Below are 52051 nucleotides of genomic sequence, written 5' to 3' on the forward strand. Positions count from 1 at the left end.
CTGCTCGCCGCGGCCCGGCTGCCCGGCGACGCCGAGGTGCTCGGGCCGGTGCCGGCCGACGAGGGGCGCGAGCGGATGCTGGTCCGGGTGCCCCGGGCGCGGGCCGCCGCGCTCGCCGAGGCCCTGCACTCGGCCGCCGGGGTGCGCACCGCCCGCAAGGCCGCCGATCCGGTTCGTCTCCAGGTCGATCCGCTGAGCCTGTTCTGACCGTTTTCCCAGGGCGCGGCCGCTTTCCCGGGGGGCGCGGCCGGCGGGCGGAAGCCGGCCTGACGGGTGGCGCCCGCACACCGCGTCCGGCAAAGCGCTGGCGCCGAGGTGGTAGCATCGCCCGTCATGCTCGGTCGTACGACGGCCCCAGGTCACGGCGCCGCCCGAAGGCGGGCGGGCCGGGAACGCGCCGGTCGGACGCGATGTCGATGATGTCAGGAAGCCGGTTATCAGGGGTGGACCAGTCGTGACCGTTCGACAATCGATCGTCTTCAACGGCGACCTCGGCAGCGGCAAGAGCACCGTGTCGGTGGAGATCGCCAAGCGGCTCGGCATGCGCCGGGTCAGCGTGGGCGACCTCTACCGGGAGATGGCGCAGCAGCGGCAGATGACCGCCCTGCAGCTCAATCTGCACGCCGAGCTGGACCAGGCCGTCGACGGTTACGTCGATCAGCTCCAGCGCGACATCGCCGCCTCCGGCGAGCATCTGATCATGGACTCGCGGCTGGCCTGGCACTTCTTCACCGACGCGCTCAAGGTGCACATGATCACCGAGCCGGGGGAGGCGGCCCGTCGGGTGCTGGCCCGCCCGTCCGGCCCGGCGGAGAGCTACGCCTCGCTGGAGGAGGCGAAGGCCAAGCTCCGCGAGCGCAGCGAGAGCGAGCGCAGCCGGTTTATCGTCCGCTACGGGGTGGACAAGGCACGGTTGCGCAACTATGACCTGATCTGCGACACGACCCGGGCCTCCGCCGCCGAGGTGGTCGAGCACATCATCGCCGCGTACGAGGGCACGCTCGGCGCCGACGTGCTGCGCGACGGCTCGCCGCTGCTGCTGCTCGACCCGGCGCGGATCTACCCGACCGAGGACATCGCGACCCTGCGCGGGCTCTGGGACAGCGAGTTCGTCGGCGACGTGGCCGAGGCCGGCGACGAGTCCCTGGAGCCGCTGAAGATCGGCTTCACCGGCGAGTACTTCTTCGTCGTCGACGGTCACCGTCGGCTCAGCGCCGCCGTCCAGAACGGTTTCTCCCTGGTCCCCGCCCAGCTGGTCGCCGAGGTCGACGAGCCGGTGGTGGGCGGGATGAGCGCCGTGGACTACTTCGCCGCGCACGTGCGCCCCGGCCTGGTCTACGACTGGGAGGCGGCCCACAAGATCCAGTTGCCGCTGCCCGAGCCGGCGCTGCTCGGCGGCGACGCCGTGCTCGCCGCGGACCGGGGCGTCGGCGCCTGAGCCCAGCGCGGAACCGGACCGGCGCGCGGGGTGCGCGCCGGCCCGGCCGTCGGCTCGACCGACGGTTCGCCGCGAGGCGTCAGCCCAGGACCACGCCCGAGGCGCCGACGCCGGCCATGCCGGAGAAGATGTCCTCGTAGTACATCCGCCAGGCACACACCCGCCCGGTGGGGACGTAGCCCGTACACGCCGTCGCGGTGTTGGTGTCGTCGATGGCGGTGTTCGTGCCGGTCGCCCAGACCTGGAGGGTGTTCGCCGGGTTCACGATCTCCACCGGGCCGCCGCTGTCGCCCTGGCCGACGGCGTTGGTGCGGGTGGTGTTCTCGGCCTGCACCTGGCCACAGACCGTGCCGAAGTTACGCACGTTGATGCACAGGTTGCGGGCCTTCACCTGGATCGAGCAGCGGGTGCCGGAGTACGCGCCGGAGGTGCACACCCAGTTGCCGACCTGGCTGGCCTGCGCGCCGATCACCTGGTTGCTGAACTCGCTGACCACCCCGCCGGCCGCGTCGGTGCTGTTGTTGAAGACCCGGCCGCCGGAGGTGCCGGCGATGAGCAGGGTGTCGCTGCTGACGTTGCGGGTTCCGACGGTGCCGATCGTCTGCCCGGTCGGGTCGGTCGCGAGGACGTTGAGGTTGGCGCAGTGCGCTGCGGAGAGCATCCGCGACACCCCGCCCTGGAAGACCCCGAAGCCGGTCGAGCAGCCGCCACCGGTGGCGGTGTTGCGCCACGCTGCGCCACCCCACCAGGGCGACGTGTCGTCCCACCGGGTCGCGGGCGCGGCGGCGACGCCGGTCTGCACGGTCACCGGGACGCCGGCGAGAGCCGTCGCGCCGAGCAGCCCGCTCTGCGTACCGACGAGCAGGCCGGCGCCGTCGGCGCGCGGCCCCACCGTGGTGATCTTGCCGCCGGCCGTGGCGCGCAGCCGGTCGGCCGCGACCATCAGCTCCCGCTGTGAGTACGCGGCGGGCAGCACCGTCGTCGCGACGGTGGCCCGCGCGTTGGCCACGAGGCGGGCCGGCGGCTCGCCCTTCCAGTAGACCTGGAGCTGACGGGTGGTGGGATCGGCGACGATACCGGCGAAGCCGGAGTTCGCGCTGCGCTGCGCCGCGTTGGTGATCTGCGCGGCGGCGGTGTTCATCCGCTGCTGCAACCCGAGCAGCTCCGACCAGGAGGCGAAGCCGCCGGGCACCGCCGTGCTGTCGACGAACGATCCGGTGGTGGTGGCCTTGCCTTTCGGCGCGGCGGTGGCCGGTGCGGCGCTCACGCCCGCGACGAGCAGCGTGAGGCCGCACGCGGTGACGGCGATGCGACGCAGCATCGTCGTGGACCGTCGAACGGTCGGGTGTGGACGGATCATCTGGTGCCCCTTCCCCAGGGTTTCGTGGCGCGGGCCGAACCCGCACCAGGGACGGTGGCACGAGACGTCGGTTCAGCACGGCGATCCTGGACGGGACTGGACACCGTCGGACACCGCCGGACGGGGCAGCGGTCCGATGTGGAACTGTCAGACATCGGCCGCCTCCTATCTAGCGGTGTGTGACCGCAACTAGCCTGCCCGTGTCGGCACCCGGGGCGGCCGGGTGACCGGTAGGGGGTGGGGGCCGCATGTCCGACCAACGGGTACCGTCCGGCGTTCGTCGAGCACCGCAGGGGCCGCCCGCGGCGTTCGACGTGGCCCGCGGCGGTGTCGAGGCGCAGACCCTGTCAGAGCTGGCCGGCCTGTTGCGCCAGCTGCGCCGCCGCGAAGCCCGGCAGCAGGGGGAGACGCGGCTGACGTACCGGCAGTTGGCGGCGAAGACCGGCTGGTCGCGCGGGATCATCGGGGAGTACTTCGCCGGCCACATCCTGCCCCCGCCGGAGCGGTTCGACGCGCTCATCCGGCTGCTCGGGGCGACCCCCACCGAGCAGGGAGTGCTGGCCACCGCGCGGGACCGGATCGAGGAGCGACGTCGACGTCCGACGCGGGACCACGCGGCCACCGGCCGGGCGGGCGCCGGGGCCGTACGGGCCCGCAGCGGCGGCACCCGGGCCGCCCCGACCCGCTTCCCCGTGCCCCGCCAACTGCCCCCGGCGCTGCCCGGATTCGTCGGACGTGCCGCCCAGCTCGCCCAGCTCGATGTCGCCTGTGCCGGCCTGGACACCTCCGGCGACGGCGGCCGGGCGCCGGCCACCGTGGTGACGCTGTCCGGCACGGCCGGGGTGGGCAAGACGACGCTGGCGGTGTACTGGGCGCACCGGGTCGCCGACCGCTTCCCGGACGGCCAGCTCTACGTCGACCTGCGCGGATTCGACTCCACGGGAACGGTGGTGACGACCGTCGAGGCGGTACGGGGTTTCCTGGAGGCCCTTGAGGTGCCGCCCGCACGGATCCCCACCCACCTGCCCGCGCAGGTGGGGCTCTACCGCAGCCTGCTCGCCGGTCGCCGGATGCTGGTGCTGCTGGACAACGCCCGCGATGCCGACCAGGTTCGCCCGCTGCTGGTCGGCAGCCCGACCTGCCTGGTCCTGGTGACCAGCCGTAACCTGCTGGCCGGCCTGGTCGCCACCGAGGGTGCCCGGCCGGTCGGCGTCGAGCTGCTCAGCGCCGCCGAGGCCTGGCAGCTGTTGGCCCGGCGGCTCGGCGCCGACCGGTTGGCGGTCGAGCCGCAGGCCGTGGACGAGATAATCGAGCGATGTGCGCGGCTGCCGCTGGCCCTGGCGGTGCTCGCCGCGCGGAGTGCGGCGAATCCCGCCTTCTCCCTGGCCACCCTCGCCGCCGAGTTGCGCGCGGCGCCGCGCCCGCTGGACTCCTTCGACGGTGGCGACGCCGGCACCGACGTGCAGGCAGTCTTCTCCTGGTCGTACCGGAGCCTCACGCCCGCGGCGGCACGGCTGTTCCGGCTGTTCGGCTGTCACCCCGGCCCGGACATCGGGGTCGCCGCGGCGGCCAGCCTGGCGGGGCTGCCACGGGAGCAGGTGCCCCGGCTGTTGGCGGAGCTGGCCCACGCCCATCTGGTCAGCGAGCACGCCCCCGGCCGGTTCGGCGCGCACGACCTGCTCCGGGCGTACGCCGCCGAGCAGGCCGACCGACTCGAGCCGCCCGAGGCACGGCGGGCCGCGATCCGGCGCGGGCTGGACCACTACCTGCACACCGCGCACGCGGCCGCGCTGCTGCTGCAGCCGGGGCGCGATCCGGTCGCACTGGCGGCGGCCCCACCGGGTGTGGCGCCCGAGGAGATCACCGACCACGCGCAGGCGCTCGACTGGTTCACCATCGAATACCCGGTGCTGCTGGCGGCGGTCGCGCACGCGAAACGTGCCGGTTTCGACGGTCACCCCTGGCAGCTCGCGTGGACGCTTGTGGACTTTCTGCAACGCCGGGGGCGGTGGCCGGATCTGGCCGTCGCCCAGCGGACCGCCCTGGCCGGGGCGCGGCGGGCGGGGGACCGACTCGGGCAGGCGAACGCCCACCGCGACCTCGCCCGGGTGCTGTCCCGGCTGGGCCGGGTGGACGAGGCGGCGAGCAACTACCGGCAGGCCCTGGCGCTCTTCGGGGCGCTGGGTGACCACACCGGGCAGGCGCGTACCCACCGGGCGTTCGGCGCGATGCTCGACGGCCTCGGCCGGTACGCCGAGGCGCTGGACCACGTGCGGCGGGCTCTCGCGCTGTACCGGGACGCCGGCCATCTGGCCGGGGAGGCCAGCGCCCGCAACGCGGTGGGTTGGGCGCACGCCCAGCTCGGCCAGTACCGCCCGGCGCTCGCCCACTGCGAGCAGGCGTTGGCGCTGCTGCGCCGGACCGGCGACCGGCACGGTGAGGCGAACACCTGGGACAGCCTCGGCTTCATCCACGCGCGGCTGGGCGACCACCGGGAGGCGGTCCGCTGTTACGGGCGGGCGCTGCGGCTGTACCGGCGGATCAGCGACCGCTACGACGAGGCGGACACCCTCGCCCGGCTCGGCGAGAGCCGGCACGCGGCGGGGGACCCGGCCGGCGCGGCGCGTACCTGGCGGCGTGCCCTGGGCATCCTCGACGACCTCGGTCACCCCGACGGCGAGCGGGTCCGCGCCCTGCTGAGCCGGGCGGCAACCGCCCCGGGCTGACGCGCGTGCCGGGCGGGGGATGCCGGCTGCCGGCGGCACCGGGATGATGGAGCCTCCGACGCATCGACGGGGGAGGCCAGCCATGGATGCTGCCGAGGCGCTCACGCTGCTCATGTCGCCGCAGGGACGCGTCGATCCGTACCCGACGTACGAACGGCTGCGCTCGCACGGCCCGGTGGTGCAGGCGTTGCCCGGCATGTACGTGGTGACCGGCTACCCGGAGGTCGACGAGCTGCTGCGCGACCCCCGGCTCGGGGTGCTCGACGACGCGCTGCGGGACCAGATCTGGCCGAACTGGCGGCAGAGCCCGGCGATCACGTCGATCGCCCGGTCCATGCTGCGTACCAATCCGCCCGATCACAGCCGTATGCGCCGACTCGCCGCCGGCGCGTTCAGCCCGCGTCGGATCGCCGGGATGCGCGACGTGGTGCACGCCCAGGCCGAGGAACTGCTCGACGCGATGATTGCCCGCGCCCGTGACGGCGAGCCGATCGACCTGCTGGCCGACTTCGCGTACCCGTTGCCGGTCGGGGTGATCTGCGCGCTGCTCGGCGTGCCGGCGCAGGACCGGCCGCTGTTCCGCCGCTGGGCCGGCGACCTGACCGGGGTGCTGGAGCCGGAGATCACCACCGAGGAGCTGGCCGTCGCCGACGCGGGCGCCGCCGAGCTGCGCGACTACTTCGTCGAGCTGATCGTCGCCCGACGCCGGGCACCGGCCGATGATCTGACCACCGCGCTGGTCCAGGTGCACGACGCCGACGGCGCCCGGCTCGCCGGCGACGAACTGCTGGCCAACCTGGTCGTGCTGCTGGTCGCCGGCTTCGAGACCACCACCAACCTGCTCGGCAACGGCCTGGTGGTGCTGCTGCGCCACCCCGAGGCCGCCTCGGCGCTGCGCGCCGACCCCGGGCTCGCCCCGGCGTACGTCGAGGAGCTGTTGCGCTACGACTCCCCGGTGCAGCTGACCACCCGGACGAGCACCGCGCCGGTGCGCTGCGGCGGGCTCGACCTGCCGGCCGGCAGTACGGCGCTGCTGCTGCTCGGCGCGGCCAACCGCGACCCGCGCCGGTTCCCCGACCCGGGGCGCTTCGATCCGACCCGCGAGCAGGCGCACCCGCTGTCCTTCGGCGCCGGCCCGCACTACTGCCTCGGCGCCGGCCTGGCCCGGCTGGAGGCGCAGCTGGCGTTCCCGATGCTGCTGCGCCGTCTGCCCGAGCTGGCCCTGGCGGGGCAGCCTCGGCACCGGACCCGCCTGACCCTGCGCGGCTACGAGAGCCTGCCCGTGACGCTGGGCACACCGGCGGTGGCCGATCGAGGTACGCCGGCCGGGGCGCTCGGGAGCACTCCGTAGACTGGTACGGCACCGCTCGCCCGCCTGATGAAGGAGCCGTCCCGCGTGACCGTCCAGCCCATCCGTCTTTTTGGGGATCCGGTGCTGCGCACGCCGGCCGATCCGGTGGTCGACTTCGACGCCGAGCTACGGCGGCTCGTCGCCGACCTCACCGACACGATGCGTGAGCAGAACGGCGCCGGCCTGGCCGCGCCGCAGCTCGGTGTCAGCCTGCGGGTGTTCGCCTTCGACGTCGACGACGTGCTCGGGCACCTGGTCAACCCGGTGCTGGAGTTCCCCGACGAGGAGGAGCAGGACGGCCCCGAGGGCTGCCTGTCCATCCCCGGGCTCTACTTCGACACCAAGCGCCGGCAGAACGTCATCGCCAAGGGCTTCAGCTCGTTCGGCGACCCGATGCAGATCGTCGGCACCGGCCTGATGGCGCGCTGCGTGCAGCACGAGACCGACCACCTCGACGGGGTGCTCTTCCTGGACCGACTGGACCCGGAGGGGCGCAAGGAAGCCATGAAGGCGATCCGCCAGGCCGAGTGGTACGACGCGGCGGCCCCGCCCACGGTCAAGCTCAGCCCGCACATCAGCGACCCCTTCGGTCTGGGTCGGTGACCCGGATGCGTGTGATCTTCGCCGGTACGCCGGCGGTGGCCGTGCCCGCCCTGGCCGCCGTCGCGGCCTCCCGGCACGAGCTGGTCGCCGTGGTCACCCGGCCCGACGCGCCCGCCGGGCGGGGGCGTGGCCTGTCCCGCTCCCCGGTCGGCGCGTGGGCCGACGAGCACGGCGTCGAGGTGCTGACGCCGGCCCGCCCCCGCGACCCGGAGTTCCTCGACCGGCTGCGCGAGCTGTCCCCGGACTGCGTGCCGGTGGTCGCCTACGGCGCGCTGGTTCCGCCGGCCGCCCTGGAGATCCCCCGGTACGGCTGGATCAACCTGCACTTCTCGCTGCTGCCCGCCTGGCGGGGCGCCGCGCCCGTGCAGCACGCCGTGCTGCACGGCGACGAGCTGACCGGGGCCAGCGTCTTCCAACTGGAGCAGGGCCTGGACACCGGCCCCGTCTTCGGCACCCTGACCGACGAGATCCGCCCCGGCGACACCTCCGGCGACCTGCTGGAGCGGCTCGCCGACACCGGCGCCGGGCTGCTGGTGGCGGTGCTCGACGGGATCGCCGACGGCACCGCGCGCGCCGAGCCGCAGCCCGCCGACGGGGTGTCGCTGGCGCCGAAGCTGACCGTGGAGGACGCCCGGGTGCGCTGGGGTGACCCGGCCTTCGCGGTGGACCGGCGGATCCGCGCCTGCACGCCGGCCCCAGGGCCGTGGACGACCTTCCGGGACGAGCGGGTGAAGCTCGGCCCGGTCGCACCGGTGGCCGACGGCCCGGACCTGAAACCAGGGGAGTTGCTGGTGGAGAAGAACCGGGTGCTGGCCGGCACGGCCACCGTGCCGGTGCGCCTCGGCGAGGTCCGCGCCGCGGGCAAGCGCGCCATGGCGGCCACCGACTGGGCGCGCGGCGTCCGCGTCAGCGCCGGCGAGGGTCTCGCGTGACGGCCCCGGAGGGAACGCGTCCGTTCCGAGGCGGTTCGTCCGCCGGCCGCGGCGGCGACCGCCGGCCGACCCGGCCGCCCCTGGACCGGCCACGACGCGTGGCGTACGAGGCGGTGGCCGCCGTGCACCGCGACGACGCCTTCGCCAACCTGGTGCTGCCCACCATCCTGCGCGAGGAGGGGCTGTACGGCCGCGACGCCGCGTTCGCCACCGAGCTGACCTACGGCACCCTGCGCCACCTCGGCACGCTCGACGCGATCCTCAGCGACGCGTCCGGGCGGGACGTGGCCCGCATCGACCCGCCGGCGCGCGACGCGCTGCGGATCGGGGCGTACCAGCTGCTGCACACCCGGGTGCCCCCGCACGCCGCCGTGTCGTCGACCGTGGACCTGGTCCGCTCGGTCGCGCCGGGCGCCGCCGGGTTCGCCAACGCGGTGCTGCGCGAGGTGTCCACCCGCGACATCGACGGGTGGGTGGCCAAGCTCGCCCCGCCGATCGAGACCGACCCGGTCGGGCACCTGGCGCTGGCGTACAGCCACCCGCAGTGGATCGTGCGGGCCTTCTCCGAGGCGCTCGACGGCGACCTGGGCGAGACCGCCCGGCTCCTGATCGAGGACAATGAGCGTCCCCCGGTGCACCTGTGCGCCCGTCCCGGCCTGATCGACCCGATCGAGCTGGCCGACCAGGTCGGCGGCGCGCCCGGCGCCTTCTCGCCGTACGCCGTCTACCTTCCCGGCGGCGCCCCGGGCGACGTGCCGGCGGTGGTCGACGGTCGCGCCCACGTCCAGGACGAGGGCTCCCAACTCGTGGCCGCCGCGCTCGCCGACGCGCCGCTGGACGGCCCGGACGGGCGCTGGCTGGACCTGTGCGCCGGTCCGGGCGGCAAGGCCGGCCTGCTCGGCGCGTTGGCCGCGCAGCGCGGCGCCCACCTGACCGCCGTGGAGGTGGCCGAGCACCGGGCTCGGCTGGTGTCCCAGGCGACCCGGGGTCTGCCGGTGACCGTGGTGGCCACCGACGGTCGTGAGGTCGGCGCGGACCCGAAGCTGCCGGAGGGCCACTTCGACCGGGTGCTGGTGGACGCCCCGTGCACCGGGCTGGGCTCGCTGCGTCGCCGGCCCGAGTCGCGCTGGCGCCGCCAGCCCTCCGACCTGCCGCCGTTGACCCGGCTGCAGCGGGAGTTGCTGGGCGCCGCGCTGCGGGCGGTCCGACCGGGCGGGCTGGTCGCCTACGTCACCTGCTCGCCGCACACCGTCGAGACGCACGTGACGGTCACCGAGGCGGCTCGCCGCAGCGGCGTGTCGGTGGACTTCGTCGACGCCCGACCGCTGCTGCCGGCCGGCATGCCCGGCCTGGGCGACGGCCCCACCGTGCAGCTCTGGCCGCACCGCCACGGCACCGACGCGATGTTCCTCGCCGTCCTGCGCAAGGGCTGACAGCCGCCCCGCGCGAGGGCTGAACGCGACACCGCACCCGGCCGAGCCGGCCGGGTGCGGTCGTGCCGGCCGGAATCAGGTGACCGGGAGGCCCTTGGTGCCGGCGTTCTTCAGCGAGCGGGTCAGGTCCCGGTCGCTGATCCAGAGGAAGCACTGCACGCCGCGGTTGCCGTTGCGCCACTCCTGCTCGTACGGCTGGTAGTAGATCGTTCCGGCGCGGAAGTCGAGCTGCGAGTTGTCGGGCACCTTGGCGTACTTGGCCGTCACCGACTGGCACGCCCGGTGGGTGCGCTTGGTGGTGCGGTTGAACTCGGCGTAGCTGATGTCCGGGGCCTGCCAGATCCCGACGAACTCGGCGTGGTGCTTGGCGGTGCAGGACACCGCCACCATCTCCTCGATCTTGTCCTTGTCCAGCTTGGGGTTGAAGCAGCGGTACGCCAGCGGCGACGCGCCGGTCAGGGCACCCCGCAGGCTGCCGGTGCGCAGGTCGACTGCGGTGTCGTCGATGCTGGCGATCTCGGTGACGTCACAGCGGTACCAGCGGGCCCCGCCGGCCCAGGCGGCCGGCGAGGGCAGCACGACGGCGAGCCCGAGGCGCCCGGAGCGCCAGTCGCCGCCGACGGCCTTGTTGACCTCCGTCTCGCAGCCGGCCTGCGCGGCCCGCATGCCCACCGAGCCGGGCGGCGGAGGTGTGCCGCGTTCGGTGCCGGGGCCGGTGAGCGTGCCGACGTGCAGGGTCTCCACCCGGTGCGACTCGGCGCACTCCATGGGGTTGTAGCCGCTGAGGAAGCCGACCTGCTGGGAGGAGTGGTGGCAGACGCCGGCGGCGGGGACGAACTGCTGCGCCACCACGGGCGCCGGCCAGTCGTCGATGAGGTCACGGTCGACTCCGGCGGGTGCGCCACAGCCGGTGAGCGCCAGGGCCACCACCGCGCCCCCGGCAATCGCCGTCAACCACCGTCGCATCGTCGACCTCCCGCCGCTGGTGACCTCCGGACGGCCCCCAGCCGGCCGGTAGCGCCACGGCGCAGCAGCATACGGCACCGCGACTCAGATCGCGGGCAGTCCCTCGGGGCCGGCGCCGCGCATCGAACGGGTGAGTTTGCGGTCGTCGCTCCACAGGAAACAGCGCACTCCACGGTCGCCCTCGTCCCACTCCCGCTGCGACGGTGGGTAGTAGATGGACCCGGCCCGGTACGGCAGGTCGCTGTTGTTCGGCACGGCCGCGTACGTGGCGATCAACGCCATGCAGCGCCGGTGCGCCTGCTCGCCCGCGCGGGTGAACTCGGCCCAGCTCATGTCCCGTTCCTCGTAGACGCCGACGAACTCGGCGCGGTGCGGCTCGGTGCAGAGCACCGGGGCCATGTAGTTGAGGTTGTCGCCGATCAGCTTGGGGTCGAAGCAGCCGTGGGTCAGCGGGGTGTCGCCGATCAACGCCCCGCGCAGGCTGCCGACGCGGTTCACCGGCCGGGTGTTGTCGATGCTGTCGGTCTCGCTGAGGTCGCAGCGGAACCAGCGTGCGCCGCCGGTCCAGGCTGGGCCGCTGGGCAGCGAGAGCGTCAGGGTGAGCCGGGCCGTGTGCCAGTCGCCGCCGAGCACCTCCCGGGCCCGCTGGTCGCACTCCGAGCGGGCCGCGCGCAGCGCGGTCGAGCCCGGGCCCGGCCGGGTGCCGGCCTGCGCGGCCGTGCCGGTGAACGTGCCGACGTGGATCGCCTCGGCGAGGTGGCTGCGGGCGCAGTCGACCGTCTCGTACGTGCTGGCCTGCACGACGGAGGTGATCCGGGGCAGGCAGGTGTCGGTGGCGGGGGTGAACGGTCTTGGAACCCGCAGTGCCGGCCAGTCGTCGGTGAGGTCACCGTCCGCGCCTCGTGCCGGACCGCAGCCGGCCAGCAGCATCGTCGTGATGCCGACCAGCGCCAGCGCTGGAAGCCACCGTCGCATCGTCCGCCCTCCCGGGAGCTGGCGACCGGTCACCGCGCCCCGCGGCGCGACCCCGGCGGGCGTGCAGCCTACGGCACCGTCCCGGTTGGAGTGTCGTCGCGTTTGGGTCGATCGGCCAGCCACTGATGTCTGTTCGTCCGGAATCGATGGCCCGGACCGGCTTATTCTGCACTACTGGTCACTGCTGGATCACAGCGTGTCGGAGTTGGTGCCGTGCTGCGGGCGGCGGGTGGCCGCGTTCGTACACTGGCCCCGTGACCGTACCGCCGCCGATCGTCGCGCCGAGCATCCTGGCCGCCGATTTCGCCCGCCTCGCCGAAGAGGTCCGTGCCGTCGAGGACGCCGCGGACTGGTTGCACGTGGACGTGATGGACAACCATTTCGTGCCCAATCTGACCATCGGGCTGCCCGTCGTGCAGAGCCTGCGGGCCGCCACCACGATGCCGTTCGACGTGCACCTGATGATCTCCGACCCGCGTAGGTGGGCCCCCGGCTACGCCGACGCCGGGGCATACAACGTCACGTTCCACGCCGAGGCGGCCGACGACCCGGTGGCGCTCGCCAAGGACCTGCGCTCGGCCGGCGCGAAGGCCGGGCTGGCCATCGACCGGGACACCCCGATCGAGCCGTACCTGGAGCTGCTGCCCAGCTTCGACACCCTGCTGATCATGACGATCAAGGCGGGCTTCGGCGGGCAACGGTTCATCCCGCAGCTGCTGGACAAGGTCCGCGCCGCCCGCCGGCACGTCGACGCCGGCCACCTGGAGCTGCGCATCGAGGTGGACGGCGGGATCGCCGCCGACACCATCGAGCAGGCGTCCGCCGCCGGCGCCGACGCGTTCGTGGCCGGCACCGCCGTCTACGGCGCCGCCGACCCGGCCGAGGCGGTCCGGCGACTGCGGGCCCTGGCGGAGCGCGCGGCGCCCGGGGCCTGAGGTGGAGCCGGAGGCCGACCGCAAGGACATCATCCTCGTCGTCGACGACGACGCGGACATCGCTCGGTTCGTCGAGTTCAACCTGCGGTTGCACGGCTTCGAGGTGATCCACGCCAGTGACGGCCAGGAGGCCCTGGAGGTCATCGAGCGGCAACGGCCGGACCTGGCCGTGGTCGACCTCATGATGCCCCGCATCGACGGGCTGGAGCTGACCCGACGGCTGCGCGCCGACCCGATGACCTCCGCCATTCCGGTGATCATGTTGACGGCCAAGGGGATGACCGTCGACAAGGTCCACGGGCTCAGCGCCGGCGCGGACGACTACCTGGTCAAGCCGTTCGACACCGCCGAGCTGGTGGCCCGGGTCTCCTCGACGCTGCGGCGCAACAAGGAGTTCCGGGAGGTCTCCCCGCTGACCGGGCTGCCCGGCAACAGCCGGATCCGGCGGGAGATCAGCGACCGGGTCCGGCACGGCGTGGACTACGCGGTCGGCTACATCGACATCGACCGGTTCAAGAGCGTCAACGACCGGTACGGCTTCGTGCGTGGCGACGACTTCATCTCCGCGCTGGCCCGTAGCCTGCACCGGGCGGTGGTGGCGGTGGGTCTGCCGCCGGCGTTCCTCGGTCACGTCGGCGGCGACGACTTCGTGATCGTCTGCGCGCCGGACCAGGTCCGCCCGCTGACCTCCCGGGCGGTGGTCGACTTCGAGAAGTCCGCCGACACGCTCTACGACGCCACCGACCGTGAGCGCGGCTTCGTCGAGCTGAAGGACCGGCGCGGCAACATCCGCCGGGCCGCCCTGGTCACGCTGTCCATCGGCGTCTCCCTCTCCGACGCCGGCAAGCGGTTCACCGACCCCCTGGAGGCGATCGCGGTGGCCTCGGAGATGAAGACGGTCGCCAAGAGCCAGCCGGGGTCGTACGTGGCGGTGGACCGGCGGCGCGGCGTCTCCTGACGCGTGATCCCGCTGTGAACTAGCTCGCCTGGATAAGGACACACCGCGTTCGGCGTGTAAGACTGCGGAGTACCCACCACGCGCTGGCGGGACTCGGTGAAATTCCGAACCGGCGGTGATCCACGGTCCAACCGTGGTCAGCCCGCGACCCGGACGGCTTGCCGCCCGGTGGACCTGGTGAAAATCCGGGGCCGACGGTTGGGGGCGGTTCGTCCGCGCCCAGACAGTCCGGATGGGAGACAGCGCGCGGGACGGACGGGTCCGAGCCGGCCGCTGGCGTCAGCGTGCCGTGCCGCCCATCCGGGTCGGCTGTGCCGTACCCGGACTCCGCCGCCGCCTGCCCGCGGTCCATGCCGCCTCCCTGACCGCCCGCGCGCGGACCGGCGAGTGAGAGGGCAGAACAGGGCGATGGCCAGCGTCTCCGTCGATGAGGCGATGCGGCGTGCGATCGAGCTGGCGGCTCGCGGGCTGGGCACCACCAGCCCCAACCCGGTGGTCGGGTGCGTGCTGCTCGACGCCGACGGCGAGGTCGTGGGGGAGGGCTTCCACGCCTACGCCGGTGGGCCGCACGCCGAGATCGTCGCGCTGGCCCAGGCCGGCCCGCGCGCCGAGGGCGGCACCGCGGTCGTCACTCTGGAGCCCTGCGACCACACCGGCCGCACCGGCCCCTGCAGCACCGCGCTCGTCCAGGCCGGGGTGGCCCGCGTGGTCATCGCGGTGCCCGATCCGAACCCGGTGGCCTCCGGCGGCGCCGCCACGTTGCGCGCCGCCGGGGTCCAGGTGGATCTGGGGGTACGCGGCGACGAGGCCGAGGCCGGCAACGTCGCGTGGTTGACCTCGATGCGCCGGGGCTGGCCGTACGTCATCTGGAAGTACGCCGCCACCGTCGACGGCCGGTCCGCCGCCGCGGACGGCACCAGCATGTGGATCACCTCGGAGGCCGCCCGGATCGACGTGCACGCGCTGCGCGGCACGGTCGACGCGGTCGTCGCCGGGGTGGGCACCGTGCTCGCCGACGACCCCCGGTTGACCGCCCGCAACCTGCGCGACGGCAGCCTGGCCATCCGGCAGCCGCTGCGGGTGGTGGTGGACAGCTCGGGGCGTACCCCCTTCGACGCCCGGGTCCGCGACGGCGCCGCGCGGACGTGGATCGCGACCGCGGCCGAGGTGGGCGCGGGCCCGGACGGCCGGGTCGACCTGTCGGCGCTGCTCGCGGCGCTGCACCAGCGCGGGGTCCGCGCGGTGCTGCTGGAGGGCGGCCCCCGGCTGGCCGGCGCGTTCCTGGCCGCCGGCCTGGTCGACAAGATCGTCGGGTACGTCGCGCCCCGGCTGCTCGGCGCCGGCCCCACCGCCCTGGTCGACGCGGGAGTGACGACCATCGCTGAGGCCATCGATCTGGAGTTCGTGGACGTTACGCAGGTCGGTCCGGATCTCCGGATCACCGCTTTGCCCCGCAAAAGGGAGGGCTGACATGTTCACCGGCATTGTCGAGGAGTTGGGGGAGATCGTCCGGGTCACGGCCACGGCGGGCGATTCGGCGCTGGTCGCCGTGCGCGGCCCGTTGGTCACCTCGGACGCCCGCCACGGTGATTCCATCGCCGTCAACGGCGTCTGCCTGACGGTGGTGGACGCGGCCGACGGCATCTTCACCGCCGACGTCATGGGCGAGACCCTGCGCCGGTCCGCGCTGGGCGCGCTGCGTCCCGGCGACCCGGTCAACCTGGAGCGGGCGGCGGCGCTGGGCAGCCGCCTCGGCGGGCACCTCGTGCAGGGCCACGTCGACGGCGTCGGCGAACTGATCTCCCGGGAACCGGCCGAGCAGTGGGAGACGGTGCGGTTCCGGCTGCCCGCCGCCCTGGCCCGGTACGTGGTGGAGAAGGGCTCGATCACCATCGACGGCGTGTCGCTGACCGTGGCCGAGGTGGGCGCGGACGAGTTCGCCGTCGGGCTGATCCCGACCACCCTGAAGCTGACCACGCTCGGCGCGAAGGGCGTCGGCGACCCGGTCAACCTGGAGGTCGACGTGCTGGCCAAGTACGTCGAGCGGCTGCTCGGCGCCCGGCTCGCCGACGCTTCCGGGGCGACCCCGAGCACGGGCGGGGTGGCCTGATGGGCCCCCTCGGCTGGCTGCTCGACGCCCAGGTGCAGGTGGCCGGCTCGCCGGTGCTGGCCCGGGAGATCGTCGGCAATGTGTTCGGGCTGGTCTCCGCGCTGCTCGGGCTGCGCCGGCTGGTCTGGGCGTGGCCGGTCGGCATGATCGGCAACGCGCTGCTGTTCACCGTCTTCCTCGGCGGGGTGTTCGCCACCCCGCAGGCGCACGACCTGTACGGGCAGGCCGGCCGGCAGGTGTTCTTCTTCGCGGTGAGCGTCTACGGCTGGTGGCGGTGGCGTCGCAACAGCCGCGTCGACGCCGACCACGCCGCGGTGCTGCCGCGCTGGGCCACCGGGCGGGAGCGGCTCGTGCTGCTGCTGGCCGCCGTCGTCGGCACCGCCGCCGCGTACCCGGTGCTCAAGGCGCTGGGCTCCTGGGGCCCGCTGCCGGACGCCTGGATCCTCACCGGCAGTCTGCTGGCCACCTACGGCATGGCCCGTGGCTGGGTCGAGTTCTGGCTGGTGTGGATCGCGGTGGACGCGGTCGGCGTGCCGCTGCTGCTGCGCGGCGGGTTCTACCCGTCGGCGGCCATGTACCTGGTCTACGGCGCCTTCTGCGCCTGGGGCTTCGCCGCCTGGTGGCGCACCTCGCGCGCCACCAGGCCGGCCGCCGCACTCCCGCCCACCTACACGGAGGCCGTCGCATGAGCAGCTTCGCCGATATCGACGAGGCGATCGCCGAGATCGCCGCCGGGCGGCCGGTCGTCGTGGTCGACGACGCCGATCGGGAGAACGAGGGCGACCTGATCTTCGCGGCCGAGCGGGCCACGCCGGAGCTGATGGCGTTCATGGTGCGCCACACCTCCGGGTACGTCTGCGTGGCGTTGACCGAGAGCGAGGCCGACCGGCTCGACCTGCCGCCGATGCACCACACCAACCAGGATCGGCGCGGCACCGCGTACACGGTGACCGTGGACGCCCGGGAGGGGATCAGCACCGGCATCTCGGCGGCCGACCGCGCGCACACCAGCCGGCTTCTCGCCGGCGCGGCGACCGATCCGACCGACCTGGCCCGGCCCGGGCACGTGGTGCCGCTGCGCGCCCGCGAGGGCGGGGTGCTGCGCCGACCCGGGCACACCGAGGCGGCGATCGACCTGACCCGGCTCGCGGGGCTGCGCCCGGCCGGCGTGCTCTGCGAGCTGGTCAACGACGACGGCACCATGATGCGGTTGCCGGACCTGGAGAAGTTCGCCGCCGAGCACGGCCTCACGCTGATCACCATCGCCGACCTGATCGCCTACCGGCGGCGTACCGAGAAGCAGGTCGAGCTGGTCGCCGACGCCCGGATGCCGACGCGGCACGGGGTGTTCCGGGCGCTCGGCTACCGTGCCGAGCACGACCCGGCCGAGCACGTCGCGATGGTGCTCGGTGACCTCGGCGACGGTCAGGACGTGCTGGTCCGGGTCCACTCCGAGTGCCTGACCGGGGACGTGTTCGGCTCGCTGCGCTGCGACTGCGGGCCGCAGCTGGACGCCGCGCTGGCCCGGGTCGCCCGCGAGGGCCGCGGCGTGGTGCTCTACGTGCGCGGGCACGAGGGACGCGGCATCGGCCTGCTGCACAAGCTGCAGGCGTACCAGTTGCAGGACCAGGGTCGCGACACCGTGGACGCCAACCTCGACCTGGGTCTGCCGGCCGACGCCCGCGACTACGGCACCGGCGCGCAGATCCTGTACGACCTGGGCGTGCGCTCGATGCGGCTGCTGACCAACAACCCGGCGAAGCGGGCCGGGCTGGAGGGCTACGGGCTCACCGTCACCGGCCGCGAGAGCCTGCCGGCCGGCGCGCACCCGGAGAACCTGCGCTACCTGCGCACCAAGCGGGACCGGATGGGTCACCTGCTGGACGAGTTGGACGAGGTGTCCGAGGCGCCGCTGGGGCGTCCGGTCGCCGACGACGAGATCGGAGCATGACGATGGCGGGTTTCGGCGAGCCGGGAGTCGAGGCGGTCGACGCTGCGGGGTTGACCGTCGGGGTGGTGGCCGCACGATGGCACGGCGATCTGACCGATCACATGCTGGAGCGCGCGGTCGCCGCCGCCGAGGCGTGCGGGGCGCGGTCCGTGGTGGCGCGTGTCGCCGGCTCCGTGGAGCTGCCGGTCGTCGCCCAGGCCCTCGCCCGCCGCTGCGACGTGGTGGTCGCGCTCGGCGTGGTCGTGCGGGGCGCCACCGCCCACTTCGACTACGTGTGCCGGTCGGTCACCGACGGGCTGACCCGGGTGGCGCTGGACGAGGGCAAGCCGGTGGCGCACGGCGTGCTCACCGTGGAGACCATCGAGCAGGCCCGGGACCGGGCCGGGCTGCCCGGCTCGGCGGAGGACAAGGGCTGGGCGGCGACCGTGGCGGCGCTCGACGCGGCGCTGGCCGTCCGGACCGTGGCCGCCGGCAACGCGCAGCGGGTCGGCTTCGGCGGCTGACGCCGCCTTCGGCGCTGCTCTGCTTCGGTGCCGGCTGGCCTCAGAGCCGGCTGGCCTCAGAGTCGGCCGGCTTCGATGATGCGGCGCAGGAACTGACGGGTGCGGGCCTGCGTCGGCTCGCCGAGCACCTGCTCCGGTGGGCCGCTCTCGACGACGCGCCCCGCGTCGAGGAAGCACACCTCGTCGGCGACCTCCCGGGCGAAGCCCATCTCGTGGGTGGCCAGCACCATGGTCATCCCGTCGGCCTTCAGGTCCCGGATCATCGTCAGCACCTCGCCGACGAGTTCCGGGTCCAGGGCCGAGGTGACCTCGTCGAGCAGCATCAGGCGGGGCGAGTTCGCCAGCGCCCGCACGATCGCCACCCGCTGCTGCTGCCCGCCGGAGAGCGCGTCCGGGTAGGCGTGCGCCTTCGCGCCCAGCCCCACCCGGTCGAGCAGGTCGCGGGCCTGGGCCTCGGCCTCGGCGCGGGACCGCCGGTGCACCCGCCGGGGCGCGAGGGTGATGTTGTCCAGCACGCTCAGGTGCGGAAACAGGTTGTACGCCTGGAACACCATGCCGATCCGCCGACGGACCCGGTCGGCGTCCACCCGGGGGTCGGAGATGTCCTCCCCGTCCAGCTCGATGGTGCCGTCGTCCACCTCCTCCAGGAGGTTCACGCACCGCAGCAGCGTGGACTTGCCCGACCCGGACGCCCCGATCAGGGCCACCACCCGGTGCTCGGCGACCGTCAGGTCGAGCCGGTCCAGCACGACGTGGCCGGCGAACTCCTTGCGCAGGCCCCGGCAGCGCAGCAGCGCCATGGTCAGCCTCCCGACTGGCGACGGGCCGAGCGCAGCGTCACCCAGTCGGTGACGGCGATCAGCGGGATCGCGAGCAGCACGAACAGCACCCCGGCCACGACGTACGGGGTGTAGTTGAACGACTGGGCGGTGGCGATCTGGGCGGCCCGGACCGCGTCGATCGGGCCGGCGAGCGAGACCAGGCCGACGTCCTTCTGCAGGGCCACCACGTCGTTGAGCAGCGGTGGCGCCACCCGGCGGACGGCCTGCGGCAGCACCACGTGCCGCATCGTCTGCCGGTAGGTCAGGCCCAGCGAACGGGCCGCGGCGAGCTGGCTGGGGTGCACCGACTCGATGCCGGCCCGGAACACCTCGGCCAGGTAGCCGCCGTAGGTGAGCACCAGCGCGAGCCCGCCGAGCACCAGCACCGACGGCATGCCCCGCAGCCGCAGCCCGGGCACGCCGAGGGTGAGCAGGTACAGCACGATGATCAGGGGCAGACCCCGGAAGGTGTACGTGTAGCCGGCGGCCAGCGCCCGTACCGGGAAGAAGACCGGGCCGCGCAGTGTCCGCAGCACGGCGATCACCAGCCCAAGCAGCAGCGCGCCGGCCGCGCAGCAGACCAGCAGCCGGACGTTGAGCCAGAGCCCGTCCAGCACGGCAGGCAGCGCGTCGGCGCCGATCCGCGGGTCCAGGAACGACTGCCGGACCCGGTCCCAGCCCGGCGCGCCGGTCACGGCGACGACCAGCAACGTGCCGAGCGCCGCCGTGGAGAAGGCCGCGATCAGCACGCTGTGCAGGCTCTGCCGACGCCGGTACGCCGACCGCCGCAGCTGCGCCGCGGACGGGGTGTGTTCCCGCGGCGTCACTTCAGCTCGGCCGCCCCCGCCACCTGCGCGAGCCACTTCTGCTCCAGCTCGGTCAGCGTGCCGGCCTCGCTGAGCTGACCGACCGCGCCGCTCACGCAGCGGGTCAGCGGCGAGTTCTTGTCCAGCAGCAGCCCGAACGCCTCCGGCACGCCCACCTGCGGCACCTGCCCGACGATCGTCGCGTCGGCGATCTCCGCGCCGGTGATGTAGAAGGCGGTCGGCAGGTCCACCACGAGCCCGTCGACCTGCCCGTTCTGCAGGGCCTTCTTGGCGTCGTCGTTGCTGTTGTAGACCTGCGGCTTCGCGGACGGCTTGATGACGTCCGTGATCGCCTGGTAGCTGGTCGTGCCGACCTGGGCGCCGAGCCGGGCGCCGCGCAGGTCGGCCAGCGAGGTCTTGCCGGCGATCTTCGAGGACTTCAGCGCGATGACGGTCTGCCGTACCAGGTAGTACGGGGCCGAGAAGTCCACCGCCTGCTTGCGCTCCTCGGTGACGGAGAACTGGTTGATGTCGAAGTCGAAGTTCTTCTCCCCGGGCGCGATCGCGGTGTCGAACTTGACCCGGGTCCAGGTGACGTCGCCCCGGGCGTAGCCGAGCTTCTCGGCCACCGCGTACGCGACGGCGGCCTCGAAGCCCTCGCCGCTGTCCGGCTTGTCCTGCCGGAACCACGGCTCGTACGCCGGCTGGTCGGTGGCGATGGTGAGCTTGCCCGGCGTACGGGTGGGCAGGCTGTCCTTCGTGCAGGACGGCGTGGCGGTGGGTGTCGGTTCCTCGTCCTGTGGCGCGCATCCGGCGGTGGCGACGACGACGCCGGCGAGGGTGAGCGCGAAAAGGCGTGAGCGGCTGGCCATGGCGGACAGCGTAGAGGTCCATGGGCGTCGATCGAAGATTTTCCCACCATGCTGATAGGGAATAGTCCGTCTGCTGGGTCGCGGTGGACCCGGACTCGGGGCGCCGGCCGGGCGGCTGGAAGAATCGTTCCCCGTGAAGACGTTCGAGGAGTTGTTCGCCGAGCTGCAGGCCAAGGCCGCCGCCGGCACCCCGGGCTCGGGCACCGTCGCCGCGCTGAACAAGGGCGTGCACTTCATCGGCAAGAAGGTTGTCGAGGAGGCGGCCGAGTCGTGGATGGCCGCCGAGCACGAGGGGCCGCAGCGTACCGCCGAGGAGATCTCCCAGCTGCTCTACCAGGTCCAGGTGCTGATGCTCGCCAGCGGTCTCGAACTGAAGGACGTCTACCGACATCTGTGAGTGCGCCCCGTCGTTGATCAGATTCGATCGAAGGAGCACTCCGTCATGTTGCGTGTCGCCATCCCCAACAAGGGCACCCTGGCCGAGCCGGCCGCCCAGATGCTGCGTGAGGCGGGCTACCGCCAGCGCACCGACCCCAAGGACCTCGTCTGCCGCGACGAGGCCAACGATGTCGAATTCTTCTACCTGCGTCCCAAGGACATCGCCACCTACGTCGGCTCCGGTGACCTCGACCTCGGCATCACCGGCCGGGACCTGCTGATCGACTCGGCCGCACCCGCCGAGGAGGTCGTCGACCTCGCCTTCGGTCGGGCCACCTTCCGCTTCGCCGCCCGCCCCGACGACATCGCCTCCGTGCGGGATCTGGGCGGGCACCGGATCGCCACCGCGTATCCGGGGCTGGTCGAGCGGCACCTCGACGAGGCGGGCGTCAAGGCCGAGGTGATCCGCCTCGACGGCGCCGTGGAGAACGCCGTACGCCTCGGTGTCGCCGACGTGATCGCGGACGTGGTGGAGACCGGCGCGACCCTGCGCCAGGCGGGCCTCGTGGTGTTCGGCGAGCCGCTGCTGCGCTCGTCGGCGGTGCTGGTCCGCCGCGCCGGCGCACCGGCGCACGCGCAGGCCGAGCAGTTGCTGCGCCGCCTGCACGGCGTGCTGGTGGCCCGCCGCTACGTGATGCTCGCCTACGACGTCCCGGCCGGTCTGCTGGACCGCGCCAGCGGGCTGACCCCCGGCATCGAGTCGCCCACCGTGTCGCCGCTGCACCGCGAGGGCTGGGTGGCAGTGCAGGCCATGGTGCTCCGCGACGACGTGCACCGGATCATGGACGAGCTGTACGAGCTGGGCGCCCGCGCCATCCTGGTGACCAACATCCACGCCTGCCGCCTCTGAGCGTTCACGGGATCGCTGAGACGGGGGTGTCCGCCCGCGCGGGACACCCCCGTTTCGCTGATCTCGACTGATCAACCGCGCCGCGCCGGCATGGGCGCGTCGCGGGACGCTGAGTGATGGCTCGGCGGGTGGTGCGTCTGCGGGGCGGGTACGGGTGGCAGACTGGTGGGGTGAGTGACACCGAGCTGGTCCGTCTCAAGCCCCGCCGCATCCGGGTGGTGTGCTGGTCGGCGGCGGTCGCGCTGGTGGTGGTGTTCGCCGTGGTCGCCACCTCGCTGAGCGGGCCGACCGGCGACGGCTACGGCAGCTTCCAGCGTGGCGACCAGATCGCCATGATCGGTCTGGGCATCTTCGGGGCGCTGGGTTTCCTGCTGTTCACCCGCCCGCGGGTGGAGGCGGACGCGCGGGTCATCCGGGTGCGCAACGTCATCAGCTCGTACGAGCTGCCCTGGGAGGTTGTCCGGGGGGTCCGTTTCGACCGGGGCGCGCCGTGGGCGAGCCTGGAGCTGCACGACGACGACCTGCTGCCGATGGTCGCCCTGCAGGCGGCCGACAAGGAGCTGGCCGTCGACGGGGTCCGCGCCCTGCGCCGGCTGCACGAGGCCCACCTGAACCGCCTCGCCCAGCGCGCCGCCGGCAGCTGACCCCGCCGCTCGCCGACCTGCGCCACCGTCGGCGCTGCTCACGGCCGGGGTGCCCGGTTTGGGGGCGAGCGAGGCGGCGGTGTACTGTTGTCGCGTCGACCAGGCTGTCTCCGCATGCGAGCAGACAGCCTTGAAAGCGGAGCGCCTGCTCCCACCCGAGTCGCCGCCACGGTGGCCGGGTCCGGTCACCGGTTCCGGGCACGTCCCGGTCCCGGACGTGTGATCCTGTGATCACGCCGACCGGTCGAGCGGGCCCTGGCATGCGCCGGGGCCTTCTGCTTTCCGGGTCGGTTCCCACCCGGGAGCCGCAGGGGTCGGCGACAGAGCAGAAACGACTCGAGGAGGCCCCATCAGCGTCGAACCACGCGTGAACGAGCAGATCCGGGCACGTGAGGTCCGACTGGTCGGCCCCGAGGGTGAGCAGGTGGGCATCGTCCCGCTGGAGCGCGCCCTTCAGCTGGCCGCGGACGTCGATCTGGACCTGGTCGAGGTTGCGCCGATGGCGCGCCCGCCGGTGTGCAAGCTCATGGACTTCGGCAAGTTCAAGTACGAGAGCGCACTCAAGGCGCGCGAAGCGCGGCGTAATCAGCAGCAGACCGTCATCAAGGAAATGAAGCTCCGTCCGAAGATCGACCCGCACGACTACGAGACCAAAAAGGGTCACGTGGTGCGGTTCCTCAAGGCGGGCGACAAGGTCAAGGTGACGATCATGTTCCGCGGTCGCGAGCAGAGCCGCCCGGAGCTGGGTTACCGGCTCCTGCGCCGGCTCGAATCCGAGATCACGGAACTGGGATACGTCGAGGCCGCTCCGAAGCAGGACGGCCGAAACATGATCATGGTTCTCGCTCCGCATCGGGCCGTGAAGGCCTCCGCGGTCGCCGCTACGGCGTCCCGCGGCGGACCTCGGGACCGGGCAGCGGACGAGTCCGCCGCTCCGGAAGCCGATGAGACCGCGGCGGTCAGCGAGACCGCAGCAGCCGGTGACACCGGCCTCGCCGCCGACACCAGCGGCGAGTAACAGGGGAGAAGACGTTCCACATGCCGAAGATGAAGAGCCACACGGGTATGGGTAAGCGGGTCAAGGTGACCGGCAAGGGCAAGATCGTTGCCCAGCAGGCCGGCCTCCGTCACAACCTGGAGAAGAAGCCCTCCACCCAGACCCGCCGGCTGACCGGCACGGTCGTGCTGGCCAAGGCCGACGTCAAGCGCATCAAGAAGCTGCTCGGCCGCTGACGCGCGCCACCTTTACGTAATAAGGAGTTGAGATGGCACGCGTCAAGCGGGCTGTGAACGCCCAGAAGAAGCGTCGTACCCTGCTGGAGTCCGCGAGTGGTTACCGCGGTCAGCGCTCCCGGCTGTACCGCAAGGCCAAGGAGCAGGTGCTGCACTCGATGCAGTACGCCTACCGGGACCGTCGTGACCGCAAGGGCGACTTCCGGCAGCTGTGGATCCAGCGGATCAATGCAGGCGCCCGGGCGAACGGGATGACCTACAACCGCCTGATCCAGGGCATGCGTCTGGCCGGCATCGAGGTCGACCGCAAGATCCTGGCCGACATGGCTGTCAACGACGCCGCTTCCTTCGCGGCGATCGTCGAGCTGGCCCGGGCCGCGGTCACGGCCGAGGGCACCGGCGGCGCGGCGGCTCAGGCCGCCTGATCCCCACGCACCAGAACGAGGCGTCTCCCGTGTCGGCACCGCCGTCCGGGGGGCGCCTCAATCGTGTCGGAGGACCACCCATGATGGCTTTCACCCCGCGTACCCCAAGGGTTGTCGCCGCCCGCCGGTTGCAGCGCCGCCGGGACCGCGACGCCACCGGCCTGTTCCTGGCCGAGGGCCCGCAGGCGGTCCGCGAGGCCCTCGCACGGCCGGGGGTGGTCACCGAGCTGTTCGGTACGCCCGCCGCGCTGGACCGGCACCCGGAGCTCGCCGCGACGGCGGCCCGCGCCGACGTGCCGGTCTCCGAGGTGACCGACGACGCGCTCGCCGCGCTGGCCGAGACCGTCGCCCCGCAGGGGCTGGTCGCCGTCTGCCGGCACCTCGACGTGCCGCTGGAGCAGGCCCTCGCCGGCAGGCCCCGGTTGGTGGCGGTGCTCGCCGAGATCCGCGATCCGGGCAACGCCGGCACGGTGCTGCGCACCGCCGACGCGGCCGGCGCGGGTGCGGTGGTCTTCGCCGGGGACGCGGTCGACCCGTACAACGGCAAGTGTGTGCGGGCCTCGGCCGGCAGCCTCTTCCACGTCGACGTGGTCCGCGCGCCCGACCCGGTCGCGGTGGTCGACGCGCTGCGCGCCGCCGGGCTGTCGATCTTCGCCACCACCGGGTACGGCGACGACGACCTGGACGACCTGACCGACTACGGCCGGCTCGTCGGGCCCACCGCGTGGTTGTTCGGCTCGGAGGCGCACGGCCTGCCCGAGGAGTTGACCGCCGCCGCCGACGCCCGGGTGCGGGTGCCGCTGTACGGGCGCGCGGAGAGCCTCAACCTGGCTGCCGCCGCGGCGGTCTGCCTGTACGCTTCAGCGAGAGCGCAGCGCTGACGGTGACCACCTCCGGCGCGACCGACAGCAGGGGAGAGCATCCGCCCATGAACGCGACACGGCGTTCGTTTAGCCAGCCCGCCGGTGTCGGCGGGCGGCGGGCCTGACCTGCTCCCTGCGCAACTCCTACCGGCGGGCTGCGGCACAGCCGCGCGTCCGTAGACTCGCCTAGCCGCCCCGATGAGGGCTGGCGCCGCCGTGAGGGAGTGCCCGTACGCCATGAGCTACCGCAACGATCCGTACGACCCGAAGCAGGTCGCCCTGCTCGACCCGGCCGCCCTGGACGAGGCCGTCGCCGACGCCACGAAGGCGTTCACGGCCGCCGCCGATCCGGACGCGCTGACCGCGCTGCGTTCGGCGCACCTGGGGGACCGGTCGCCGGTCTCCCTCGCGCGCCGCGAGATCGGCGCGCTGCCGCCGGCCGCGAAGTCCGACGCCGGTAAGCGGGTCAACGAGGCCCGCCGGGCGATCGAAGCCGCGTACGCCGACCGCGCCGAGGTGGTGGAGCGCGAGCAGGCCGAGCGGGTGCTGGTCGAGGAGCGGGTGGACGTCACGCTGCCCTTCAACAGGCGTCCGCGCGGGGCCCGGCATCCGCTGAGCGTCCTGATGGAGTCGATCAGCGACCTGTTCGTCGGGATGGGCTACGAGGTGGCCGAGGGGCCCGAGGTCGACCTGGAGTGGGTCAACTTCGACGCGTTGAACATCCCCGCCGACCACCCGGCACGCGGGCTGATGGACACGTTCCACATCGCACCCGCCGATGGCTCCGCGGGCTCGGGCCTTGTTCTGCGCACGCACACGTCGACGGTGCAGACCCGCACCATGCTCAGCCGCAAGCCACCGATCTACGTGATCGTGCCCGGCCGCGTCTACCGCACCGACGAGATCGACGCCACGCACAGCCCGGTGTTCCACCAGGCCGAGGGCCTGGTGGTCGACAAGGGCATCACGATGGCGCACCTGCGGGGCACGCTGGACCACTTCGCGCGGGCCATGTTCGGCCCGGAGGCGAAGACCCGGTGGCGGCCGCACTACTTCCCGTTCACCGAGCCGTCAGCGGAGTTCGACGTGTGGTTCCCGGAGCACCGCGATGGCCCGCAGTGGGTCGAGTGGGGTGGCTGCGGGATGGTCAACCCGCGGGTGCTGCGCGCCTGCGGCGTGGACCCGGAGGTCTACTCCGGATTCGCCTTCGGCATGGGCATCGACCGGACCCTGATGGTCCGGCACGGGGTCAGCGACATCCGCCATCTCTTCGAGGGCGACGTGCGGTTCAGCCGCGCGCTCTCCACCGGGGCGTAGGCGATGCGGGTACGAGACACGGGAACGGTGGTCTGAAGTCATGCGAGTTTCTGTCAGCTGGCTGCGGGAGTACGTCGACCTCCCCGCCGACCTGCCCACCGGTGACCTGGAGCAGGCCCTGGTCAACCTCGGCATCGAGGTCGAGTCCGTCGTGGACCTGCGCGAGAGCGTCACCGGCCAGCTCGTCGTCGGCGAGGTGCGCGAGATCGAGGAGCTGACCGGCTTCAAGAAGCCGATCCGCTTCTGCCGGGTCGACGTGGGCGCCGCCAACGGCACCGGCGAGCCGCAGGAGATCGTCTGCGGGGCGCGCAACTTCGCCCCCGGTGACCGGGTGGTGGTGATCCTGCCCGGCGGTGTGCTGCCCGGCGGGTTCGCCATCGGCGCCCGCAAGACGTACGGGCACAACTCGGCCGGCATGATCTGCTCGGCGAAGGAGCTGGGCCTGGGCGACGACCACTCCGGCATCATCGTGCTGCCGCCGGACGTGTCCGCCAAGCCCGGCGACGACGCGCGGCCCGTCGTCGGCCTCGATGACGTCGTTCTCGAGCTGGAGATCACCCCGGACCGGGGGTACGCGCTGAGCCTGCGGGGCCTGGCCCGGGAGCTGTCGCACGCGTTCGACGTGCCGCTGCGCGACCCGGGGATGGCGCCCGCGCCGGGCGGCACGCCGACGCCGGCGTACCCGGTGGAGGTCCGCGACACGGTCGGCTGCGACCGGTTCACCGCCCGCCTGGTCCGCGGCATCGACCCGACCGCGCCCACCCCGTCGTGGATGGCCCAGCGACTGGTCACCGCCGGCATCCGCAGCATCTCGCTGCCGGTGGACATCACCAACTACGTGATGCTGGAGCTGGGCCAGCCGATGCACGCCTTCGACGCCGACCGGATCGTCGGGCCGCTTGTGGTCCGCCGCGCCGAGCCGGGGGAGAAGCTGACCACCCTGGACGGCGTCAACCGGGTGCTCACCGCCGACGACATGGTGATCTGCGACGACACCGGGCCGATCTCCCTCGCGGCGGTGATGGGTGGCGAGACCAGCGAGGTCGTCCCCGGCACCACGACAGTGCTCTTCGAGGCGGCGCACTGGGACCCGGCGATGGTCGGGCGCACGGCCCGCCGGCACAAGCTGTTCAGCGAGGCCGCGAAGCGCTGGGAGCGGGGCGTCGACCCGGCCGTTGCGCTGGTCGCGTTGGAGCGGGCCGTTGAGCTGCTCACCGAGCACGGCGGCGGCACCCCGAGCGCGGAGATCCTGGACATCAACCACGTCCGCCCGCGTACCCCGATCACCCTGCCGGCGGACCTGCCGACCCGGCGGGTCGGCGTCGAGTACCCGCCGGCGCGGGTCGTCGCCCTGCTGGAGCAGGTCGGCTGCACGGTCGCGCAGGGCGCGGACCGGTTGTCCGAGGACCCGGGCGCGGTCGGCACGGCCAGCGGCGCGGGCGTGGCGCTGAGCGTCACCCCGCCGAGCTGGCGGCCCGACCTGACCGACCCGGCCGACCTGGTCGAGGAGGTCGTCCGCCTCGACGGGTACGACAAGGTCCCGTCGGTGCTGCCGACCGCGCCGCCCGGTCGCGGGCTGACCCCGCGCCAGCGTCGCCGCCGGGCCGTGGCCGTGTCGCTGGCCGAGCGGGGGTACGTGGAGGTGCTCGCGCACCCGTTCGTGTCGCCGGAGCTGGCCGACCAGCTCGGCCTGCCGGCCGACGACCCCCGCCGGCCCGCGGTGCGGCTGGCCAACCCGTTGTCGGAGGAGGAGCCGCTGCTGCGCACCATGCTGCTCGGCCCGCTGCTCGGCATTCTCAAGCGCAACCTCGGCCGGGGTCACCGTGACCTCGCCCTCTACGAGATCGGCGCGGTCTTCCACCCGCGTCCCGGCGCCGGCAGCCCGCCGGCGATGGGCGTGGACCGGCGACCGACTGACGAGGAGTTCGCCGCCGCCGACGCCGTGGTGCCGGCGCAGCCGGTGCACGTCGCGGCGGTGCTCGCCGGCGACCTCGACCCGGCCGGCTGGTGGGGCGCGGGTCGACCGGCCGGCTGGGCGGACGCCATCGAGACGGCCCGTGACGTGCTCGACGCCGCCGGGATCCCCGACGAGCGGGTGGAGGTGCGGGCGGCCGAGTACGCGCCGTGGCACCCGGGCCGCTGCGCCGAGGTGCGCGTCGACGGCACGGTCGTCGGGCACGCCGGTGAGCTGCACCCGGTGGTGGTCGCGGCGCTGGAGCTGCCCCGCCGCACCTGCGCTATGGAGCTGAACCTCGATGCGCTGCCGCCGACCCCGGTGACGCCCGCGCCGACGGTGTCCGGCTTCCCGCCGGCGCTGATCGACGTGGCCCTGGTGGTGGACGACTCGGTGCCGGCGGAGCAGGTGCGTCGTGCGCTGGAGGCGGGCGCCGGGGAGCTGCTGGAGGACGTGCGGCTGTTCGACGTGTACTCCGGCGCGCAGCTCGGCGAGGGGCGGCGGTCGCTGGCGTACAAGCTGACGTTCCGGGCGCCGGACCGGACGTTGACCGTCGAGGAGGCCGTGGCGGCACGGGACGCGGCGGTCGCCGTCGCGGCGGAGCGCCTCGGCGCGACCCTGCGCGGCGCCTGAGGGGTCCCGGTGCGGGGATAGCTCGCGGTGGCCGCCGTACTCGCGGTGGCCACCGCCGGCCTGCGCTGGGCCCGCCGGCACCTGCTGCCGCGGTTCCTGAGGGGGCTCATCCAATCGCGCTGCGTCACCGGATCCGTTCACCATGTGGGCTATCGGCCGAAAGGGCACCGGCCTCGGCATGTTCGGCTACCCGCGAGTCACCTCCGAGCGGTTAGCCTGCTTGAATTCCGGCGACCACCGGAAGACACCCCCACCACCCCCATGGGAGTTGATCCATGTCCGAGGATCGGGCCGCGCAGGTCACGACGGCCGACGTCTGCATCGTCGGTGGCTGCGGTCGGGTGGGTCTGCCTCTGGGCATCGCCTTCGCCGCCCGTGGCCTCTCCGTGGTCCTGTACGACATCAACGCCGACGCGGTGGCCACGGTGAACGCGGCCCGGCTCCCGTTCGCCGAGCCCGGCGCCGCGGACCCGTTGGCCGAGGCGGTCGCCGCCGGGCGGCTGCGGGCGACCACCGACCCGGCCAGCGTGGGCGGTTCCGAGCACCTGGTGGTGGTGGTCGGCACGCCGGTCGACGAGCACCTCAACCCGGACCTCGGCGCGGTGCCCCGGGCCCTGGAGCGGTGCGCCGAGCACCTGCGCGACGGGCAACTCGTGGTGCTGCGCAGCACCGTCTACCCGGGAGTGACCGCGCTGACCGAGAAGCTGCTGGCCGGCAAGGGCATCCGCGCCGACGTGGCGTTCTGTCCGGAGCGGATCGCCGAGGGGCGGGCGATGACCGAGCTGTTCACGCTGCCGCAGATCGTGGCGGCCCGGACGCCGACGGCGCTGGCCCGCGCGGAGAAGCTCTTCCGGCACCTCACCGAGGAGATCGTGCCACTGGAGCCGGAGGAGGCGGAGCTGGCCAAGCTTTTCACCAACACCTGGCGCTACATCAAGTTCGCCACCGCCAACCAGTTCTGGATGATGGCCAACGACTTCGGCCTCGACTTCGCCCGGATCCGGCACGCGGTGGCGTACGACTATCCGCGCGCGGCGGACCTGCCGATGCCCGGCTTCGCCGCCGGGCCGTGCCTGTTCAAGGACACCATGCAGCTCGCGGCGTTCAACCGGAACAACTTCGTGCTCGGCCACTCCGCCATGCTGATCAACGAAGGGCTGCCGCTGTACCTGGTGTCCCGTCTGGAGGACCGGTTCGACCTGTCCGAGATGACGGTCGGCATCCTCGGTATGGCGTTCAAGGGCGGCAGCGACGACCCGCGGGAGAGCCTGGCGTACAAGCTGCGCAAGATCCTGGCGCTGAAGACCCGGGAGACGCTCTGCACCGACCCGTACGTGGCCGACGAGCGCTTCGTCGACCTGGACGAGGTGCTGCGCCGGGCCGACCTGCTGGTCATCGCCGCGCCGCACGAGCAGTACGCCCGACTGGAGACCGACACCCCACTGATCGACATGTGGGGGCTGACCGGACAGGGGGTGCGGGTGTGACGCCACGCGTGTCGGTCGTCGTCCCGGTCTACAACGAGGGCGAGGCGATCGTCCGCTGCCTGGAGCGGATGCTGCGGGAGATGCTGCTTCCGGCCGAGGTGCTCATCGTGCACGACATGCCCGAGGACACCACCGTGCCGTACGCCGAGCAGATCGCCCGGCAGGACCCGCGCGTCCGGGCGGTGCTCAACACCTACGGCCGAGGGCCCGCGAACGCGATCCGGTTCGGTGTCGACGCGGCCCAGGCCCCCGTCGTGGTGGTGACCATGGCCGACGGCTGCGACGACCCGCGTCAGATCGACGAGCTGGCCCGGCTGGTGGACCGGGGCGTGGTGGTGGCCGCGGCCTCCCGCTACATGCCGGGCGGGCAGCAGGTGGGCGGGCCACGGCTGAAGCGGATGATGTCCCGGTGGGCCGGGCGCAGCCTCTACACCTTCGCCCGGGTCGGCACCCGGGACGCCACCAACAGCTTCAAGGCGTACGACACGGCCTTCGTCCGGGAGGTGGGCATCGAGTCCCGGACCGGGTTCGAGATCGGCCTGGAGCTGACGGCCAAGGCCACCCGGCTGCGGCTGCCGGTGGCCGAGATCCCGACCATCTGGCTGGACCGGCCGCTGGGCGAGTCCCACTTCGACCTGGGTCGGTTCCTTCCCGGTTACCTGCGCTGGTACTTCTTCGCCTACGGTCGGCGGCTGAGCCGGGAGAAGCTCGCCGCGGGCACCGTCGCGGCGGCCGTGCCGGCCCCGCGCGACCCGCAGGACAACAGCACCGAGTACGAGAAAACCGCTTAGGAGCGCACGTGGCGAAGGTCCTGGTAACTGGTTCGGCCGGATTCATCGGCGGCTACCTCGTCGAGGAGCTGTTGGACCGGGGCCACGAAGTGGTCGCGGTCGACAACTTCTCCAAGTACGGGCCGGTAACCCACAGCTATGACGACCATCCCCGCTATCGCTTCGTCGAGGGTGACGCCCGCGACGTCGATCTGCTCACCGAGCTGCTGAACGGCTGCGACCACCTGGTGGCCGGGGCGGCGATGATCGGCGGGATCTCCTACTTCCACGCGTACGCCTACGATCTGCTCGCCACCAACGAGCGGATCATGGCGGCGACGTGCGACGCGGCGATCCGTGCGCACCGGGACGGGCAGCTGTCCAAGGTCACCTATCTCTCCTCCTCGATGGTCTACGAGTCGACCGAGCAGTGGCCGAGCCGGGAGGGCGACGAGCGGCGAGTCCCACCGCCACTGTCGTCGTACGGGTTCCAGAAGCTGGCCGTGGAGTACTACGCCCGCGCCGCCTGGGAGCAGTACCAGGTGCCGTACACCATCGTCCGGCCGTTCAACTGCGTGGGCGTGGGCGAGGGGCGGGCGCTCGGCCAGGCAGAGGTGCTCTCGGGCAACGTGAAGCTGGCCATGTCGCACGTCGTGCCGGACCTGGTGCAGAAGATCGTCAAGGGGCAGGACCCGCTGCACATCCTCGGTGCGGGCAACCAGGTGCGCCACTACACGTACGGCGGCGACCTGGCCCGGGGGATCGCCACCGCGATCGAGCACCCGGCCGCCCGCAACGAGGACTTCAACCTGTCGACAGCGGAGTCCACCAGCGTGCTCGAGTTGGCAGAGCTGATCTGGCACAAGATCAAGGGCCCGGACGTGCCGTTCCGGTACGTCTCCGATGAGCCGTTCCGCTACGACGTGCAGAAGCGCGTGCCGGACGTCACCAAGGCCCGTGAGGTGCTCGGGTTCACCGCGACCACGTCGCTGGACGCGATGCTCGACGAGGTCGTCCCCTGGGTGAGCCGGGCCGTCGCGGAGGGTCGTCTCTGACCGTCGCGTCCCGTGTTCGTCCCCCGCCGTCCGGCCCGTGTCGCCCCGCGACCGGGCCGGAGGTGTGTCGGTGCCACGTGCATCATTGCCATGCAGTGGACTGCATGAACTTGCAGCCCTTCGATCAGGGCTGCTAGCCTTCGTTGCATAGTCATGCGGAGGTGAGTATGGGGATCCGAGTCGCGGTCGCCGGAGCGAGCGGGTACGCCGGAGGCGAGCTGCTGCGCCTGGTCGCCGGGCACCCGGAGTTCGACCTGGTCGCCGCCACCGCGCACCGCCAGGCCGGGCACCGCGTCGACGTGGTGCACCCGCAGCTCACCGGGCTCGACCTGGTGCTCGGCGAGACCGACCCGTCGACCCTGGCCGACGCCGACCTGGTCTTCCTGGCGCTGCCGCACGGCGAGTCGGCGGCCCTCGCGGCCCACCTGCCGCCCGAGGTGCGCATCGTCGACCTGGGCGCCGACCACCGGCTCGCCGACCCGTACGCCTGGGCGCAGTACTACGGCGGCACGCACGCCGGCCAGTGGACCTACGGGCTGCCCGAGCTGCCCGGCCAGCGGGAGCTGATCGCCGGCTCGACCCGGGTGGCGAACACCGGCTGCTATGCCGCCGCGATCACCCTGGCGCTCGCGCCGCTGCTCGCCGACGGGGCTGCCAGCCCCGCCGACGTCGTGGTGGTCGCCGCCTCGGGCACCTCCGGCGCGGGCCGCGCGGCGAAGCCGCACCTGCTGGCCAGCGAGGTGCAGGGGGACCTGTCGCCGTACCGGGTCGGCACCCACCAGCACGTGCCCGAGATCAAGCAGGCGACCGGGGCGACCGGTCTGTCGTTCACGCCGGTCCTCGCGCCGATGCCGCGCGGCATCCTGGCCACGGTCACCGCCGTACCGGCGCGCGGCGTCGACCCGCAGCAGGTGCTGGCGCAGGCGTACGCGGACGCGCCGTTCGTGCACGTGCTGGCGGAGGGGCGCTGGCCGCACACCGCCGCCACCCTGGGTTCCAACTCGTGCCACCTGCAGGCCACCGTCGACGTCGACTCGGGTCGGCTGATCGTGCTCAGCGCACTGGACAACCTCGGCAAGGGCGCGGCCGGTCAGGCCGTGCAGAACGCCAACCTGATGTTCGGCCTGCCGGAGACGACGGGCCTGTCGATCTGGGGAGTCGCACCATGAGCGTCACCGCCCCTCGGGGTTTCCGGGCGGCCGGGGTGGCCGCCGGTCTGAAGGCCAGCGGTGGCGCCGACGTCGCCCTGGTGGTCAACGACGGCCCGGACGCCGGTGTCGCCGGTGTCTTCACCACCAACCGGGTCAAGGCCGCGCCGGTGCGCTGGAGCCAGCAGGTCGTGCAGGGCGGTGTCGTCCGGGCGGTCGTGCTCAACTCCGGTGGCGCCAACGCCTGCACCGGTCCGGCCGGCTTCCAGGACACCCACGCCACTGCCGAGCACACCGCCTCCGCGTTGAGCGCGGTCAGCCCGCGGCTCCTCCTCGGCGCCGGCGAGGTGGCGGTCTGCTCCACCGGCCTGATCGGTGAGCGACTGCCGATGTCGAAGCTGCTGCCCGGGGTCCGTACGGCCATCCGGGGTCTGTCGCGCGACGGCGGTCCGGCCGCCGCCGAGGCGATCATGACCACCGACACCCGGCCGAAGACCACTGTCGCGCGCGGCAGCGGTTGGACGGTCGGCGGGATGGCCAAGGGCGCCGGGATGCTCGCGCCGGGCATGGCCACCATGCTGTGCGTGCTCACCACCGACGCGGTGGCCGGGCCGGCTCTGCTGGATGAGGCGCTGCGCGCGGCCACCCGGGTGACCTTCGACCGGGTCGACTCCGACGGCTGCATGTCCACCAACGACACCGTGCTGCTGCTGTCGAGCGGCGCGAGCGGCATCGAGCCGACCCTGGACGAGCTGGCCGCCGCGGTCACGACGGCCTGTCACGACCTGGCACAGCAGCTCATCGCCGACGCCGAGGGCGCGACCAAGCAGGTCGCCATCGACGTGGTCGGCGCCGCCGACGAGGACGACGCCGTCGAGGTGGGCCGCTCGGTGGCCCGCAACAACCTGGTCAAGACGGCGTTGTTCGGCAACGACCCGAACTGGGGCCGGATCCTCGCGGCGGTCGGCACGACGGCCGCCGCCTTCGAGCCGGACGAGGTGGACGTCGCCGTCAACGGGGTGTGGGTGTGCCGGGGCGGCGCTGCCGCCGAGGACCGCTCGAAGGTCGACCTCACCGGCCGGGACGTGACGATCCGGATCGACCTGCACGCCGGCGACGCGGTGGCGACGATCTGGACCAACGACCTGTCCCACGCGTACGTGCACGAGAACTCGGCGTATTCGACATGAGTCTCAGCGGCGATCTCACCCGCGCCCAGGTCAAGGCGGAGACGCTGATCGAGGCCCTGCCCTGGCTGGCGCGTTTCTCCGGCTCCACAGTGGTGGTCAAGTACGGCGGCAACGCCATGACCGAGTCGGCGCTGCAACGGGCGTTCGCTGCCGACATGGTGTTCCTGCGGTACGCCGGTCTGAAGCCCGTCGTGGTGCACGGCGGCGGCCCGCAGATCTCGGCCATGCTGGGCCGGCTCGGCATCGCCAGCGAGTTCCGGGGCGGCCTGCGGGTGACGACCGCCGAGGCGATGGACGTGGTCCGGATGGTGCTGGTCGGGCAGGTGGGCCGGGAGCTGGTCGGGCTGATCAACTCGCACGGTCCGTTCGCCGTCGGGCTCTCCGGCGAGGACGCCCGGCTGTTCACCGCGGTGCGCCGCCCCGCGTACGTGGACGGGCTGCCGGTCGACGTCGGCCAGGTCGGCGACGTCGAGTCGGTGGATGTGTCGGCGGTGACCGACCTCATCGACGCCGGTCGGATCCCGGTGATCTCCACTGTCGCGCCGGACGCCGACGGGGTCCTGCACAACCTCAACGCGGACACCGCCGCCGCCGCCCTCGCCGTCGCGTTGCGGGCCCGCAAGTTGGTCGTGCTCACCGACGTGGCCGGCCTGTACGCGGACTGGCCGGACACCACCAGCCTGATCTCCGAGATCACCGCGGACGACCTGGCCAAGCTGCTGCCCGGTCTCGAGTCGGGGATGGTGCCGAAGATGGAGGCCTGCCTGCGGGCGGTGCGCGGGGGAGTGCCCGCTGCGCACGTCGTCGACGGCCGGGTGGCGCACTCCACGCTGCTGGAGGTCTTCACCTCGGAGGGGTTCGGAACGATGGTGGTGCTTCAGGACGGGATGGTCGGGGCATGAGCAGCCTGCTGCAACGCTGGACGCAGTCCATGATGGACAACTACGGCACGCCGCCGCTGGCGCTGGTCTCCGGCGCGGGGGCCGTGGTGGTCGACGACGCGGGTCGGGAATACCTGGACCTGGTCGGCGGGATCGCTGTCAACGCCCTCGGTCACGCCCACCCGGCGGTGGTGGCGGCGGTGTCCAAGCAGGTCGCGACGCTCGGGCACGTCTCCAACCTCTACGTCGCCGAGCCGCCGGTCGCCCTCGCGGAGCTGCTGCTGGCGCTCGCCGGCCGGCCCGGCCGGGTCTTCTTCGCCAACTCCGGAGCGGAGGCGAACGAGGCCGCGTTCAAGCTGTCCCGGCGCACCGGGCGCAGCCACGTGGTCGCCACCAACGGCGCCTTCCACGGTCGCACCATGGGCGCCCTCGCGCTGACCGGCCAGCCCGCCAAGGCCGACCCGTTCCGGCCGCTGCCCGGCGAGGTGACCCACGTCGACTTCGGCGACGTCGCCGCCCTCGAGGCGGCGGTCACCGACGCCACCGCCATGGTCATCCTGGAGCCCATCCAGGGCGAGAACGGCGTGGTCGTCCCGCCGGCCGGTTACCTGGCGGCGGCGCGGCGGATCACCGACCGGCACGGCGCGCTGCTGGTGCTCGACGAGGTGCAGACCGGCATCGGCCGCACCGGGCACTGGTTCGCCCACCAGGCCGAGGGTGTGGAGCCCGATGTGGTGACCCTGGCCAAGGGGTTGGGTGGCGGGCTGCCGCTCGGCGCGACGCTGGCCTTCGGCCGTGCCGCCGACCTGCTCACCCCCGGCTCGCACGGCACCACCTTCGGCGGCAACCCGGTGAGCTGCGCCGCCGCGCTCGCCGTGGTGGCCACGATCGCCAACGAGGGGCTGCTCGACCACGTCAAGCGCGTCGGCGAACGGCTGCGCCGGGGCGTCGAGGCGCTGGGCCACCCGCTGATCGACGGCGTACGCGGGGCCGGGCTGCTGCTCGGCGTGACCCTCACCGCGCCGGCGGCGCCGGTGCTCGCCGAGACGCTGCGAGACGCCGGCTTCCTGGTCAACGCGGTGCAGCCGGGCGTACTCCGGCTCGCCCCGCCGCTGATCCTCACCGCCGCCCAGGTCGACGCCTTCCTCGCCGCGCTCCCGGCGGCTCTGGACGCGTCGGCCGCTGGAACCGACCGGGCGCCGACCACCACCACGACGACGGGGACGACCGCATGATCCGGCACTTTCTGCGCGACGACGACCTCTCGCCCGCCGAGCAGTCCAGCGTGCTCGACCTGGCGGCGCGGATGAAGGCCGACCGCTTCGGCCACCAGCCGCTGGCCGGCCCCCGCTCGGTGGCGGTGCTCTTCGACAAGCAGAGCCTGCGCACCCGGATCTCGTTCGACGCCGGCATCGCCGAGCTGGGCGGGCACCCCTTGGTCGTGGACACCCAGGTCACCCACTTCGGTCGGGGCGAGACGCTCGCGGACGCCGGCCGGGTGCTGTCGCGCTACGTCGCGGCCATCGTCCTGCGCACCCACGGCGACGACCGGATCGCCGAGGTGGCGAGCGGCGCGAGCGTCCCGGTGATCAACGCGCTCACCGACGGTTTCCACCCCTGCCAGCTGCTGGCCGACCTGCTCACCATCCGGGAGCGCTGCGGCGGCACGGCCGGCCGCACCCTCACCTACGTGGGCGACGGCGCCAACAACATGGCGCAGTCGTACCTGCTGGCCGGGGCGACGGCCGGGATGCACGTGCGGATCGCCGGCCCGGCCGGGTTCGCGCCGGCCGCGGCGGTGGTGCGGCAGGCCGCCGAGATCGCCGCCGGCACGGGCGGGTCGGTACGGGTGCTGACCGACCCGGCCCAGGCGGTCCGCGACGCCGACGTGCTGGCCACCGACACGTGGACGTCGATGGGGCAGGAGGCCGACGGACTGGACCGGGTCACCCCGTTCCTGCCGTACCAGGTCAACAAGAAGCTGCTCGGCCAGGCCGCACCGGACGCGATCGTGCTGCACTGCCTGCCCGCCCACCGGGGCGAGGAGATCACCGACGAGGTGCTCGACGGCCCGCAGAGCGCGGTCTTCGACCAGGCGGAGAACCGGCTGCACGCCCAGAAGGCGCTGCTGACGTTCCTGCTCGCGGCGTCCGGGACGACGCGATGAGCGCCCCGCTGACCCGCGCCGCCCGGCACGCCCGGATCGTGGAGCTGATCCGGGACCGGCCCGTGCGGTCGCAGACCGAACTGGCCGACCTGCTCGCCGCCGACGGCGTCGGGGTCACCCAGGCCACCCTCTCGCGGGACCTGGAGGAGTTGGGCGCGGTCAAGGTGCGCGGCGGCGACGGTCCGGCCGTCTACCTGATCCCCGAGGACGGCCAGCGCCCGCTGCGCGACGCCGAGGCGGCGCCGGCCCGGCTGGTGCGGTTGCTGCGGGAACTGCTCAACGGCGTGGACGCCAGCGGCAACATCGCCGTGCTGCGCACCCCGCCGGGCGCAGCACAGTACCTGGCCAGCGCGTTGGACCGGGCGGGCCTGCCCGAGATCGTCGGCACCATCGCCGGCGACGACACCATCCTCGTCGTGGCCCGCGAGGCCGTCGGCGGGGCCGCGCTCGGTGACAAGCTCGCCGGCTGGGCCCGCCGGGACGACACCGTTGAAGGGACCACGGCATGACCGAGCGGGTCGTCCTCGCGTACTCCGGGGGGTTGGACACCTCCGTGGCGATTCCCTACCTGGCCGAGCAGACCGGCGCCGAGGTGATCGCGGTGGCGGTCGACGTCGGGCAGGGCGGGGAGGACCTCGACGCCATCCGGCAGCGCGCCCTGGACTGCGGCGCCGCCGAGTCCGAGGTCGTCGACGCGCGCGACGAGTTCGCCGCCGACTACTGCGTGCCGGCCATCCGGGCGAACGCCCTCTACATGGACCGTTACCCGCTGGTGTCGGCGCTGTCCCGGCCGCTGATCGTCAAGCACCTGGTGGCGGCGGCGCGCAAGCACGGCGGGACGATCGTCTCGCACGGCTGCACCGGCAAGGGCAACGACCAGGTCCGATTCGAGGTGGGCCTGGGCGCGCTCGCCCCCGAGCTGAAGATCATCGCCCCGGCCCGCGACTTCGCCTGGACCCGGGACAAGGCGATCGCGTTCGCCGAGGAGAAGGGGCTGCCGATCGACGTGTCGGCGAAGTCCCCGTACTCGATCGACCAGAACCTGTGGGGCCGCGCCGTGGAGACGGGCTTCCTGGAGGACATCTGGAACGCCCCGATCGAGGACCTCTACTCGTACACCGACGACCCGGCGGAGCCCCGCGACGCCGACGAGATCGTGATCACCTTCGACGGCGGCGTGCCGGTGGCGATCGACGGCGAGACCGTCACCCCGTACCAGGCGATCCTGGAGCTGAACCGGCGCGCGGGCGCCCAGGGCGTGGGCCGGCTCGACATGGTCGAGGACCGCCTCGTGGGCATCAAGAGCCGTGAGGTGTACGAGGCGCCCGGCGCGATCGCGCTGATCACCGCCCACCAAGAGTTGGAGGCGGTGACCGTCGAGCGGGACCTGGCCCGGTTCAAGAAGAGCGTGGACCAGCGCTGGGGTGAGCTGGTCTACGACGGCCTGTGGTTCTCGCCGTTGAAGGACTCGCTTGACGCGTTCATCGACGACGCGCAGCGGCACGTGAGCGGCGAGGTGCGGATGACCCTGCACGGCGGCCGGGCCACCGTCACCGGCCGGCGCTCCGAGGAGAGCCTCTACGACTTCGGACTGGCCACCTACGACACCGGCGACACCTTCGACCAGTCCCTCGCGAAGGGCTTCGTGCAGCTGTGGGGCCTTCCGAGTCGGATGGCCGCGGCCCGCGACGCCCGGCTGGGTGGCTGACGACCATGGGGACCACAATGGGCGGCGTGGACGACAAGAGCCTCACCGAGAACAGCGCCGGCACCAACCGGACGAGCCTGTGGGGTGGCCGGTTCGCCGGCGGCCCCGCGGAGGCGCTCGCCCGACTGTCGGTGAGCGTGCAGTTCGACTGGCGCCTGGCCCCGTACGACATCGCTGGTTCCCGGGCGCACGCCCGGGTCCTCGCCGGCGCCGGCCTGCTCGACCCGGAGGAGCTGGGCCGGATCCTGGCGGCCCTGGACGACCTGGAGGCGGCCTGTGCCTCGGGGGCGTTCCGGCCCACAGTCGACGACGAGGACGTGCACACCGCGTTGGAGCGGGGCCTGTTGGAGCGCCTGGGCAGCCTCGGCGGCAAGCTGCGCGCCGGCCGGTCGCGCAACGACCAGGTCGCCACCGACCTGCGGCTCTACCTGCGTGACCACGCGCGGGGGGTGGCCAGCCGCCTCGTCGAGCTGGCCGAGGCGCTCACCGAGCAGGCCGAACGGCACATCGGCACCGCCGCGCCCGGCATGACCCACCTCCAGCACGCCCAGCCGGTCACCTTCGGGCACTGGCTGCTCGCCCACGTGCAGCCGCTGCTGCGCGACCTGGAGCGGCTGCGTGACTGGGACCACCGGGCGGCGATCAGCCCGCTCGGCGCGGGCGCGCTCGCCGGGTCCGGGCTTCCGTTGGACCCGGTGGCCGTGGCCAAGGAGCTGGGCTTCCGGACGTCGTTCGCCAACTCGATGGACGCGGTCGCCGACCGGGACTTCGTGGCCGAGTTCCTCTTCACCACCGCGCTGATCGGGGTGCACCTGTCCCGCCTCGGTGAGGAGGTGGTGCTCTGGACCTCACACGAGTTCGGCTGGGTGGAGCTGGACGACGCATTCGCGACCGGTTCGTCGATCATGCCGCAGAAGAAGAACGCGGACATCGCCGAGCTGGCCCGGGGCAAGTCCGGGCGGCTGGTCGGCGGCCTGATGACGGTGCTGACCATGCTCAAGGGCCTGCCGATGACGTACGACCGGGACATGCAGGAGGACAAGGAGCCCGCGTTCGACGCGGTCGACACCCTGGAGCTGCTGCTGCCGGCCCTGGCGGGAATGATCTCCACGATGACGGTCCGGGTGGACCGCCTCGTCGCCGCTGCCCCGGTCGGCTTCTCGCTGGCCACCGAGGTCGCCGACTGGCTGGTCCGGCGCAACGTGCCGTTCCGCGACGCGCACGAGATCACCGGTCGGCTGGTGGCGCTCTGTGCGGCCCGGGAGTGTGAGCTGGAGGACGTCTCCGACGCCGACCTGGCCGCGGTCAGCGAACACCTCGACCCGTCGGTGCGCGACGTGCTCTCGGTGCGGTCGGCCCTCGCGGCCCGGACCACCCCCGGCTCGACCGGCCCCGGCCCGGTCGCCGACCAGCTCGCCGCCGCCGCGGACCGGCTGGCCGGCTGGCGGGACTGGGCCACCGAGCGGGTCGTACCCCGCTGACCTCGCCGTGGCGTCGGCGCGAGCCGCCGGCGCCACTGTCGGTTCAGGCCGTCGGGCGCTCCCGCTTGGGGAGCTTGGCCACCACCATGTCGTACGACGCGTCGACCGCCTCGGTCAGCTCGTCGCCGTCGATCCCGCCGTCGAGGCGCAGGGTGTTCCAGCCGGACCGGCCGATGTAGGCCATCGGGCGAGCGTCGTCGGGGTGGCGGCGCAGCCACTCGTCGGCGATCTCCCGGGTCTGGCCGCACTTGATGCCGACCGTGGGCCTTCCGTCGCCGTTGCCGAGGAACGCGAAGATCCGGCTGCCCACCTTCACCACCTCGTCGCCCTCCCACGGCCGGTCCAGCCACGCTCCCGGCTTCGCCAGGCAGTACGTCAGCATCTCCGCGCGTTCCATGGGTGCCTCCTCGTCGTGCGCACAGTCTGCCCGCCCCGGCCGCCGCCGCGGGGGTGCCCGGCCGATCCGCCCGCCCGGTCGTCTGGGGTCAGCCGGTCGCGTCGTGTCCGGTGGCTCAGGCGATCTGCTCGGCCGAGCGGGCGGCGACCCGCTCGTAGCGCTGCCGGGCCGCCTGCGCGCTGCCCAGCCCCAGCCCGTACGCGATGGACTGCCAGGTCAGCCCCCGGTCGCGGGCCAGCGTCAGCAGCCCCGCCTCCAGGGCGTCCAGCTCGGCGCGCACGTGCGGCAGCAGGGTCAGCGCGGCGGTGAGGTCTGCGGCGTCCACCGGTTCCTCGGTGGGCTCCCGCTCGGCGCCGCCGGCGGCGAGGGCGGTGACCAGAGCCACCGCCTCCCACGGGTCCAGCACGTACGGGTGGGCCCAGCGTCCCCGTCGGGCATCGGAGCCGGCGTGGCGTTCGCTGATCCGTTGCAGCGCCTCGTGGGTGCGGTGGGCGCGGGCCCGGGCCGGGTCGGGCGCGGTGAACAGCTCCTCGGTGGTCATGCTCCGAGCACACCCCATCAACGTGACCTTGTCAACAGATTGTTGAAACGCGGCGACGGGGTGATCAGATTGCCGCTGGGTACCGTTCGGGTCATGGAGCTCGCGCCGGACGACCGCAGCACCGACGCCGACCGGGGGGCGCTGGCCGGCCTGCTCGCCGGTCCACTGCTGCCGGCCGCGCGGGGCCTGCTGGGCTGCCGGCTGTCCGCCGGCGGGGTCACCGTCCGGATCACCGAGGTCGAGGCGTACGCCGGCACGGCCGGTGACCCGGCCTCGCACGCCCACCGGGGCCGCACCGCGCGCAACGTGGTGATGTTCGGCCCCGCCGGGCACGCCTACGTCTACTTCACCTACGGGATGCACTGGTGCATGAACGTGGTCACCGGGGTCGAGGGGGAGGCCGCCGCCGTGCTGCTGCGCGCCGGTGCGGTGGTCGAGGGCCTGGACACCGCGCGGGCTCGCCGGCCGGCGGTACGGCGGGACGTGGACCTGGCCCGGGGGCCGGCCCGGCTCTGCGCCACGCTCGGCATCGACCGCGCGGCGTACGGCGCGTACCTGCTCGGCGACGGTCCGGTCCGGTTGCGTCCGCCGGTTCGGCCGGTGCCGGACGAGACGGTGGTGGCGGGGCCCCGGGTCGGCGTGACCGGCGCGCACGATCTGCCCTGGCGGTTCTGGCTCGACGGCGATCCGACGGTCAGCGCGTACCGGCGACACGTGCCCCGCGTCCGGCGCTGAGCGCGGCTTCCGGCGTGTGGCCGGCGGGATCTGTCGGGGGGTGTGGCCATAATCACCCCACCTGCCCACCGACGGCTCGGAGGACGTCCATGCCAACGCTGCTCGCGATCGGCACCGCGAAGGGGTTGTTCCTCGCCACCAGCACCGATGACCGGCGCACCTGGGAGGTCAGCGGCCCGCACCACCCGGGGACGAGCGTCTACGCGGTCGCGCTCGACACCCGCCGGGCCACCCCGCGGCTGCTCGCCGGGGTGACCAGCTCGCACTTCGGGCCCAGCGTCGCGACCAGCGACGACCTCGGCGCGTCCTGGGACGAGCCCGACCACGCGCCGGTCGCGTTCCCGGCCGACACCGGCGCGACCCTGGGGCGGGTCTGGCAGCTGATGCCGGGCGGCGCCGACGAGCCGGACGTGGTCTGGGCCGGCACCGAGCCGTCGGCGCTGTTTCGCTCCACCGACGGTGGCCGCAGCTTCGAGCTGGTCCGCGCCCTCTGGGACCACCCGCACCGCCCGCACTGGCAGGCCGGGTTCGGTGGCCAGGCCGTGCACACCGTGCTGCCCCACCCGCGCGACCCGGCCCGGGTGCTGGTCGCCATGTCCACCGGCGGCGTCTACCGCTCGCAGGACGCCGGGGCGAGCTGGGCTCCGGGCAACGTGGGCATCCGCGCCGCCGGCCTGGCCGACGAGTGGCCGGAGTTCGGCCAGTGCGTGCACAAGGTCGCGCGGGACGCCGGCAACCCCGAGCGGCTGTACGCGCAAAACCACTTCGGCGTCTACCGCTCCGACGACGACGGCCGCACCTGGTCGTCGATCGCCGACGGGCTGCCCAGCGACTTCGGCTTCCCGATGGTGTCGCACCCCGGGCGGCCCGGGATGGTGTGGACGTTCCCGCTGGTGGCCGACGTCGAGCGGTTCCCCACCGACCACCGCTGCCGGGTGTTCCGCTCCGCCGACGCCGGCGCCAAGTGGGAGCCGCTGTCGGTGGGCCTGCCCGAGGGCCCGTTCTATCCGGCGGTGCTGCGCGACGCGATGTGCGCGGACGACGCCACACCTGGCGGCGTCTACTTCGGCACCCGCTCCGGCGAGGTCTACGCCAGCCGGGACGAGGGCGACTCCTGGTCGCAGGTGGCCGCGCACCTGCCCGACGTGCTGTGCGTCCGGGCGGCGGTGGTCTGAGTGGTCACCGTGCTGTTGCCCGGCCCGCTGCGCGGCGAGGCCGGCGGCGCCAGCCGGCTCAGTGTCGACGCGGGCGGCACCCTGGGGGCGGTCCTCGACGAGCTCGCCGCCGATCATCCCCGGCTGGCTCGGCGGATCCGCGACGAGCGCGGCGAGCTGCGCCGCTACGTCAACGTCTACGTCGACGGGGAGGACTGCCGGCACTCCGGCGGGCTGGCCACACCGGTCGGCGAGGGCGCCCAGGTGCAGGTGCTCCCCTCGGTCGCCGGGGGCTGATTCCCGCGGGTGACCGGCGCCACTGCCAGGTAGGCCGCCGACGGAATAGTTGACTTGTCAAATAAGTTGTGGGCTGCGTCCGGGTACTACGACGGCACCCGGTTGACACGCGAGGAGCTGTCATGCAGTTCGGAGTCTTCACCGTCGGTGACGTCACGGTCGATCCGACCACCGGTCGGGAGCCGACCGAGCATGAGCGGATCAAGGCGATGGTTGCCATCGCGCTGAAGGCCGAAGAGGTCGGGCTCGACGTCTTCGCCGCCGGTGAGCACCACAACCCGCCGTTCGTCCCCTCGTCCCCGACCACCATGCTCGGTCACATCGCGGCTCGCACCGAACGGCTGCTGCTGTCCACCGCGACCACGCTGATCACCACCAACGACCCGGTGAAGATCGCCGAGGACTACGCGATGCTCCAGCACCTGTCCGACGGCCGGGTGGACCTGATGATGGGCCGCGGCAACACCGGCCCGGTGTACCCGTGGTTCGGCAAGGACATCCGCGCCGGCATCCCCCTCGCGATCGAGAACTACGACCTGCTGCACCGGCTGTGGCGCGAGGACGTGGTCGACTGGAAGGGCAAGTACCGCACCCCGCTGCAGTCCTTCACCTCGACGCCGCGCCCGCTCGACGGTGTGCCGCCGTTCGTCTGGCACGGCTCGATCCGCAGCCCCGAGATCGCCGAGCAGGCCGCGTACTACGGCGACGGCTTCTTCGCCAACCACATCTTCTGGCCCAAGGAGCACACCCAGCGGATGGTCGAGCTCTACCGCCAGCGGTACGCGCACTACGGCCACGGCACCGCCGACCAGGCCATCGTCGGCCTCGGCGGCCAGGTGTTCATGCGGCGCAACTCGCAGGCCGCGGTCCGGGAGTTCCGGCCGTACTTCGACAACGCCCCGGTCTACGGGCACGGGCCGTCACTGGAGGAGTTCACCCGGGAGACCCCGCTGACCGTGGGCAGCCCGCAGCAGGTCATCGACCGCACCCTCGGCTTCCGCGAGTACGTCGGCGACTACCAGCGGCAGCTGTTCCTGATGGACCACGCGGGCCTGCCGCTCAAGACGGTGCTGGAGCAGCTCGACCTGCTCGGCGAGGAGGTCGTGCCGGTGCTGCGCAAGGAGTTCGCCGCCCTGAGCCCGGCGCACGTGCCGGAGGCGCCCACCCACGCCTCGCTGGTCGCCGCGGCCGGTGGCGTGAAGGACAGCACCGTGCACGCCGTCGACGACGTGACGGGCAAGGCGCCGGAGGGGGCGACCCGATGACCCGCCGTACGCTCGCCGTCGTCTCGGCGGGGCTGAGCCAGCCCTCGTCCACCCGGCTGCTCGCCGACCAGCTCGCCGGGGCGACCCGCGACGAGCTAATCCGGCGCGGCGCCGAGGTGGAGCTGCGGGTCGTCGACCTGCGCGAGTACGCCCACGACGTGGTCAACAACATGCTCACCGGGTTCCCGCCGGCCGGCCTGCGCGAGGCCATCGACGTGGTGACCGGGGCGGACGGCATCATCGCCGTGACGCCGATCTTCAACGCGTCGTACAACGGGCTGTTCAAGTCCTTCTTCGACGTGCTGGAGGCCGACTCGCTCGTCGACCGTCCGGTGCTCATCGGGGCCACCGGCGGCACCGCCCGGCACTCCCTCGCCCTGGAGCACGCCCTCCGCCCGATGTTCAGCTACCTGCGGGCGGTGGTGGTCCCCACCTCCGTCTTCGCCGCCCCGGAGGACTGGTCCGGTGGGACCGCCGACGGCGCCCTGCGCGGCCGCATCCGTCGCGCCGCCGGCGAGTTGGCCGACCAGGTCGAGCGCCGGCTGCCCGCCAGCGGCCCCGCCGACCCGTTCGCCCTCACCACCGACTTCCTGCAGATGCTCGGCGGGGGCGACGACGCGCCGGTCACCTCGGAGGGTCGTACGGGTGCGCGACAAGCACCGGGCAGCGCGCGTGCTGAATCGCAGCCTGGCTGACCGAGCCGAGCAGCAGACCGGCGAAGCCGTGCCGGCCTCGGGTGCCCACGACCAGCAGCGACGCCGTGCCGCTGGCCTCGATGAGCCCCGGGGCCGCGCCGGCCGCCCGGACCGGGTGCTCCCGCACCACCAGATCGGGATGCCCGGTCCGGACGGCCGCGGACGCCTCGGCCAACAGCCGCACCGCCTCGGCCTGGTACGCGGCCTGCGCCTCGTCGACCTCGTCCGGCACCGGCCGGTCCCCGTCCAGCGGGCCGACGTGCGCGAGCACCAGCGGGACGTCTCGTAGCGCCGCCTCGGTGGCGCCGTAGCCCACGGCCAGTCGGGACGACTCGGACCCGTCCACGCCGACCAGCACCGGCGCGTCCGCGTCGATCGGCTGCTCGTCCGGTCGGACCACCAGCACCGGGCAGTGCGCGTGCGCGGCCACCTGCGCGCCGACCGAACCGAGCAGCAGACCCGCGAACCCGCCCAGACCGCGGCTGCCCACCACGACGAGATCCGCCCGTCGGGACTCCTCGACCATCGTCGCGCCGGGGCCGCCGGCGACCTGACGGGCCTCGACGGCCAGGCCGGGCCACCGGTCGGCCAGGTCGGCAGCCGTCCGCTCCAGCATCTTCCGCGCCTGGTCGGTGGGCGCCGGCACCCCGAGGTCGTACGGGTTGAGGGGCACGCCGTAGCCGAGCGGGTGCAGGTAACCGTGCACCAGGAGCAGCGGCCGGGACCGGAGCAGGGCGGCGTAGGCCCCGTGCTCGGCGGCGACGAGGCTGGACGGCGATCCGTCCACACCCACGACGACAGGTCGGTCCATCGGCACTCCCAGGGTCGGTCGACTCATTGTCGGCGGCGCGGGGCCCGCGGTGACGCCGAACGCGCCGGTCGGCGGTCGGCCGTCGACGCGCCGGCGGCTCCGAACTGTCACCGGCGCTGCGTACCCTCGCCGGATGACCTCCGATGTGCGGCTGCGGCCGGTCCACGAGGACGACCTCGTGGAGTTCTTCCTGCACCAGCAGGACCCCGAGGCGAACCGGATGGCCGGGTTCGGCCCCAAGGACCCGTCCGACCACCGCGAGTTCGCCCGGCACTGGGCGCGGGTGCTCACCAACCCGGCGAACCGGGTCCGCACCATCGAGGCCGACGGCGAGGTGGTCGGTTACGTCAGCGCCTTCCCGGTCGACGACCAGACCGAGGTCAGCTACTGGATCGACCCGGCCCGCTGGGGCCGGGGCCACGCCACCGCGGCCCTCGCCGCCCTGCTGCGCGAGCTGCCCCGGCCGGTGCGCGCCCGCGCCGCCAAGGACAACGCCGCCTCCCTCGCGGTGCTGCGCAAGTGCGGGTTCGTCGTGGTCGGCGAGGATTCGGGGTACGCCAACGGGCGCGGGGCCGAGGTCGAGGAGTGGCTGCTGGAGCTGCCCGCCGACGCCCCTGACCTGGGCGGGCACTAGTCTCGCGGGGTGAACTGGTTGGATCTGGTCGGCTGGGCCGGCTCCGCGGTGCTGGTGTGGTCGCTGCTGCAGTCGCGCATCCTGCGGCTGCGCGCGCTCAACCTCGTCGGCTGCGTCGTGCTGATCGGCTACAACGCCGCCCTTGAGGTCTGGCCCATGGTCGGGCTCAACATCGTCCTCGCGGTGATCAACATCTGGTACCTGCGGGGGATGCTGGCGACCCGCCACGACGAGCAGACCTACCAGGTGGTGGAGGTCGGCGTCGGCGACCAGTTCCTGGCGCACACGCTGCGGATCCACGCGCCGGACATCGCCCGGTTCAACCCCGACTTCCACTGGGACCCGGCCGCCACCGACCGGTCGGCCTTCCTCGTGGTCACCGCTGACGAGGTGGTCGGGGTGGTGCTGTCGCACGCCGAGGCGCGCGGGGTCGCCCAGATCGACCTGGACTACGTGACCCCGAAGTTCCGCGACTTCACCCCCGGCGAGTTCGTCTACCGGCGCAGCCGCCTCTTCACCGAGCGGGGCTTCCACCGGGTGGTCAGCCCGCCCGGTATGGTCGCCCCCTACTACCACCGGCTCGGGTTCCGCCCCCAGGGCGACTCGTACGTGCTCGACCTGCCCGCGTCACCGGCGACCGATTCGGCGTAGCGTCGCGGGAGCAGGATTCGGCCGCGGCCGCACGGGGCACAGAAGCGCGTACGCCGGGCGGGCTAGCCGACCGGCGGGCGCCGTGCGTACGGCCGGTGCCACCACCGTGAGGGAGCGAACCGGGCGTGCAGAGCTACGGGAGCCAACTGGCCCTGGTCGGGATCCTGGTCGTCATCAACGCGCTCTTCGCCGGCAGTGAGATGGCGCTGGTGTCGCTGCGGGACAGCCAGATCCAGCGGTTGGAGCGCACCAGCCGGGCGGGACGGGTGCTGGCCCGGCTCGCCAAGGACCCGAACCGCTTCCTGGCCACCATCCAGATCGGCATCACCCTCGCCGGCTTCCTGGCCTCCGCCGCCGCGGCTGTCTCCCTGGCCAAGCCCCTCGTTCCGCTGCTCGGGGTGTTCGGGAGCGCCGCCGAGACGGTGGCGATCGTGGTGGTGACCCTCGCGCTGACCTTCGTCACCCTGGTCTTCGGCGAGCTGGCCCCCAAGCGGATCGCCATGCAGTCCGCCGAGCGGTGGGCGCTGCTGGTGGCCCGCCCGCTCGACCTGCTCGCCAGTCTCACCCGCCCGGCCGTCTGGGCCCTCGGCGCCACCAGCGACCTGGTCGTACGCCTGGTCGGGCTCAACCCGAAGCACCAGCCGGAGGAGATCGGCCCGGACGAGCTGCGCGACATCGTCGCCGGCAACCACGGCTTCACCAAGGAGCAGCGCACGATCATCGCGGGCGCCGTGGAGATCGCCGACCGGCGGTTGCGGGCTGTGCTCGTACCCCGGTTGCGGGTGTTCACGCTCGACAGCGGAACCACCGCGGAGGCCGCGCGGCTGGTGCTGGCCGCCACCGGGCACTCCCGGGCGCCGGTGGTGCGCCACGGCGGCCTGGACGACACCGCCGGTGTGATCCACCTGCGTGACCTGGTCGGCGTGCCCGACGACCGCCCGGTCGACGAGATCGCCCGCCCGCCGATGCTGCTGCCCGACTCGCTGCCGGTGGTGGACGCGCTGCGGCAGTTCAAGGCCGAGCGCCAGCACATCGCGCTGGTCGTGGACGAGCGCGGCGCCGTCGACGGCATCGTGACGCTGGAGGACATCCTGGAGGAGATCGTCGGGGAGATCTACGACGAGACCGACCGGGACGGCTACTCGGTGCGCCGCGAGCCGGACGGCGCGATGGTGCTGCCCGGCACCTTCCCGGTGCACGACCTCACGGACATCGGCGTCGAGCTGCCCTCGCGCCCGGCCGGCGACTACACCACAGTCGCCGGGCTGGTGCTGGCCCGCCTCGGGCACATCCCCACCGTGGCCGGGGAGGACGTGAGCCTGGACGGCTGGGTGCTGACGGTGGCGGGCATCGACCACCGGGCCATCACCGAGGTACGTCTGAGCCAGGTCCCCGCCGAGGACGGCGACGACAACGATGACGACGCCGACCAGGCGATCGAGCCGGTGCTGGACGAGGCCCGCAACTGACCGTCCCCGGGTGAGCGGCCGCGCGACGCTGCCGCGGCCGGGCCCGTTCGAGCCCGACGGTCAGTCGCGGGAGAGGTTCTGCAGCCGGACCTGACCACGGGCGACCAGCCGCTCGTCGGCGTCGCTGATCTCCACCTGCCAGAGCTGCTGGCTGCGACCCCGGTGCACCGGGGTGCCGACCGCCCGCAGCTCGCCGTCGCGGACGGCCCGCAGGAAATCGGTCTGGTTCGACACCCCGACCACCGTGCCCCGGTCGGCCAGCCAGAGCGCCCCCCCGATGCTGGCCGCGGTCTCCACCACCGAGCAGTACACCCCGCCGTGCTGGATGCCGAACGGCTGGTGCAGCTCCGGGCGGACCTGCCAGCTGATGACCACCCGGTCGGCGGTGGCCTCCTCGAATTTCAGGCCGAGCAGGGCGACGAAACCACCCGTCAGATCCGGCATCTCCACGGCGAACCCCTCCTCGATCAACGGGGCGCAAGCCTAGCCGGAGCGGGTTGCGTCAAACCCGGTACGGGTCGGAGCCGGCGATGGGGGAGAATTGGTGACCGTGACCGACAGCAGCCTCCCGCCGCCCGGGCGGTACTCCCTGACCGACGACCTGCTCTGGCGTGGCCTGATCCAGGACTCGACCGGCCTCGACGAGCTGCGCGAGCTGCTCGACGGCGGGGAGGCCACCACCTATTACGTGGGCTTCGACCCCACCGCGCAGAGCCTGCACGTCGGCTCGCTCATGCAGGTCATCACGGCCCGCCGTCTGCAACTCGCGGGTCACCGCCCGTTGCTGCTGGTGGGCGGGGCGACCGGGCAGATCGGCGACCCGAAGGAGAGCGCCGAGCGGACGCTCAACCCGCCGGAGGTGATCGCCGGCTGGGTCGAGCGGATCCGCGAGCAGCTCGCGCCCTTCGTGTCGTACACGGGTGAGAACGCGGCCCAGCTGGTCAACAACCTCGACTGGACCGGCGAGATGTCGGTCGTCGAGTTCCTCCGCGACGTGGGCAAGCACTTCCCGGTCAACAAGATGCTCGCCCGGGAGGTGGTGCGCGCGCGGCTGGAGACGGGCATCAGCTTCACCGAGTTCAGCTACCAGCTGCTGCAGGCCAACGACTTCTTCGAGCTGCACCGCCGCTACGGCTGCCAACTTCAGTTCGGTGGGTCCGACCAGTGGGGCAACATCACCGCCGGCGTCGACTACATCCGGCGGCGCGGCGCGGGGCCGGTCCAGGCGTTCACCACGCCGCTGGTCACCAAGGCCGACGGCACGAAGTTCGGCAAGACCGAGGGCGGCGCCGTCTGGCTCGACCCGACCATGACCAGCCCGTACGCCTTCTACCAGTTCTGGCTCAACGTCGACGACCGAGAGGTCGACCGCTACCTGCGGTACTTCAGCTTCCGCTCCCGGGACGAGCTGGAGGAGCTGGCGAAGGCGACGGCCGAGCGGCCGGCAGCCCGGCTGGCCCAGCGGGCGCTGGCCGAGGAGTTGACCACCCTGGTGCACGGCGCCGAGGAGACCCGGCAGGCGGTCGCCGCCAGCCAGGCGCTGTTCGGGCGCGGTTCGCTTGACGATCTGGCCCCGGAGACGCTGCGCGCGGCGCTGACCGAGGCCGGTCTGGTGCGTATCCCTGGCGAGCTGCCGGACGTGGCGGGTCTCCTGCGGGACTCCGGGCTGGCGACGGGGCTCAAGGAGGCGCGGCGCGTGATCGCCGAGGGCGGCGCCTACGTGAACAACAACCGGGTGACCGAGGTGGACGCCACGGTGTCCAGGGACGACCTGCTGCACGGTCGGTACCTGGTGCTGCGCCGGGGAAAGCGGTCGTTCGCAGGCGTTGAGCTGGGCGAATAGTCGGTTGTCGACGATGTGACGGGGGACGCGTCCGGCAGATTTGACGATCATCGGGCCGGACGCGTAACTTTCTCTCTGCCAGCGCGGAACGGACGAAACAGGCGAAAGCCTGAAGCGGCCGGAGCGCGGCGACGACTTCGGGGTCAGGCGGGTTCGCCGGCCGGATCCCGCCGGGTGGTGCCCACGGAAAACGCCGCGAGGCGGATTTGGTGCGGCGGAACCGACCGGGTAAAGTAGTCAGCCGGCAGGGAAACGGGCGAGCAAGCGGGAAACCGCTGCGGCCGGCCTGCCACCACCGTGACGAGAGCGGCGCAAGCCGGTCGAGACATGGTGCCCGCAACACGGGTTGAAGCACGACGAACCGCGAAACACCGGTTTGACACGGCAGAAACCAGCGGGTAACGTAGTAAAAGTGCCTGGCGCTGGAAAGCGCCGAGCACCGGTACGAAAAGCCCCGGGATGGTGGCCCACTGGTTGGGTCTTCTGATCGGTGTGTGGTTGTTCTTTGAGAACTCAACAGGGTGCTTGTAAAGCCAGTGCCAATTATGATTTATACCCCGGATTGGTCGAGCCTT

Annotated in this window: 51 protein-coding genes, 2 pseudogenes and 1 riboswitch; of the genes and pseudogenes, 43 read left to right on the forward strand and 10 right to left on the reverse strand. The window is 73.0% G+C overall.

The annotated features are described in order from the left end of the window. Positions 1-207, forward strand: a pseudogene (locus ABZU46_RS14765) (primosome assembly protein PriA); the annotation flags it as partial. A 247-nt stretch (positions 208-454) separates the two neighbouring features. Beyond that, positions 455-1438, forward strand: a complete 984-nt coding sequence (locus tag ABZU46_RS14770; RefSeq protein ID WP_354857784.1) for an AAA family ATPase — start codon at positions 455-457, stop codon at positions 1436-1438. 79 nt (positions 1439-1517) lie between these two features. Here ABZU46_RS14770 and ABZU46_RS14775 read toward each other — a convergent pair whose 3' ends face one another. After that, a complete protein-coding gene (locus tag ABZU46_RS14775) occupies positions 1518-2798 on the reverse strand; it encodes a hypothetical protein (protein ID WP_354857787.1) in 1281 nt (426 codons plus the stop codon). 248 nt (positions 2799-3046) lie between these two features. On the opposite strand from ABZU46_RS14775, the gene ABZU46_RS14780 reads away from it, so the two are divergent. The 5 genes and pseudogenes from ABZU46_RS14780 to ABZU46_RS14800 form a co-directional block, all read left to right on the forward strand. Further along, positions 3047-5524, forward strand: coding sequence for a tetratricopeptide repeat protein (locus tag ABZU46_RS14780; RefSeq protein ID WP_354857788.1), 2478 nt, complete (start codon positions 3047-3049; stop codon positions 5522-5524). A gap of 82 nt (positions 5525-5606) precedes the next feature. Beyond that, positions 5607-6875, forward strand: a complete 1269-nt coding sequence (locus tag ABZU46_RS14785; protein ID WP_354857790.1) for a cytochrome P450 — start codon at positions 5607-5609, stop codon at positions 6873-6875. A 45-nt stretch (positions 6876-6920) separates the two neighbouring features. After that, positions 6921-7478, forward strand: a complete 558-nt coding sequence (gene def / locus ABZU46_RS14790; RefSeq protein WP_354857793.1) for a peptide deformylase — start codon at positions 6921-6923, stop codon at positions 7476-7478. A gap of 5 nt (positions 7479-7483) precedes the next feature. Continuing rightward, positions 7484-8410 (forward strand): methionyl-tRNA formyltransferase, encoded by a 927-nt coding sequence (fmt, locus tag ABZU46_RS14795; RefSeq protein ID WP_354857796.1) that lies wholly within the window; start codon positions 7484-7486, stop codon positions 8408-8410. A gap of 50 nt (positions 8411-8460) precedes the next feature. Further along, positions 8461-9843: pseudogene (locus ABZU46_RS14800) on the forward strand (transcription antitermination factor NusB); the annotation flags it as partial. Between the two features lie 75 nt (positions 9844-9918). Here ABZU46_RS14800 and ABZU46_RS14805 read toward each other — a convergent pair. Together ABZU46_RS14805 and ABZU46_RS14810 are read right to left on the reverse strand one after the other, a co-directional pair. Beyond that, the gene (locus tag ABZU46_RS14805) at positions 9919-10809 is read right to left on the reverse strand and encodes a septum formation family protein (protein ID WP_354857798.1); all 891 of its coding nucleotides are present in this window, start codon (positions 10807-10809) and stop codon (positions 9919-9921) included. 84 nt (positions 10810-10893) lie between these two features. Continuing rightward, positions 10894-11784 carry a septum formation family protein gene (locus ABZU46_RS14810; protein ID WP_354857800.1) on the reverse strand — a complete coding sequence of 297 codons (891 nt, stop codon included), beginning with the start codon at positions 11782-11784 and terminating at the stop codon, positions 10894-10896. A gap of 254 nt (positions 11785-12038) precedes the next feature. Here ABZU46_RS14810 and rpe point away from each other — a divergent pair, with 254 nt between their 5' ends. The 7 genes from rpe (at position 12039) to ribH (ending at position 18241) form a co-directional block, all read left to right on the forward strand. Beyond that, the gene (gene rpe, locus ABZU46_RS14815; protein WP_354857803.1) at positions 12039-12719 is read left to right on the forward strand and encodes a ribulose-phosphate 3-epimerase; all 681 of its coding nucleotides are present in this window, start codon (positions 12039-12041) and stop codon (positions 12717-12719) included. A 1-nt stretch (position 12720) separates the two neighbouring features. Further along, positions 12721-13677, forward strand: a complete 957-nt coding sequence (locus ABZU46_RS14820; RefSeq protein ID WP_354857805.1) for a response regulator — start codon at positions 12721-12723, stop codon at positions 13675-13677. Positions 13678-13755: 78 nt separating this feature from the next. Beyond that, positions 13756-13925: riboswitch (FMN riboswitch) on the forward strand. Between the two features lie 160 nt (positions 13926-14085). Then, positions 14086-15147 (forward strand): bifunctional diaminohydroxyphosphoribosylaminopyrimidine deaminase/5-amino-6-(5-phosphoribosylamino)uracil reductase RibD, encoded by a 1062-nt coding sequence (gene ribD / locus ABZU46_RS14825; protein WP_354857808.1) that lies wholly within the window; start codon positions 14086-14088, stop codon positions 15145-15147. A gap of 1 nt (position 15148) precedes the next feature. Then, positions 15149-15787 (forward strand): riboflavin synthase, encoded by a 639-nt coding sequence (locus ABZU46_RS14830; RefSeq protein WP_354857811.1) that lies wholly within the window; start codon positions 15149-15151, stop codon positions 15785-15787. Next, positions 15787-16476, forward strand: coding sequence for a nicotinamide riboside transporter PnuC (gene pnuC, locus ABZU46_RS14835; protein WP_354857812.1), 690 nt, complete (start codon positions 15787-15789; stop codon positions 16474-16476). Before ABZU46_RS14830 ends, pnuC begins: the two co-directional genes overlap by 1 nt. Next, positions 16473-17738 carry a bifunctional 3,4-dihydroxy-2-butanone-4-phosphate synthase/GTP cyclohydrolase II gene (locus tag ABZU46_RS14840; RefSeq protein ID WP_354857814.1) on the forward strand — a complete coding sequence of 422 codons (1266 nt, stop codon included), beginning with the start codon at positions 16473-16475 and terminating at the stop codon, positions 17736-17738. Before pnuC ends, ABZU46_RS14840 begins: the two co-directional genes overlap by 4 nt. A 2-nt stretch (positions 17739-17740) precedes the next feature. Further along, positions 17741-18241 carry a 6,7-dimethyl-8-ribityllumazine synthase gene (ribH, locus tag ABZU46_RS14845; protein ID WP_234589790.1) on the forward strand — a complete coding sequence of 167 codons (501 nt, stop codon included), beginning with the start codon at positions 17741-17743 and terminating at the stop codon, positions 18239-18241. A gap of 56 nt (positions 18242-18297) precedes the next feature. Here ribH and ABZU46_RS14850 read toward each other — a convergent pair whose 3' ends face one another. The 3 genes from ABZU46_RS14850 to ABZU46_RS14860 are packed head-to-tail and all read right to left on the reverse strand — an operon-like array spanning position 18298 to position 20740. Further along, positions 18298-19041, reverse strand: coding sequence for an amino acid ABC transporter ATP-binding protein (locus ABZU46_RS14850; RefSeq protein ID WP_354857817.1), 744 nt, complete (start codon positions 19039-19041; stop codon positions 18298-18300). Positions 19042-19043: 2 nt separating this feature from the next. Next, entirely contained in the window at positions 19044-19889 is an 846-nt protein-coding gene (locus tag ABZU46_RS14855) for an amino acid ABC transporter permease (protein ID WP_354857819.1), read from the reverse strand. Next, entirely contained in the window at positions 19886-20740 is an 855-nt protein-coding gene (locus ABZU46_RS14860; protein ID WP_354857821.1) for a transporter substrate-binding domain-containing protein, read from the reverse strand. Before ABZU46_RS14860 ends, ABZU46_RS14855 begins: the two co-directional genes overlap by 4 nt. 133 nt (positions 20741-20873) lie before the next feature. Here ABZU46_RS14860 and ABZU46_RS14865 point away from each other — a divergent pair, with 133 nt between their 5' ends. The 20 genes from ABZU46_RS14865 to argH all read left to right on the forward strand — a co-directional run bounded on the left by ABZU46_RS14865 (position 20874) and on the right by argH (position 40984). Further along, on the forward strand, positions 20874-21137 hold the full coding sequence (locus ABZU46_RS14865; RefSeq protein ID WP_234589761.1) for a phosphoribosyl-ATP diphosphatase: 264 nt from the start codon (positions 20874-20876) through the stop codon (positions 21135-21137). Positions 21138-21182: 45 nt separating this feature from the next. Beyond that, positions 21183-22028 (forward strand): ATP phosphoribosyltransferase, encoded by an 846-nt coding sequence (gene hisG, locus ABZU46_RS14870; protein WP_354857823.1) that lies wholly within the window; start codon positions 21183-21185, stop codon positions 22026-22028. 170 nt (positions 22029-22198) lie between these two features. Beyond that, entirely contained in the window at positions 22199-22672 is a 474-nt protein-coding gene (locus tag ABZU46_RS14875) for a PH domain-containing protein (protein ID WP_354857826.1), read from the forward strand. A 367-nt stretch (positions 22673-23039) separates the two neighbouring features. Further along, positions 23040-23690, forward strand: a complete 651-nt coding sequence (gene infC, locus ABZU46_RS14880; protein ID WP_328655039.1) for a translation initiation factor IF-3 — start codon at positions 23040-23042, stop codon at positions 23688-23690. Positions 23691-23710: 20 nt separating this feature from the next. Further along, positions 23711-23905 carry a 50S ribosomal protein L35 gene (gene rpmI, locus ABZU46_RS14885; protein ID WP_007458415.1) on the forward strand — a complete coding sequence of 65 codons (195 nt, stop codon included), beginning with the start codon at positions 23711-23713 and terminating at the stop codon, positions 23903-23905. 32 nt (positions 23906-23937) lie between these two features. Then, a complete protein-coding gene (rplT, locus tag ABZU46_RS14890) occupies positions 23938-24330 on the forward strand; it encodes a 50S ribosomal protein L20 (RefSeq protein ID WP_088947486.1) in 393 nt (130 codons plus the stop codon). A gap of 83 nt (positions 24331-24413) precedes the next feature. Further along, positions 24414-25211 (forward strand): RNA methyltransferase, encoded by a 798-nt coding sequence (locus ABZU46_RS14895; RefSeq protein ID WP_354857878.1) that lies wholly within the window; start codon positions 24414-24416, stop codon positions 25209-25211. A gap of 219 nt (positions 25212-25430) precedes the next feature. After that, a complete protein-coding gene (pheS, locus tag ABZU46_RS14900; RefSeq protein WP_354857829.1) occupies positions 25431-26510 on the forward strand; it encodes a phenylalanine--tRNA ligase subunit alpha in 1080 nt (359 codons plus the stop codon). Between the two features lie 40 nt (positions 26511-26550). Next, positions 26551-29097: a phenylalanine--tRNA ligase subunit beta gene (gene pheT, locus ABZU46_RS14905; RefSeq protein ID WP_354857831.1), complete on the forward strand. Its 2547-nt coding sequence runs from the start codon at positions 26551-26553 to the stop codon at positions 29095-29097. Positions 29098-29372: 275 nt separating this feature from the next. Then, positions 29373-30584 (forward strand): nucleotide sugar dehydrogenase, encoded by a 1212-nt coding sequence (locus ABZU46_RS14910; protein WP_354857834.1) that lies wholly within the window; start codon positions 29373-29375, stop codon positions 30582-30584. Beyond that, on the forward strand, positions 30581-31375 hold the full coding sequence (locus ABZU46_RS14915; protein WP_354857837.1) for a glycosyltransferase family 2 protein: 795 nt from the start codon (positions 30581-30583) through the stop codon (positions 31373-31375). Before ABZU46_RS14910 ends, ABZU46_RS14915 begins: the two co-directional genes overlap by 4 nt. An 8-nt stretch (positions 31376-31383) precedes the next feature. Beyond that, entirely contained in the window at positions 31384-32409 is a 1026-nt protein-coding gene (locus ABZU46_RS14920; protein ID WP_354857840.1) for an NAD-dependent epimerase/dehydratase family protein, read from the forward strand. Positions 32410-32576: 167 nt separating this feature from the next. Further along, positions 32577-33578 carry an N-acetyl-gamma-glutamyl-phosphate reductase gene (gene argC / locus ABZU46_RS14925; protein WP_354857842.1) on the forward strand — a complete coding sequence of 334 codons (1002 nt, stop codon included), beginning with the start codon at positions 32577-32579 and terminating at the stop codon, positions 33576-33578. Then, on the forward strand, positions 33575-34747 hold the full coding sequence (gene argJ, locus ABZU46_RS14930; RefSeq protein WP_354857844.1) for a bifunctional glutamate N-acetyltransferase/amino-acid acetyltransferase ArgJ: 1173 nt from the start codon (positions 33575-33577) through the stop codon (positions 34745-34747). Before argC ends, argJ begins: the two co-directional genes overlap by 4 nt. Continuing rightward, entirely contained in the window at positions 34744-35649 is a 906-nt protein-coding gene (gene argB / locus ABZU46_RS14935) for an acetylglutamate kinase (RefSeq protein ID WP_354857847.1), read from the forward strand. The genes argJ and argB overlap by 4 nt, the downstream gene beginning before the upstream one ends. Next, the gene (locus ABZU46_RS14940) at positions 35646-36863 is read left to right on the forward strand and encodes an acetylornithine transaminase (protein ID WP_354857849.1); all 1218 of its coding nucleotides are present in this window, start codon (positions 35646-35648) and stop codon (positions 36861-36863) included. The genes argB and ABZU46_RS14940 overlap by 4 nt, the downstream gene beginning before the upstream one ends. Further along, a complete protein-coding gene (argF, locus tag ABZU46_RS14945) occupies positions 36860-37795 on the forward strand; it encodes an ornithine carbamoyltransferase (protein WP_354857852.1) in 936 nt (311 codons plus the stop codon). The genes ABZU46_RS14940 and argF overlap by 4 nt, the downstream gene beginning before the upstream one ends. Continuing rightward, the gene (locus ABZU46_RS14950) at positions 37792-38304 is read left to right on the forward strand and encodes an arginine repressor (protein ID WP_354857854.1); all 513 of its coding nucleotides are present in this window, start codon (positions 37792-37794) and stop codon (positions 38302-38304) included. Before argF ends, ABZU46_RS14950 begins: the two co-directional genes overlap by 4 nt. Next, complete coding sequence (locus tag ABZU46_RS14955) at positions 38301-39503, forward strand: argininosuccinate synthase (protein ID WP_354857857.1); 1203 nt, start codon at positions 38301-38303, stop codon at positions 39501-39503. Before ABZU46_RS14950 ends, ABZU46_RS14955 begins: the two co-directional genes overlap by 4 nt. A gap of 17 nt (positions 39504-39520) precedes the next feature. Further along, on the forward strand, positions 39521-40984 hold the full coding sequence (gene argH / locus ABZU46_RS14960) for an argininosuccinate lyase (protein WP_354857880.1): 1464 nt from the start codon (positions 39521-39523) through the stop codon (positions 40982-40984). Between the two features lie 43 nt (positions 40985-41027). Here the strand turns inward: argH and ABZU46_RS14965 are convergent, their stop codons facing one another. Continuing rightward, entirely contained in the window at positions 41028-41381 is a 354-nt protein-coding gene (locus ABZU46_RS14965; RefSeq protein ID WP_354857859.1) for an MmcQ/YjbR family DNA-binding protein, read from the reverse strand. 115 nt (positions 41382-41496) lie between these two features. Next, positions 41497-41922 (reverse strand): DNA-binding protein, encoded by a 426-nt coding sequence (locus tag ABZU46_RS14970; RefSeq protein WP_354857861.1) that lies wholly within the window; start codon positions 41920-41922, stop codon positions 41497-41499. Between the two features lie 93 nt (positions 41923-42015). Here ABZU46_RS14970 and ABZU46_RS14975 point away from each other — a divergent pair, with 93 nt between their 5' ends. The 5 genes from ABZU46_RS14975 (at position 42016) to ABZU46_RS14995 (ending at position 46068) form a co-directional block, all read left to right on the forward strand. Further along, positions 42016-42657, forward strand: coding sequence for a DNA-3-methyladenine glycosylase (locus tag ABZU46_RS14975; protein WP_354857863.1), 642 nt, complete (start codon positions 42016-42018; stop codon positions 42655-42657). Between the two features lie 89 nt (positions 42658-42746). Then, positions 42747-43832, forward strand: coding sequence for an exo-alpha-sialidase (locus tag ABZU46_RS14980; RefSeq protein WP_354857865.1), 1086 nt, complete (start codon positions 42747-42749; stop codon positions 43830-43832). Next, a complete protein-coding gene (locus ABZU46_RS14985) occupies positions 43833-44108 on the forward strand; it encodes a ubiquitin-like small modifier protein 1 (RefSeq protein WP_007458463.1) in 276 nt (91 codons plus the stop codon). It abuts the gene before it with no gap. A 122-nt stretch (positions 44109-44230) separates the two neighbouring features. Then, a complete protein-coding gene (locus ABZU46_RS14990) occupies positions 44231-45373 on the forward strand; it encodes an LLM class flavin-dependent oxidoreductase (RefSeq protein WP_354857867.1) in 1143 nt (380 codons plus the stop codon). After that, entirely contained in the window at positions 45370-46068 is a 699-nt protein-coding gene (locus ABZU46_RS14995) for an FMN reductase (protein ID WP_354857870.1), read from the forward strand. Before ABZU46_RS14990 ends, ABZU46_RS14995 begins: the two co-directional genes overlap by 4 nt. On the opposite strand, the gene ABZU46_RS15000 is transcribed toward ABZU46_RS14995, so the two are convergent. After that, positions 45998-46885 carry a universal stress protein gene (locus ABZU46_RS15000; protein ID WP_354857882.1) on the reverse strand — a complete coding sequence of 296 codons (888 nt, stop codon included), beginning with the start codon at positions 46883-46885 and terminating at the stop codon, positions 45998-46000. The genes ABZU46_RS14995 and ABZU46_RS15000 overlap by 71 nt on opposite strands. Before the next feature lie 127 nt (positions 46886-47012). Here ABZU46_RS15000 and ABZU46_RS15005 point away from each other — a divergent pair, with 127 nt between their 5' ends. From ABZU46_RS15005 to ABZU46_RS15015, 3 genes are all read left to right on the forward strand, one after another. Continuing rightward, entirely contained in the window at positions 47013-47513 is a 501-nt protein-coding gene (locus ABZU46_RS15005) for a GNAT family N-acetyltransferase (RefSeq protein WP_354857872.1), read from the forward strand. A gap of 9 nt (positions 47514-47522) precedes the next feature. Beyond that, the gene (locus ABZU46_RS15010; protein WP_354857874.1) at positions 47523-48164 is read left to right on the forward strand and encodes a hypothetical protein; all 642 of its coding nucleotides are present in this window, start codon (positions 47523-47525) and stop codon (positions 48162-48164) included. A 125-nt stretch (positions 48165-48289) separates the two neighbouring features. Beyond that, positions 48290-49633 carry a hemolysin family protein gene (locus ABZU46_RS15015; RefSeq protein WP_354857877.1) on the forward strand — a complete coding sequence of 448 codons (1344 nt, stop codon included), beginning with the start codon at positions 48290-48292 and terminating at the stop codon, positions 49631-49633. A 60-nt stretch (positions 49634-49693) separates the two neighbouring features. Here the strand turns inward: ABZU46_RS15015 and ABZU46_RS15020 are convergent, their stop codons facing one another. Then, on the reverse strand, positions 49694-50077 hold the full coding sequence (locus ABZU46_RS15020; RefSeq protein WP_354857884.1) for a PaaI family thioesterase: 384 nt from the start codon (positions 50075-50077) through the stop codon (positions 49694-49696). A 106-nt stretch (positions 50078-50183) separates the two neighbouring features. Here ABZU46_RS15020 and tyrS point away from each other — a divergent pair, with 106 nt between their 5' ends. Beyond that, a complete protein-coding gene (gene tyrS / locus ABZU46_RS15025) occupies positions 50184-51476 on the forward strand; it encodes a tyrosine--tRNA ligase (protein ID WP_354857887.1) in 1293 nt (430 codons plus the stop codon). The last annotated feature ends 575 nt before the right edge of the window (positions 51477-52051 follow it).

Source organism: Micromonospora sp. NPDC005197 (assembly GCF_040608295.1).
Classification (GTDB): Bacteria; Actinomycetota; Actinomycetes; order Mycobacteriales; family Micromonosporaceae; genus Micromonospora.

Coding starts and splice junctions, on each gene's coding strand:
- ABZU46_RS14980 (WP_354857865.1), top strand. CDS start 42,747: ATGCCAACGCTGCTCGCGATCGGCACCGCGAAGGGGTTGTTCCTCGCC.
- argH (WP_354857880.1), top strand. CDS start 39,521: ATGGGCGGCGTGGACGACAAGAGCCTCACCGAGAACAGCGCCGGCACC.
- pheT (WP_354857831.1), top strand. CDS start 26,551: ATGCGAGTTTCTGTCAGCTGGCTGCGGGAGTACGTCGACCTCCCCGCC.
- argJ (WP_354857844.1), top strand. CDS start 33,575: ATGAGCGTCACCGCCCCTCGGGGTTTCCGGGCGGCCGGGGTGGCCGCC.
- rpmI (WP_007458415.1), top strand. CDS start 23,711: ATGCCGAAGATGAAGAGCCACACGGGTATGGGTAAGCGGGTCAAGGTG.
- ABZU46_RS14995 (WP_354857870.1), top strand. CDS start 45,370: ATGACCCGCCGTACGCTCGCCGTCGTCTCGGCGGGGCTGAGCCAGCCC.
- argB (WP_354857847.1), top strand. CDS start 34,744: ATGAGTCTCAGCGGCGATCTCACCCGCGCCCAGGTCAAGGCGGAGACG.
- argF (WP_354857852.1), top strand. CDS start 36,860: ATGATCCGGCACTTTCTGCGCGACGACGACCTCTCGCCCGCCGAGCAG.
- ABZU46_RS14840 (WP_354857814.1), top strand. CDS start 16,473: ATGAGCAGCTTCGCCGATATCGACGAGGCGATCGCCGAGATCGCCGCC.
- ABZU46_RS14775 (WP_354857787.1), bottom strand. CDS start 2,798: ATGATCCGTCCACACCCGACCGTTCGACGGTCCACGACGATGCTGCGT.
- fmt (WP_354857796.1), top strand. CDS start 7,484: ATGCGTGTGATCTTCGCCGGTACGCCGGCGGTGGCCGTGCCCGCCCTG.
- ABZU46_RS14910 (WP_354857834.1), top strand. CDS start 29,373: ATGTCCGAGGATCGGGCCGCGCAGGTCACGACGGCCGACGTCTGCATC.
- pheS (WP_354857829.1), top strand. CDS start 25,431: ATGAGCTACCGCAACGATCCGTACGACCCGAAGCAGGTCGCCCTGCTC.
- ABZU46_RS14810 (WP_354857800.1), bottom strand. CDS start 11,784: ATGCGACGGTGGCTTCCAGCGCTGGCGCTGGTCGGCATCACGACGATG.
- ABZU46_RS14970 (WP_354857861.1), bottom strand. CDS start 41,922: ATGACCACCGAGGAGCTGTTCACCGCGCCCGACCCGGCCCGGGCCCGC.
- ABZU46_RS14955 (WP_354857857.1), top strand. CDS start 38,301: ATGACCGAGCGGGTCGTCCTCGCGTACTCCGGGGGGTTGGACACCTCC.
- ABZU46_RS15005 (WP_354857872.1), top strand. CDS start 47,013: ATGACCTCCGATGTGCGGCTGCGGCCGGTCCACGAGGACGACCTCGTG.
- ABZU46_RS14950 (WP_354857854.1), top strand. CDS start 37,792: ATGAGCGCCCCGCTGACCCGCGCCGCCCGGCACGCCCGGATCGTGGAG.
- ABZU46_RS14975 (WP_354857863.1), top strand. CDS start 42,016: ATGGAGCTCGCGCCGGACGACCGCAGCACCGACGCCGACCGGGGGGCG.
- ABZU46_RS14965 (WP_354857859.1), bottom strand. CDS start 41,381: ATGGAACGCGCGGAGATGCTGACGTACTGCCTGGCGAAGCCGGGAGCG.
- ribD (WP_354857808.1), top strand. CDS start 14,086: ATGGCCAGCGTCTCCGTCGATGAGGCGATGCGGCGTGCGATCGAGCTG.
- ABZU46_RS14860 (WP_354857821.1), bottom strand. CDS start 20,740: ATGGCCAGCCGCTCACGCCTTTTCGCGCTCACCCTCGCCGGCGTCGTC.
- rplT (WP_088947486.1), top strand. CDS start 23,938: ATGGCACGCGTCAAGCGGGCTGTGAACGCCCAGAAGAAGCGTCGTACC.
- ABZU46_RS14805 (WP_354857798.1), bottom strand. CDS start 10,809: ATGCGACGGTGGTTGACGGCGATTGCCGGGGGCGCGGTGGTGGCCCTG.
- ABZU46_RS14940 (WP_354857849.1), top strand. CDS start 35,646: ATGAGCAGCCTGCTGCAACGCTGGACGCAGTCCATGATGGACAACTAC.
- ABZU46_RS14830 (WP_354857811.1), top strand. CDS start 15,149: ATGTTCACCGGCATTGTCGAGGAGTTGGGGGAGATCGTCCGGGTCACG.
- hisG (WP_354857823.1), top strand. CDS start 21,183: ATGTTGCGTGTCGCCATCCCCAACAAGGGCACCCTGGCCGAGCCGGCC.
- ABZU46_RS14895 (WP_354857878.1), top strand. CDS start 24,414: ATGGCTTTCACCCCGCGTACCCCAAGGGTTGTCGCCGCCCGCCGGTTG.
- pnuC (WP_354857812.1), top strand. CDS start 15,787: ATGGGCCCCCTCGGCTGGCTGCTCGACGCCCAGGTGCAGGTGGCCGGC.
- ABZU46_RS14850 (WP_354857817.1), bottom strand. CDS start 19,041: ATGGCGCTGCTGCGCTGCCGGGGCCTGCGCAAGGAGTTCGCCGGCCAC.
- ribH (WP_234589790.1), top strand. CDS start 17,741: ATGGCGGGTTTCGGCGAGCCGGGAGTCGAGGCGGTCGACGCTGCGGGG.
- ABZU46_RS14990 (WP_354857867.1), top strand. CDS start 44,231: ATGCAGTTCGGAGTCTTCACCGTCGGTGACGTCACGGTCGATCCGACC.
- ABZU46_RS15020 (WP_354857884.1), bottom strand. CDS start 50,077: ATGCCGGATCTGACGGGTGGTTTCGTCGCCCTGCTCGGCCTGAAATTC.
- ABZU46_RS14785 (WP_354857790.1), top strand. CDS start 5,607: ATGGATGCTGCCGAGGCGCTCACGCTGCTCATGTCGCCGCAGGGACGC.
- argC (WP_354857842.1), top strand. CDS start 32,577: ATGGGGATCCGAGTCGCGGTCGCCGGAGCGAGCGGGTACGCCGGAGGC.
- ABZU46_RS14780 (WP_354857788.1), top strand. CDS start 3,047: ATGTCCGACCAACGGGTACCGTCCGGCGTTCGTCGAGCACCGCAGGGG.